Source organism: Bacillus sp. JJ675, from assembly GCF_036963165.1.
Lineage (GTDB): Bacteria > Bacillota > Bacilli > Bacillales > Bacillaceae > Bacillus > Bacillus glycinifermentans.
In genome coordinates this window covers 141,404-198,272 of sequence record NZ_JBALMR010000018.1, presented here as the reverse complement: position 1 = coordinate 198,272, position 56,869 = coordinate 141,404, and the positions used below count along the sequence as shown (strand labels likewise).

General features: G+C 48.1%; 58 protein-coding genes, 1 riboswitch and 1 other annotated feature (1 of these 60 only partly in view). Of the genes, 49 read left to right on the top strand and 9 right to left on the bottom strand.

What is annotated here, in order from left to right; genetic code table 11:
• Together V7126_RS05185 and V7126_RS05180 are read left to right on the top strand one after the other, a co-directional pair.
• A partial coding sequence (locus V7126_RS05185) for an ATP-binding protein (protein WP_335497038.1) occupies positions 1-522 on the top strand: 522 nt, incomplete at its 5' end.
• On the top strand, positions 507-1,229 hold the full coding sequence (locus V7126_RS05180; protein WP_046132156.1) for a LytR/AlgR family response regulator transcription factor: 723 nt from the start codon (positions 507-509) through the stop codon (positions 1,227-1,229). The genes V7126_RS05185 and V7126_RS05180, both read left to right, overlap by 16 nt.
• A gap of 8 nt (positions 1,230-1,237) precedes the next feature.
• On the opposite strand, the gene V7126_RS05175 is transcribed toward V7126_RS05180, so the two are convergent.
• Entirely contained in the window at positions 1,238-2,797 is a 1,560-nt protein-coding gene (locus tag V7126_RS05175) for an alkaline phosphatase D family protein (protein WP_175076785.1), read from the bottom strand.
• 243 nt (positions 2,798-3,040) lie between these two features.
• Between V7126_RS05175 and lrgA the strand changes: the two genes are divergently transcribed.
• From lrgA to V7126_RS05145, 6 genes are all read left to right on the top strand, one after another.
• Positions 3,041-3,460, top strand: a complete 420-nt coding sequence (lrgA, locus tag V7126_RS05170; RefSeq protein ID WP_175076820.1) for an antiholin-like murein hydrolase modulator LrgA — start codon at positions 3,041-3,043, stop codon at positions 3,458-3,460.
• A gap of 15 nt (positions 3,461-3,475) precedes the next feature.
• Positions 3,476-4,159 carry an antiholin-like protein LrgB gene (gene lrgB, locus V7126_RS05165; protein WP_048353891.1) on the top strand — a complete coding sequence of 228 codons (684 nt, stop codon included), beginning with the start codon at positions 3,476-3,478 and terminating at the stop codon, positions 4,157-4,159.
• 136 nt (positions 4,160-4,295) lie between these two features.
• Positions 4,296-4,428: a sequence feature (ribosomal protein L20 leader region), on the top strand.
• Between the two features lie 68 nt (positions 4,429-4,496).
• Positions 4,497-5,015 carry a translation initiation factor IF-3 gene (gene infC, locus V7126_RS05160; protein WP_087962510.1) on the top strand — a complete coding sequence of 173 codons (519 nt, stop codon included), beginning with the start codon at positions 4,497-4,499 and terminating at the stop codon, positions 5,013-5,015.
• A gap of 17 nt (positions 5,016-5,032) precedes the next feature.
• Positions 5,033-5,233 (top strand): 50S ribosomal protein L35, encoded by a 201-nt coding sequence (gene rpmI / locus V7126_RS05155; protein ID WP_003152493.1) that lies wholly within the window; start codon positions 5,033-5,035, stop codon positions 5,231-5,233.
• 32 nt (positions 5,234-5,265) lie between these two features.
• A complete protein-coding gene (rplT, locus tag V7126_RS05150; RefSeq protein WP_006637946.1) occupies positions 5,266-5,625 on the top strand; it encodes a 50S ribosomal protein L20 in 360 nt (119 codons plus the stop codon).
• Between the two features lie 58 nt (positions 5,626-5,683).
• Positions 5,684-5,947, top strand: a complete 264-nt coding sequence (locus tag V7126_RS05145) for a DUF1294 domain-containing protein (RefSeq protein WP_046132159.1) — start codon at positions 5,684-5,686, stop codon at positions 5,945-5,947.
• 16 nt (positions 5,948-5,963) lie between these two features.
• On the opposite strand, the gene V7126_RS05140 is transcribed toward V7126_RS05145, so the two are convergent.
• Entirely contained in the window at positions 5,964-6,365 is a 402-nt protein-coding gene (locus V7126_RS05140; RefSeq protein ID WP_175076784.1) for a sigma-w pathway protein ysdB, read from the bottom strand.
• Between the two features lie 166 nt (positions 6,366-6,531).
• Between V7126_RS05140 and V7126_RS05135 the strand changes: the two genes are divergently transcribed.
• The 11 genes from V7126_RS05135 to V7126_RS05085 all read left to right on the top strand — a co-directional run bounded on the left by V7126_RS05135 (position 6,532) and on the right by V7126_RS05085 (position 19,044).
• Positions 6,532-7,617, top strand: a complete 1,086-nt coding sequence (locus V7126_RS05135; protein WP_046132161.1) for a M42 family metallopeptidase — start codon at positions 6,532-6,534, stop codon at positions 7,615-7,617.
• Between the two features lie 128 nt (positions 7,618-7,745).
• The gene (locus V7126_RS05130) at positions 7,746-8,702 is read left to right on the top strand and encodes a glycoside hydrolase family 43 protein (RefSeq protein WP_175076783.1); all 957 of its coding nucleotides are present in this window, start codon (positions 7,746-7,748) and stop codon (positions 8,700-8,702) included.
• A gap of 221 nt (positions 8,703-8,923) precedes the next feature.
• Positions 8,924-10,405, top strand: coding sequence for an L-arabinose isomerase (gene araA / locus V7126_RS05125; RefSeq protein WP_175076782.1), 1,482 nt, complete (start codon positions 8,924-8,926; stop codon positions 10,403-10,405).
• Positions 10,406-10,421: 16 nt separating this feature from the next.
• Positions 10,422-12,101 (top strand): ribulokinase, encoded by a 1,680-nt coding sequence (gene araB, locus V7126_RS05120; RefSeq protein ID WP_175076781.1) that lies wholly within the window; start codon positions 10,422-10,424, stop codon positions 12,099-12,101.
• 28 nt (positions 12,102-12,129) lie between these two features.
• Positions 12,130-12,816, top strand: coding sequence for an L-ribulose-5-phosphate 4-epimerase (gene araD / locus V7126_RS05115; RefSeq protein ID WP_175076780.1), 687 nt, complete (start codon positions 12,130-12,132; stop codon positions 12,814-12,816).
• An 18-nt stretch (positions 12,817-12,834) separates the two neighbouring features.
• On the top strand, positions 12,835-14,031 hold the full coding sequence (locus V7126_RS05110; protein WP_046132166.1) for a sn-glycerol-1-phosphate dehydrogenase: 1,197 nt from the start codon (positions 12,835-12,837) through the stop codon (positions 14,029-14,031).
• A 3-nt stretch (positions 14,032-14,034) separates the two neighbouring features.
• Complete coding sequence (locus V7126_RS05105) at positions 14,035-15,342, top strand: ABC transporter substrate-binding protein (RefSeq protein ID WP_046132167.1); 1,308 nt, start codon at positions 14,035-14,037, stop codon at positions 15,340-15,342.
• A gap of 30 nt (positions 15,343-15,372) precedes the next feature.
• Positions 15,373-16,317: a carbohydrate ABC transporter permease gene (locus V7126_RS05100; protein ID WP_046132168.1), complete on the top strand. Its 945-nt coding sequence runs from the start codon at positions 15,373-15,375 to the stop codon at positions 16,315-16,317.
• A complete protein-coding gene (locus V7126_RS05095; RefSeq protein ID WP_046132169.1) occupies positions 16,317-17,156 on the top strand; it encodes a carbohydrate ABC transporter permease in 840 nt (279 codons plus the stop codon). The genes V7126_RS05100 and V7126_RS05095 overlap by 1 nt, the downstream gene beginning before the upstream one ends.
• 35 nt (positions 17,157-17,191) lie before the next feature.
• On the top strand, positions 17,192-18,706 hold the full coding sequence (arfA, locus tag V7126_RS05090) for an arabinosylfuranosidase ArfA (protein WP_175076779.1): 1,515 nt from the start codon (positions 17,192-17,194) through the stop codon (positions 18,704-18,706).
• A 65-nt stretch (positions 18,707-18,771) separates the two neighbouring features.
• Positions 18,772-19,044, top strand: a complete 273-nt coding sequence (locus V7126_RS05085; protein WP_046131918.1) for a hypothetical protein — start codon at positions 18,772-18,774, stop codon at positions 19,042-19,044.
• 101 nt (positions 19,045-19,145) lie between these two features.
• On the opposite strand, the gene V7126_RS05080 is transcribed toward V7126_RS05085, so the two are convergent.
• From V7126_RS05080 to V7126_RS05070, 3 genes are read right to left on the bottom strand one after another with little or no spacing between them, the layout of a single operon-like run.
• On the bottom strand, positions 19,146-20,597 hold the full coding sequence (locus tag V7126_RS05080) for a PH domain-containing protein (protein WP_175075738.1): 1,452 nt from the start codon (positions 20,595-20,597) through the stop codon (positions 19,146-19,148).
• The gene (locus V7126_RS05075; protein ID WP_175075737.1) at positions 20,584-21,063 is read right to left on the bottom strand and encodes a PH domain-containing protein; all 480 of its coding nucleotides are present in this window, start codon (positions 21,061-21,063) and stop codon (positions 20,584-20,586) included. Before V7126_RS05075 ends, V7126_RS05080 begins: the two co-directional genes overlap by 14 nt.
• Before the next feature lie 10 nt (positions 21,064-21,073).
• Positions 21,074-21,667 carry a TetR/AcrR family transcriptional regulator gene (locus tag V7126_RS05070; RefSeq protein WP_175075736.1) on the bottom strand — a complete coding sequence of 198 codons (594 nt, stop codon included), beginning with the start codon at positions 21,665-21,667 and terminating at the stop codon, positions 21,074-21,076.
• Positions 21,668-21,848: 181 nt separating this feature from the next.
• Here V7126_RS05070 and cstA point away from each other — a divergent pair, with 181 nt between their 5' ends.
• Positions 21,849-23,645 (top strand): carbon starvation protein CstA, encoded by a 1,797-nt coding sequence (cstA, locus tag V7126_RS05065; protein ID WP_175075735.1) that lies wholly within the window; start codon positions 21,849-21,851, stop codon positions 23,643-23,645.
• A 34-nt stretch (positions 23,646-23,679) separates the two neighbouring features.
• Here the strand turns inward: cstA and sspI are convergent, their stop codons facing one another.
• Positions 23,680-23,895, bottom strand: coding sequence for a small acid-soluble spore protein SspI (gene sspI, locus V7126_RS05060; protein ID WP_046131922.1), 216 nt, complete (start codon positions 23,893-23,895; stop codon positions 23,680-23,682).
• Between the two features lie 114 nt (positions 23,896-24,009).
• Here sspI and V7126_RS05055 point away from each other — a divergent pair, with 114 nt between their 5' ends.
• The 3 genes from V7126_RS05055 (at position 24,010) to pheT (ending at position 28,575) form a co-directional block, all read left to right on the top strand.
• Positions 24,010-24,756, top strand: coding sequence for a TrmH family RNA methyltransferase (locus V7126_RS05055; RefSeq protein WP_046131923.1), 747 nt, complete (start codon positions 24,010-24,012; stop codon positions 24,754-24,756).
• A 354-nt stretch (positions 24,757-25,110) separates the two neighbouring features.
• On the top strand, positions 25,111-26,145 hold the full coding sequence (gene pheS / locus V7126_RS05050) for a phenylalanine--tRNA ligase subunit alpha (protein WP_046131925.1): 1,035 nt from the start codon (positions 25,111-25,113) through the stop codon (positions 26,143-26,145).
• A gap of 15 nt (positions 26,146-26,160) precedes the next feature.
• Positions 26,161-28,575: a phenylalanine--tRNA ligase subunit beta gene (pheT, locus tag V7126_RS05045; protein WP_175075734.1), complete on the top strand. Its 2,415-nt coding sequence runs from the start codon at positions 26,161-26,163 to the stop codon at positions 28,573-28,575.
• 50 nt (positions 28,576-28,625) lie between these two features.
• Here pheT and V7126_RS05040 read toward each other — a convergent pair whose 3' ends face one another.
• Positions 28,626-29,429, bottom strand: coding sequence for a zinc-dependent metalloprotease (locus V7126_RS05040; RefSeq protein WP_175075733.1), 804 nt, complete (start codon positions 29,427-29,429; stop codon positions 28,626-28,628).
• Between the two features lie 511 nt (positions 29,430-29,940).
• Between V7126_RS05040 and V7126_RS05035 the strand changes: the two genes are divergently transcribed.
• Positions 29,941-30,168, top strand: coding sequence for a hypothetical protein (locus V7126_RS05035; protein WP_053071197.1), 228 nt, complete (start codon positions 29,941-29,943; stop codon positions 30,166-30,168).
• A 600-nt stretch (positions 30,169-30,768) separates the two neighbouring features.
• Here the strand turns inward: V7126_RS05035 and rnhC are convergent.
• Entirely contained in the window at positions 30,769-31,710 is a 942-nt protein-coding gene (gene rnhC / locus V7126_RS05030; RefSeq protein WP_175075732.1) for a ribonuclease HIII, read from the bottom strand.
• A 150-nt stretch (positions 31,711-31,860) separates the two neighbouring features.
• Here rnhC and zapA point away from each other — a divergent pair, with 150 nt between their 5' ends.
• From zapA to V7126_RS04960, 14 genes are all read left to right on the top strand, one after another.
• On the top strand, positions 31,861-32,118 hold the full coding sequence (gene zapA, locus V7126_RS05025; RefSeq protein WP_006637920.1) for a cell division protein ZapA: 258 nt from the start codon (positions 31,861-31,863) through the stop codon (positions 32,116-32,118).
• Between the two features lie 8 nt (positions 32,119-32,126).
• Positions 32,127-32,660 carry a CvpA family protein gene (locus tag V7126_RS05020; protein WP_046131929.1) on the top strand — a complete coding sequence of 178 codons (534 nt, stop codon included), beginning with the start codon at positions 32,127-32,129 and terminating at the stop codon, positions 32,658-32,660.
• Positions 32,661-32,780: 120 nt separating this feature from the next.
• Positions 32,781-34,496 carry a DNA polymerase/3'-5' exonuclease PolX gene (gene polX, locus V7126_RS05015; protein WP_175075731.1) on the top strand — a complete coding sequence of 572 codons (1,716 nt, stop codon included), beginning with the start codon at positions 32,781-32,783 and terminating at the stop codon, positions 34,494-34,496.
• Between the two features lie 16 nt (positions 34,497-34,512).
• Complete coding sequence (locus V7126_RS05010) at positions 34,513-36,870, top strand: endonuclease MutS2 (protein WP_175075744.1); 2,358 nt, start codon at positions 34,513-34,515, stop codon at positions 36,868-36,870.
• Between the two features lie 17 nt (positions 36,871-36,887).
• On the top strand, positions 36,888-37,292 hold the full coding sequence (locus V7126_RS05005; protein ID WP_046131931.1) for a DUF350 domain-containing protein: 405 nt from the start codon (positions 36,888-36,890) through the stop codon (positions 37,290-37,292).
• A gap of 222 nt (positions 37,293-37,514) precedes the next feature.
• A complete protein-coding gene (locus V7126_RS05000; RefSeq protein ID WP_175075730.1) occupies positions 37,515-39,194 on the top strand; it encodes an AMP-binding protein in 1,680 nt (559 codons plus the stop codon).
• 137 nt (positions 39,195-39,331) lie between these two features.
• A complete protein-coding gene (locus tag V7126_RS04995) occupies positions 39,332-39,928 on the top strand; it encodes a TetR/AcrR family transcriptional regulator (protein ID WP_175075729.1) in 597 nt (198 codons plus the stop codon).
• 2 nt (positions 39,929-39,930) lie between these two features.
• The gene (locus V7126_RS04990; protein WP_175075728.1) at positions 39,931-40,707 is read left to right on the top strand and encodes an enoyl-CoA hydratase; all 777 of its coding nucleotides are present in this window, start codon (positions 39,931-39,933) and stop codon (positions 40,705-40,707) included.
• A gap of 31 nt (positions 40,708-40,738) precedes the next feature.
• Entirely contained in the window at positions 40,739-41,512 is a 774-nt protein-coding gene (locus V7126_RS04985; RefSeq protein ID WP_175075727.1) for an electron transfer flavoprotein subunit beta/FixA family protein, read from the top strand.
• A 39-nt stretch (positions 41,513-41,551) separates the two neighbouring features.
• Positions 41,552-42,529 carry an electron transfer flavoprotein subunit alpha/FixB family protein gene (locus tag V7126_RS04980; protein ID WP_216899127.1) on the top strand — a complete coding sequence of 326 codons (978 nt, stop codon included), beginning with the start codon at positions 41,552-41,554 and terminating at the stop codon, positions 42,527-42,529.
• A gap of 179 nt (positions 42,530-42,708) precedes the next feature.
• Positions 42,709-43,023: a thioredoxin gene (gene trxA / locus V7126_RS04975; RefSeq protein WP_003184189.1), complete on the top strand. Its 315-nt coding sequence runs from the start codon at positions 42,709-42,711 to the stop codon at positions 43,021-43,023.
• A 145-nt stretch (positions 43,024-43,168) separates the two neighbouring features.
• A complete protein-coding gene (uvrC, locus tag V7126_RS04970) occupies positions 43,169-44,941 on the top strand; it encodes an excinuclease ABC subunit UvrC (protein ID WP_046131937.1) in 1,773 nt (590 codons plus the stop codon).
• Between the two features lie 63 nt (positions 44,942-45,004).
• Positions 45,005-45,186: riboswitch (Lysine riboswitch) on the top strand.
• Positions 45,187-45,329: 143 nt separating this feature from the next.
• Positions 45,330-46,562 carry an aspartate kinase gene (locus V7126_RS04965; protein ID WP_046131938.1) on the top strand — a complete coding sequence of 411 codons (1,233 nt, stop codon included), beginning with the start codon at positions 45,330-45,332 and terminating at the stop codon, positions 46,560-46,562.
• A gap of 112 nt (positions 46,563-46,674) precedes the next feature.
• Complete coding sequence (locus V7126_RS04960; protein WP_175075725.1) at positions 46,675-47,703, top strand: site-2 protease family protein; 1,029 nt, start codon at positions 46,675-46,677, stop codon at positions 47,701-47,703.
• Between the two features lie 74 nt (positions 47,704-47,777).
• Here V7126_RS04960 and V7126_RS04955 read toward each other — a convergent pair whose 3' ends face one another.
• A complete protein-coding gene (locus V7126_RS04955; RefSeq protein ID WP_046131940.1) occupies positions 47,778-48,221 on the bottom strand; it encodes a YslB family protein in 444 nt (147 codons plus the stop codon).
• A gap of 304 nt (positions 48,222-48,525) precedes the next feature.
• Between V7126_RS04955 and V7126_RS04950 the strand changes: the two genes are divergently transcribed.
• The 11 genes from V7126_RS04950 to rph form a co-directional block, all read left to right on the top strand.
• The gene (locus V7126_RS04950) at positions 48,526-49,134 is read left to right on the top strand and encodes a succinate dehydrogenase cytochrome b558 subunit (RefSeq protein ID WP_216899129.1); all 609 of its coding nucleotides are present in this window, start codon (positions 48,526-48,528) and stop codon (positions 49,132-49,134) included.
• 33 nt (positions 49,135-49,167) lie between these two features.
• Positions 49,168-50,931 (top strand): succinate dehydrogenase flavoprotein subunit, encoded by a 1,764-nt coding sequence (sdhA, locus tag V7126_RS04945; RefSeq protein WP_046131942.1) that lies wholly within the window; start codon positions 49,168-49,170, stop codon positions 50,929-50,931.
• Positions 50,928-51,692 (top strand): succinate dehydrogenase iron-sulfur subunit, encoded by a 765-nt coding sequence (gene sdhB, locus V7126_RS04940; protein WP_046131943.1) that lies wholly within the window; start codon positions 50,928-50,930, stop codon positions 51,690-51,692. Before sdhA ends, sdhB begins: the two co-directional genes overlap by 4 nt.
• 59 nt (positions 51,693-51,751) lie before the next feature.
• Entirely contained in the window at positions 51,752-52,210 is a 459-nt protein-coding gene (locus V7126_RS04935; RefSeq protein WP_175075723.1) for an acyl-CoA thioesterase, read from the top strand.
• Positions 52,211-52,228: 18 nt separating this feature from the next.
• On the top strand, positions 52,229-52,396 hold the full coding sequence (locus V7126_RS04930; RefSeq protein ID WP_254416523.1) for an SDR family NAD(P)-dependent oxidoreductase: 168 nt from the start codon (positions 52,229-52,231) through the stop codon (positions 52,394-52,396).
• Complete coding sequence (locus V7126_RS04925; RefSeq protein WP_335497044.1) at positions 52,375-52,908, top strand: SDR family NAD(P)-dependent oxidoreductase; 534 nt, start codon at positions 52,375-52,377, stop codon at positions 52,906-52,908. The genes V7126_RS04930 and V7126_RS04925 overlap by 22 nt, the downstream gene beginning before the upstream one ends.
• A gap of 187 nt (positions 52,909-53,095) precedes the next feature.
• Positions 53,096-53,320 carry a spore germination transcription factor GerE gene (gene gerE / locus V7126_RS04920; RefSeq protein WP_003184172.1) on the top strand — a complete coding sequence of 75 codons (225 nt, stop codon included), beginning with the start codon at positions 53,096-53,098 and terminating at the stop codon, positions 53,318-53,320.
• A 162-nt stretch (positions 53,321-53,482) separates the two neighbouring features.
• Positions 53,483-53,926, top strand: a complete 444-nt coding sequence (locus V7126_RS04915; RefSeq protein ID WP_175075691.1) for a MarR family winged helix-turn-helix transcriptional regulator — start codon at positions 53,483-53,485, stop codon at positions 53,924-53,926.
• A gap of 7 nt (positions 53,927-53,933) precedes the next feature.
• A complete protein-coding gene (gene racE, locus V7126_RS04910) occupies positions 53,934-54,758 on the top strand; it encodes a glutamate racemase (RefSeq protein WP_082094146.1) in 825 nt (274 codons plus the stop codon).
• A 159-nt stretch (positions 54,759-54,917) separates the two neighbouring features.
• The gene (locus V7126_RS04905; protein WP_175075690.1) at positions 54,918-56,027 is read left to right on the top strand and encodes a GerMN domain-containing protein; all 1,110 of its coding nucleotides are present in this window, start codon (positions 54,918-54,920) and stop codon (positions 56,025-56,027) included.
• A gap of 122 nt (positions 56,028-56,149) precedes the next feature.
• Positions 56,150-56,869: the 5' portion of a ribonuclease PH gene (rph, locus tag V7126_RS04900; protein ID WP_335497011.1), read on the top strand. It continues 57 nt past the right edge of the window; the window shows 720 of its 777 coding nt (coding positions 1-720); its start codon is at positions 56,150-56,152; the stop codon falls past the right edge of the window.

Here is a 56,869-nt window from a genome sequence, read left to right as displayed (position 1 = left end):
GTCTATTTCCGCTCAAACCTGCAGGGGGCGAGGCAGCTATTGATTCCGCTCTCAAAAGAGCTGAACCATCTTGAAGCATATTTATCCTTGGAGCAGGCGCGTTTTCCGGGAAAATATACAATCGATTTTCACATTGAGGACGGGCTTGAACATATGGAAATACCGCCATTTATTTTGCAGATGCTTGTGGAAAACGCGCTGCGCCACGCTTTTCCGAAAAAACAGAAGACGTGCAGGGTGACCGTTTGCGTCCGTTCGGAGCAAGGCGGCGTCCTCATGAAGGTGTCAGACAATGGCAGGGGAATCGAGCCCGGGATGATGGAGCAATTGGGAAAAACGCCGTCGTCTTCAAAGGAAGGAAACGGGACGGCGCTTTACAATCTGAACCAGCGGCTGACGGGCCTGTTCGGACAGCAGGCCGCTTTAAAACTGTCCAGTGAACGCGATAAAGGAACTGAAGTGTCTTTCAAAATTCCTTTTAAATCGCAAAGGGAGGATGAAGATCGATGCTTAAGGTATTAATCGTTGACGATGAAATGTTTGCCCGCGACGAATTGAGATATTTGCTGGAGCGGACGAAAGAAGTGGGTACGATAGACGAAGCTGAACATATCGAAGAAGCATTTGACAAAATGGCGGACCAAAAGCCGGATATTCTTTTTTTAGACATCGATTTGTCAGGGGAAAACGGATTCGACATCGCCAAGCGCCTGAAAAAAATGTCGGCGCCGCCGGCTGTCGTGTTTGCCACGGCATATGACGAATATGCGCTGAAAGCATTTGAAGTCGATGCGATCGACTATTTGACAAAGCCCTTTGATGAAGAGCGCATCAGACAAACGATCAAAAAATACAGACGAATGCACCCGGAAAACAACGAGGAAAAGCCGCCGTCCGGCCATCAAAGGCTTGCTCTCAACGTTGACGAGTCGATCGTGATCCTCGACGCTGCTGAAATCGTCTATGCCGGATTGAAAGACGGCCGGGTCATCGTCAAAACCTTTGATACGTCGTATGCAGTCCACGATACGCTGGTCGTGCTTGAGCAAAAGCTTCCGCAATCTTTGTTTATCAGGGTTCACAGAAGCTTTTTGGCCAACATGGGCCATATGAAAGAGGTAAAGCCTTGGTTCAACTCGACGTATAATCTGCTGATGAAAGACGGCTCAACGATTCCTGTCAGCCGTACATATGCAAAAGAACTGAAAAAACTGCTTCATTTGATGTGAAGCAGTTTTTAATGAATCCTTTGCAGTCCCGGACGGCCAGCTTCAATGACAAAGCCCGCATATGTCGAGACAGGAGCTCCCGGGCGGGTAATGTAAGGAAGAACCTGAAAGTCGGCTTTGAGCTGTTTGGGAGTCATCGTACAGCGGACGTAGCCGCGCTGTGCATTGTACAGCTTGACATGGGGATTTCCCAGCCAGATCGGTGCCAGCGAATCGGTTTCTGACCCATCGCCGTCTGAGGAGATGGATGTGGTAATCAGCTCTGTGCCGATCGTTTTTGACTGAGGATCATTGAAATCTGCTTTCAGATCCGCAGCGGCGTGTCGATGGATGTCCCCCGTCAGAACGACGGGATTTTGGATGCCGCATGTTTGATATGCGGAGAAAAGCCTGTCGCGCGTAGCGGGATAGCCGTCCCACTGATCGACGCTGTACGCCGTTCCCGGTCCGGTGTCGCGGTCGATTTGCGCCAAAACGACCTGCTGCGTGAGCATATTCCAAATTGCATTCGACCTGCTCAGCCCGCGGAACAGCCACTGCTCCTGGGCTTTTCCGAGTATGGACCGGGACGGATCGAGCCGTTCCCGCTCGTTTGCCGGATATTTGCTGCGGTACTGCCGGGTGTCAAGGACGTTGAATTCAGCCAGGTTTCCATAGCGGAAACGCCGGTACATGAGCATATCCGGCCCCTTTGGAATCGAGGCGCTTCTGACCGGAATGTTTTCATAAAAAGCTTGATAGGCGGCTGCGCGCTGCTTGAGAAACTCTTCGACAGAAGGGTTATATTGCGAATACACGCCGGCATAATTGTTTTCCACTTCATGGTCATCCATGGTCACGATCCAAGGCGCTAATGCGTGGATCGCCTGGAGGTCAGGATCGGTCTTGAAAAGGGAGTACCGCAGACGATATTGGCTGAGGGTGACAGTCTTTGCATTGTGCACATCGGACAGCTTGACATCCCGGTAAAGATTGTTTTCATTAATGGGATATTCGTAAATATAGTCGCCAAGGAAAAACACGACGTCGGGATGGTCCGCGGCCATGTGGCGATAAGCGGTGAAATAGCCGTGGTACCAGGCCTGGCACGATGCAAGGGAAAATGACATCCCGGCAAGATCGGCATACGGAGGAGGCGCGGTTTTCGTGCGGCCGACCCGGCTGATCTCATCACCCGCTTTGAATCTGTACCAATAATATCTTGCCGGCTTCAGTCCGTTCACTTCGACATGGACCGAGTGGGCAAGCTCCGGGAGGGCTGATGCCGTTCCGCGCCTGACGATTTTGCGAAAATGCTCATCTTCGGCGATCTCCCACCTGACCGGCACACTCCTGTCCGGCATTCCGCCCAAACCGTCTTCAGCAAGCGGGTCCGGTGCAAGTCTCGTCCATAATACAAATCCGTCCGGGAGCGGTTCGCCCGAGGCCACTCCCAGCTTAAACGGGTCGTCCGTAAACACCGGTGATTCTGCGGCGAGGGAATCGTCTTCAGGTTCCAATCCCCGGTTGATCAAGGATGCAAGTTCTAAGCGCCGTCCGGGCATGCCGGTCTGTTTTCCGGTATGCATATTTTTCTTTAGGCCCCCTTTCTTTTTTCACGTTACTAACTATACGATGGATGCTTGCCAATTAGCACAAATTGGAATGGATATATTGTGAAAATCGGCAAGCGCCCATACCGGGGAAGATCTGTATTTCACCGCCCGATTTCTGCAACTGATCTTCGATATCCGGCGAGTTTTAATGAAAGCGCTTTTTCTCCGGGCTTTGTTTTATATAATGATGCCAACAAAGCCAAAGAGGTGATCGACATGAGTGCGAAAAAGGTATACGGCTTTTTAACACAGGCATGTATTTTCGCTGTCATTATGCTTGTTTCAAACGGAATCGCCGGTTTGCTGCCCATTCCGATTCCGGCATCAGTCATTGGGCTGGTTCTTTTATTCACGCTGTTATGCATGAAGGTAGTCAAGCTTGAGCAGGTCGAATCGCTCGGCGCGGCATTAACCTCTCTCATCGGATTTTTATTCGTTCCTTCGGGGATTTCCGTCATGAATTCGCTCGGTGTCATGGAAAAATACGGATTGTTGATCGTGTTCGTTATTCTTCTGGCTACCGTCATTTTGCTTGGCGCAACCGGACTGTTTTCTCAGATAATTCTGTCCGCCGGCGGCAAAAAGCGGGAAGCCGGGACGCTTGAAACAGAAACAGCCAAAAAAACAGCTTCTTAAAGGGGGTTTTCAGGTATGTCACCGTATTTCGGCATCGTCGTATCGCTTGCCGCTTTCGGGATCGGCACTTATCTTTTTAAAAAAACAAACGGATTTTTCTTGTTTACGCCTTTGTTCGTCGCCATGGTGCTCGGCATCGCATTCCTTAAAATCGGTGGTTTTTCGTATGAGGATTACAAAAGCGGGGGAGATATCATTAAGTTCTTTTTAGAGCCCGCAACGATCGCGTTTGCGATTCCTTTATACAAGCAGGCGGCTACATTGAAGAAGTATTGGTGGCAGATTCTCTCGGCCATCGTTGCCGGCTCCGTCTGTTCGGTCGCCGTCGTTTATCTCATTGCAAAAGGAATCCACCTTGACGACGCCGTCATGAAGAGCATGCTGCCGCAGGCTGCCACAACGGCGATCGCTCTGCCGTTATCAAAAGGCATCGGCGGCATCACGGACATTACGGCATTTGCGGTTATTTTTAACGCTGTCATCGTCTATGCGCTTGGGGCGCTCTTCTTAAAACTCTTTCGCGTAAAGAATCCGATCGCAAAAGGCTTGGCGCTTGGTACGTCAGGACATGCCCTCGGCGTGGCTGTCGGGATCGAAATGGGGGAAGTCGAAGCCGCCATGGCAAGCATTGCAGTCGTTGTCGTCGGCGTTGTGACCGTGTTCGTCATTCCGGTGTTCATTCAGATCGTCGGCGGATAAGAGGCTCGAAAAAAGAAAAATAAAATCAGCGTTGCGATTTTAAATACGACCTGTTATAATAACGAATGTTGCAATAAATTTTATATCTTGACTTGAAAGATTTATTTATGTAAGATGGATAATGAATTGAATATATATCAACAAGCAGAAGCACCCGCTTCTCACCTGATTGACACATTCTTGTAGTTGGCAGGTTAAACGTACATTCTTATTTTTTCATGCAGATGTTCGCAGTGTGGGTGTTTTTATGCCCGCACTTTTTGTTTGCCTGTGAAAATGCAATGAAGCGGTCAAAATGAGTTGTGAAATCAATTCAAAGATTCTATGGAGGTGGCTCATTATTAGCAAAGATCAATTGGTTAATGAGGGTATCCGTGCGCGTGAGGTTCGTTTGATCGGACAAAATGGCGACCAGCTTGGGATCAAATCCCGCCAGGAAGCACTTGAAATTGCCGGTCGCGCCAATCTTGACCTTGTGTTAGTTGCAGCAAATGCAAAACCGCCTGTCTGCCGGATTATGGACTACGGAAAGTACAGATTCGAGCAGCAGAAAAAGGAAAAAGAAGCACGCAAAAATCAAAAAATCATTAACTTAAAAGAAGTGCGGCTGAGCCCTGGTATTGAAGAGCACGACTTTAATACAAAGCTTCGCAACGCCATCAAGTTTCTGCAAAAAGGGGACAAAGTGAAAGCATCCATCCGCTTTAAAGGCCGCGCGATCACGCATAAAGAAATCGGACAGCGCGTGCTTGACCGTTTTTCGGAAGCATGCGCGGAAGTTGCGACCGTTGAAACGAAGCCGAAAATGGACGGCCGCAGCATGTTCCTGGTGCTTGCACCTAAAAATGAAAAGTAATTAAGGAGGAAACATCCATGCCAAAAATGAAAACTCACCGCGGATCTGCGAAACGTTTTAAAAAGACAGGTTCCGGGAAACTGAAACGTTCTCATGCATATACAAGCCACTTGTTCGCAAATAAATCTCAAAAACAAAAACGCAAGCTTCGCAAAGGCGCGATCGTCAGCGCAGGCGATTTCAAACGCATCAAGCAGCAGCTTGCTAACATTAAGTAATTCGGAAAAGGGATAATTAGGAGGGAAATCTAATGCCAAGAGTAAAAGGCGGAACTGTTACACGCAAACGTCGTAAAAAGGTTCTTAAATTAGCAAAAGGTTATTTTGGTTCAAAACATACATTATATAAAGTAGCTAACCAGCAAGTGATGAAATCCGGAAACTACGCTTTCCGTGACCGTCGTCAGAAAAAACGCGACTTCCGCAAACTGTGGATCACTCGTATCAATGCCGCAGCTCGTATGAACGGCCTTTCTTACAGCCGTTTAATGCACGGTCTGAAACTTTCCGGCATCGAAGTAAACCGCAAAATGCTTGCCGATCTTGCTGTAAACGATCTTTCTGCATTCAATCAGCTTGCTGACGCTGCTAAAGCTCAATTAAACAAATAATGAAAAGGGCCGCGTTTAAGCGGCCCTTTTCATTTAAGGGCAAGGGGAGAAACACCGAATGCATCTGATGCTGATATTCTTTATGATCATTAACGGATACGGCTTTTTCATGATGAGAGCAGACAAACGAAGAGCCGTCCAACACAAATGGAGGGTGCCTGAACGCCGCATCTGGCTTACTGCGGCTGCATTCGGTTCCGCGGGTGTCTGGCTCGGCATGATCCTTTTCAGACATAAAACGAAGCACTTGTCCTTTCGGCTCGGAATCCCCTTCCTCTTCGTGATTCAAGCCGCATTGGCGGGCTTTTATTTCATGAACTGAAAAAGCAGAAGAGGCGCTAATGCTCTTCTGCTTTTTTATGTTTCCATTTTTTAATCGATGAATCCCAATCGATTTTGCAATCGGGGTAGCGGGTTTTGATTTTGTTTTCCAATTCGCTGAAATCCTCATTTGTGAAAGTCCTGAGCTTTTCTTCTGAAGCATCCATCCACACGAAGATCGTATGGATAAACAGAGGGTGGTCTTTGGAAGGAATGTGTTTTTCCCCTTCGAACAGTACGCCTTTGAACGTTAGCTTGAAATTTTTGCGCGTGTTTTTTTGTTCGTCCAAAAAATAAAAACCTTTTTTTGCCTGCGCCGATTTCAGTCTGCGTTTCGGATCACCGAAAAACTGAACAACTTTGAATACGACATAGAGCAACAGCGCAAGCAAAACGATTCTCAGAATGATAACAGCCATTTTTAAATGAACCTCCCGTAAAAGAAATTCAGGTATATCTGAATATATACGAACGGCACAGCGGAAGGTTTCATTTTTTTATCCAAAAAAGCGGCTTGATCGTATTGAATAGGATTGTTTTTGTATAATAGTAATTGAGGGTTAATTAAAGGAGGCTGTAAGAGAAATGGCAAAGCTAGATGAAACGCTTACGATGCTGAAAGAACTAACAGATGCAAAAGGAATTCCAGCGAATGAAAAAGAACCCAGACAAGTCATGAAATCATACATAGAGCCGTATGCCGACGAGGTTACGACAGACAGACTCGGCAGTTTGATCGCCAAAAAGACCGGACAGACAGACGGGCCGAAGATCATGATTGCCGGCCACCTTGATGAAGTCGGTTTTATGGTGACGCGCATTGATGACAGGGGCTATCTTCGCTTTCAAACGGTCGGGGGCTGGTGGTCACAGGTCATGCTGGCGCAGCGTGTAACGGTCGTAACCAAAAAAGGGGACATCACAGGCGTGATCGGTTCCAAACCCCCTCATGTCCTGTCGCCTGAAGCGCGCAAAAAACCGGTTGAGATCAAAGACATGTTCATTGACATCGGGGCTTCAAACAGGGAGGAAGCGATGGAATGGGGCGTTCTTCCCGGAGATCAGGTTGTCCCGTACTTTGAATTCACAGTCATGAACAATGAAAAAATGCTGCTTGCAAAAGCGTGGGACAACCGTATCGGCTGCGCCATTGCGATAGACGTTTTGAAAAACTTAAAAGGCTCTGACCATCCGAATGTTGTGTACGGCGTCGGGACGGTTCAGGAAGAAGTCGGATTGCGCGGCGCCAAAACCGCCGCACATACGATCAAGCCTGACATCGCATTCGGGGTCGACGTCGGAATTGCCGGAGATACGCCGGGAATTTCTGAAAAAGAATCGACGAGCAAGATGGGGAAAGGCCCGCAAATCATTCTGTATGATGCTTCAATGGTTTCCCATAAAGGGCTCCGCGATTTCGTCACAAAAGTTGCAGATGAAGCCGGGATTCCATACCAATATGATGCCCTTTCAGGAGGAGGAACCGATTCAGGCTCGATCCACCTGACCGCAAACGGGGTGCCGGCTCTTTCGATTACGATCGCAACCCGCTACATCCATACGCATGCGGCGATGCTTCATCGCGATGATTATGAAAATGCCGTCAAATTAATTACCGAAGTTATCAAGCGATTGGATAACGAAACGGTCGAGCAGATTACATTTGATTGATGAAATAAGCTGACAGCTGCTAACATGCTGTCAGCTTATTTTTTTTGGAATATCATAGAAAGCGCTTACATATATTCCGGAATGACTTCTGAAAGAGGTTACAATACATCGGATGGGAGAGTGGTTTTGTGAAGCGCAAATTGCGGAGAATTTGTACCGCGGGGGCATTGATCATCGGTCTGGTGCTGGCGTCTGAATCGGCTTCAGCTGCATTTTGGGATACGAAGGGAGACAACGTCATTCATGATCCTTCCATGATCAAAGAAGGAAATACGTGGTATACCTTTGGAACGGGGATTGGAAATGGACTGCGCGTCATCAAATCGAATGACGGAATTACGTGGAGTGCGGCGCCGAGTATTTTTCCAGCGCCGTTGGCATGGTGGAAAACGTACGTACCAAATCATGAAAAGAATCAGTGGGCGCCGGATATCAGTTATTATAACGGGCGGTACTGGCTTTATTATTCAATCTCTTCGTTCGGATCAAATACTTCGGCGATCGGGCTCGCTTCGACAGACAGTCTCGCTTCACGGAAATGGCGCGATGACGGGCTTGTGGTCAGGACGACTTCAGCTGACAATTATAATGCGATCGACGGAGATTTAGTGATTGACAAAGACGGAAACCCGTGGCTTTCTTTCGGCTCTTTTTGGAGCGGCATCAAGCTGACAAAGCTCGATAAAAAAACGATGAAGCCGACGGGAACGCTTTATTCCATCGCCGCAAGGCCGAATAACGGCGGGGCTGTTGAAGCGCCGAATATTACGTATAAAGACGGCTACTATTATTTGTTCGTTTCATTTGACAGATGCTGCCTCGGGGTGAACAGCACGTACAAAATCGCTTACGGCCGTTCAAAAAATATCACAGGTCCTTACTATGATAAAAACAGCAAGAATATGCTCGAGGGAGGAGGAACGATATTAGACGCCGGAAATGACCGCTGGAAAGGGCCGGGGCATCAGGATGTAGTCGACAATTCCATCATTGTCAGACACAGCTATGATGCGCTTGACAACGGAGTCTCCAAATTACTGATCAATGATTTGTACTGGGATTCCGCGGGCTGGCCGTCGTATTAGCGATTGCAGCAAGCTAAGCAGATGTTTTGCTTGGCTTTTTTCTTTTTTTGTTCAAAAAAATGCCTGAAATGTAATTGACAGTATGTGGTGTAAAGAATATAATGAACTCGTTCGTACAAATATATAGCATGATTTTAGATGTCCGTACGTATTAAGAGGTTTTTGTAAGCGCTTCATTTTGGTAGTTTCATAATGTATGCCGGAGCAAAGGAGGAAAAATCTTGTTTCAATCAAAAGCGTACGAATTTTGGTTTGTTGCGGGGAGCCAGCATTTATACGGAGAAGAAGCTGTCAGAGAAGTAGAAGAGCATGCAAACATCATGTGCAGGGGATTAAACGACGGTTCAATGAGGTACAGCGTCAAATATAAAGCGGTTGCCACCTCGCCTGACGGGGTCAGAAAACTGATCAGAGAAGCGAATTGCGATGATGCATGCGCCGGCGTCATCACTTGGATGCACACGTTTTCACCGGCGAAAATGTGGATTCCGGGACTGGCGGAACTGAAAAAGCCGCTGCTTCACTTTCATACTCAATTTAACAGAGACATTCCGTGGGAAACGATCGATATGGATTTTATGAATATCAACCAGTCTGCACACGGAGACCGCGAATACGGATTTGTCGGAACGAGATTGGGGCTGAATCGAAAAGTCATCGTCGGCCATTGGGAAGACGCCGGAGTAAAAAAGGAGATCGACCGGTGGATGAGCGCTGCTGTGGCCTCAATTGAAAACCGCCATATCAAAGTGGCCCGCTTTGGTGACAACATGCGCAATGTGGCGGTCACGGAAGGGGACAAAATCGAAGCTCAAATTCAGCTCGGCTGGTCTGTCGACGGATATGGGATCGGTGACCTCGTCCGGGAGATCAAAGCGGTATCGAAAGAAAGCGTAAATGAACTGATTGCCGAATATGAAGAGCTTTACGAGTGCCCCGAAGACGGTGCGGCCCGTGAATCCGTAAAAGAGCAGGCCCGCATTGAGCTTGGCTTAAAGCGCTTTCTTTCGGACGGAGGCTATACCGCCTTTACGACGACCTTTGAAGACTTGCACGGTATGAAGCAGCTTCCGGGGTTGGCCGTTCAGCGCCTGATGGCTGAAGGCTACGGCTTCGGCGGAGAGGGAGACTGGAAAACGGCTGCGCTTGTCAGGATGATGAAAGTGATGGCAGACGGAAAAGAAACGTCGTTCATGGAAGATTACACATACCATTTTGAACCGGGCAACGAAATGATTCTCGGGTCGCACATGCTTGAAGTGTGCCCGTCGATTGCCGAAACGAAGCCGCGAATCGAAGTGCATCCTTTGTCGATCGGCGGAAAGGACGATCCGGCCCGTTTGGTCTTTGACGGAATGGCGGGTCCTGCTGTCAACGTTTCTTTAGTCGATATGGGCGGGCGTTTCCGGCTTGTCATCAATGAGGTCGATGCTGAAAGGGTCCAGCATGAGATGCCGAACCTTCCGGTGGCGCGCGTCCTTTGGAAGCCGCAGCCGTCCCTCAAAACGTCTGCAGAGGCGTGGATATTGGCGGGGGGAGCCCATCACACGTGCCTTTCCTATCGGCTTACCGCAGAACAAATGCTGGATTGGGCTGACATGACGGGCATTGAAGCGGTGCTGATCAACCGTGACACAAAGATAGCAAACCTTCGCAACGAACTCAAATGGAGTGAAGCAGCATACCGGCTTTACAAGTTTTAAGGAGGCGCGCAAGCTTATGGCATTTGCAATCGGAGTTGATTTCGGAACATTGTCGGGAAGAGCCGTCCTGGTCAACGTCCAGACGGGAGAGGAAATTGCGACAGCAGTAAAAGAATATACGCACGGCGTGATTGACCGCGAATTGCCGGGGACAAAGAAAAAGCTCCCGAGGGACTGGGCGCTTCAGCATCCTGCTGATTACATCGAAGTGCTGGAAGGGACGATTCCGAGCCTTTTGCGGCAGTCGAAAGTCGATCCAAAAGAGATCATCGGTATCGGCATCGATTTTACGGCATGTACGATTCTGCCTGTAGATAAGGACAGAACCCCGCTTTGCATGAGGGAGGAATACGCGGAAGAGCCCCACAGCTATGTGAAGCTTTGGAAGCATCACGCCGCACAGGAGCAGGCAAACAGGCTGAATCAACTGGCAGAGAAACGAAACGAAGCGTTTCTGAAAACGTACGGCGGAAAAATTTCCTCCGAATGGCTCGTGCCGAAAGTGATGCAAATCGCAGAAGAAGCACCGCATATATACGATGCCGCCGCCGAGATCATGGAGGCTGCGGACTGGATCGTATACAGGCTGTGCGGAAAGATGAAACGAAACAATTGTACGGCGGGCTATAAGGCGATCTGGAATCGTATGGACGGCTATCCTTCGGAAGATTTTTTCGCAGCTTTGCATCCGAAGCTGAAACATGTCGTTCAGGAAAAATTGACAGAAGACATTTATCCGATAGGGGAGAAAGCCGGCGGTTTAACTGATGAAATGGCAGCTAAAACGGGGCTTTTGCCGGGTACAGCGGTCGCGGTTGCCAATGTCGATGCCCATGTGTCAGTTCCGGCGGTCGGCATTACAGAGCCGGGGAAAATGCTGATGATCATGGGGACATCCACTTGCCACATGCTGCTCGGCGAGGACGTCCGAATGGTGCCGGGAATGTGCGGAGTCGTGGAAAACGGCATTCTGCCGGGTTATGTCGGCTATGAAGCGGGCCAATCGTGCGTCGGCGATCATTTTCATTGGCTGATCGAGCACTTCGTGCCGGAAAGCTATGCGAAAGAAGCTGAAGCAGTGGGGATATCGATTTACGAGCTGCTGTCCCGAAAGGCGGACAGATTGGGAGTCGGCGAAAGCGGTCTGCTTGCATTGGATTGGTGGAACGGAAACCGTTCGACGCTCGTCGATGCGGATTTGACCGGGATGATGCTCGGGATGACCTTATCAACGAAGCCTGAGGAGATATTCCGTGCGTTGGTTGAAGCAACCGCATTCGGGACGAGAAAGATCATCGAAACGTTCCGGCAGAGCGGCGTGCCGATCGAAGAGCTGTATGCCGCCGGGGGAATTGCCGAAAAAAACCCGTTTATCATGCAGATATATGCTGATGTGACAAATATGGAAATTAAAATTTCCGGTTCTCCGCAAGCCCCGGCATTAGGTTCGGCGATATTCGGAGCGGTTGCGGCCGGAAGCGAAAACGGCGGATATGATCAGATCGAAGAGGCTGTCATGCATATGGGAAAAGTAAAAGATCACACGTATAAGCCGATTCCGGAAAACGTGACATTGTACGATCAGCTTTACGCAGACTACAAGGAGCTTTACGAATTCTTCGGAAAACAAAACAATGTCATGAAACGCCTTAAAAAGCTGAAAAACATCCAGTCCGTCAGCGCCGCCGTCCGGTAAATCGCAAAATCAAAAGGAGGAGAACCTTGTGCTGGAGGCTTTAAAGGAACAAGTGTTAAAAGCGAATTTACAGCTTGTGGAGCACCGGCTCGTCACGTTTACATGGGGAAATGTCAGCGGGATCGACCGTGATAAAAACTTGATCGTCATCAAGCCGAGCGGCGTGAAATACAGCGAATTAAAAGCGGAAGATTTAGCCGTGCTGAACCTGGACGGAGAGATTGTCGAGGGAAAGCTGAAGCCGTCTTCGGATACGCCGACGCACATTTACCTTTACAAAGAGTTTCAAACGATAGGCGGAATCGTCCACACCCATTCCCCGTGGGCGACGAGCTGGGCGCAGTCAGGCAGGGACATCCCTTCATTGGGAACGACTCACGCGGATTACTATCACGGCGATATTCCCTGTACGAGGGAAATGCGTGCTGATGAAATCGCGGAACAATACGAATTAAATACCGGAAAAGTCATCAGGGAGACGTTTCAGCACCTTGATCCGCGCGACATTCCAGGCGTTCTCGTCAACAATCACGGTCCGTTTTGCTGGGGGGAAGATGCCTTGACGGCCGTGCACAACGCCGTTGTCCTGGAAGAGGTCGCAAAAATGGCCTATCATTCGCTCATGCTGAATCCGTCGCTACATCCGATCAGCGGTGTCTTGCTCGATAAGCACTTTTTCCGGAAGCACGGGGCTGACGCGTATTACGGCCAATAGGAGGAGTGAGGGATAATCATGAATGACTTGATCTCTTATATGAAAAAGACGTTGGGCGACTGCGGGTGCGGAGCCGTCCATTTCCCGCTTACGGTTGAAAAAATCGCGATTGGCGAACATGCTGTCGAAAACGAAATGCCTGCCTTTATAAAAGCCGCTTCATTTCAAAACATTGCTATCGTTTGTGATGAAACGACCGGCCGAATCGCGGGAGAACGGCTGGCGTCTCTCCTTCAGGAAACGGCGGAGGTATCCCTTGTCAAGCTTGAGGCGAATGCGGCAGGGGATGTCATAGCAGATGAGAAAACGATGGTCAAGGCATTGATCGATGCGCCGATCGATGCGGATGCGCTCATTGCCGCAGGTGCGGGGACGATCCATGATATCGTCAGGTTTTGCGCCTATCAGCGAGGCATTCCGTTTATTTCGGTGCCTACTGCACCGTCGGTTGACGGTTTTACATCGGCCGGAGCTCCGCTCATTATAAACGGTACAAAGCAGACGATTCAAACGACGGCGCCTGTTGCGCTATTTGCAGATATCGAGCTTTTGCGGAATGCGCCGCAAAACATGATCGCCGCGGGATTCGGCGATATGCTCGGCAAAATAACGTCGCTCGCCGACTGGGAGATCTCCCGTTCGCTTGCTGATGAACCATACTGTCCGACCGCTTGCGCCATCACGAGAAAAGCGCTTGATCAGTGTCTGTCCAGGATCGATGACATCGCGGCAAAATCGCGGGAGGGCATCGAAAAATTGATGGAATCGCTGATCGTTTCAGGCCTTGTCATGCTGATGCTCGACCATTCAAGACCTGCTTCCGGAGGTGAGCACCACCTCTCCCATTACCTTGAGATGAAAGCGCTCGAAAACAGCAAGCGGCAGATTCTCCACGGGGCAAAAGTAGGCTGCGCTTCCATCATGCTTGCGGATGTTTACCGTTCTCTTAAAGACCGGGATTTCGGCGATGAACACGTCGCAAAAACGGTTCGTTCCGCCTATGAAAAGCTTCCCGGCGGAGAGGAGATGGCGGAATGGATGAGAAAAGTCGGCGGGCCGGTATCATTTACAGACCTCGATATTGACGAGCCTTTGCTTATGGAGGCGATGGCCCGGGCCCACAACCTCAGGGACCGGTACACGGGTCTTGCCATCATGAATCAATACGGACTTTTGCCTGACATCAGGCAGCATGTCAAACATGAAAGGGGTTAAAACGTGAAAAGGTTCCTTTCATTTTTCCTTATGATCATCATGGCTTTTAGCTTGCTTTTGACAGGGTGCAGGGCGAGTCCCGCCGCCGGCAAAGATGACGATGCCACAGAGCTGACGTTTTGGACGTTCAACGGCCTTCATGAACAGTTTTATGCGGAAATGGTGAAAGAATGGAATAAAGCATATCCGGACCGTAAAATCAAATTAAATACCGTCGTTTATCCGTACGGACAGATGCACGACAATCTTTCGATATCGCTTTTGGCGGGAAAAGGGGTTCCGGATATTGCCGATGTTGAGCTCGCCCGCTTCTCCAATTTTTTGAAAGGCTCTGACATTCCTTTAACAGACCTGACCTCCCTTGTCGAAGATGAGCGCGACAAGTTTGTGGAAGCGCGGCTTACCCTGTACAGCAAAAACGGCAGACTGTACGGGCTTGACACCCACGTCGGAACGACGGTGATGTACTATAATATGGATATTTTACACAAAGCGGGAGTCGATCCGGATGATATTAAAACATGGGAAGATTACAGAAAAGCGGGCAAAAAGGTCGCAGAGGCTACAGGCAAGCCGATGACGACAATCGAAACGGCAGACCCGAATTCGTTTTTGCCGCTGATTTCCCAGCAGGGCTCAGGCTACTTTGATGAAAAGGGCCGTCTGACTTTAAATAATGAAACAAATGTCAAAACGCTCGGATTTTTGAAAACCTTGATCGAAAAGGACAAAATTGCGGTCACAGCGCCTGGAGGCTTTCACCACAGCGAAGAATATTACGGCTTCATGAATCAAGGCGGGGCAGCATCCGTTTTGATGCCGATCTGGTATATGGGAAGATTTTTGGATTATATGCCTGATTTAAAAGGGAAGATTGCGATCAGGCCGCTTCCGGCATGGAAAGAAGGCGGAGACCGATCGGCAGGGATGGGCGGCACAGCGACCGTTATTCCAAAACAAGCGAAGGAAGCCGGACTGGCCAAGGACTTTTTATCGTTTGCCAAAGTGTCAAAAGAAGGAAACATCAAGCTATGGACCGTCCTCGGGTTTGACCCGCTCAGATGGGATGTGTGGGATTCGGAAGAACTGAAGAAACCGAATCAATATACAGAATATTTTCAAAACGGCAGCGGGATTTTTTCGATGCTTCTCGAGGTGAAAGATGAGATCAATCCGCTTTATTTAACAGAGGATTATGCAAAAACATCCGATCTGGTCAACAAAAACGTTTTATACGAAGCTCTTAAAACGAAAAGCAAAACACCGAAGGAAGCCCTGGACAAAGCAGCCGCCGAGGTAAAGGGACAATAGTCTTTCATTACTGTAAAGCGAGGCGATAACTTGAAGACTGTCAAAACGGATACAGTGCATTCGTTTCCGCCGGTGAGCAGAAAAAGAAAGATAACCCGCCTATTATATTCAGCAAAAGCCGCACCTTACTTTTTTACAGCACCTTTCGTACTCTCATTTTGCATCTTTTTCCTTTATCCGCTTATCAGCGTCATCATCATGAGCTTTCAAAGCATTCTCCCGGGGGAGATCCGCTTCGTCGGGGCGGAAAACTATAAAGCTTTAAATAATCCCACTTTTTATACCGCATTATTCAATACAATCAAATACACTTTTTGGACATTGCTTATTTTAATACCGGTTCCTCTTATTCTTGCAGTCTTTTTGGATTCAAAGCTTGTAAAGTTTAAAAATGTGTTTAAATCGGCCCTTTTTATCCCTGCCTTGACATCCACGATCGTGGCGGGCATCATTTTCAGGCTGATTTTCGGCGAAATGGAAACATCGCTTGCAAACTCGATTTTGCTGAAGCTCGGAGCCGCGCCGCAAAACTGGCTGAACAATGAGCATACGGGAATGTTTTTAATGGTCATGCTCGCATCATGGCGGTGGATGGGCATTAATGTGCTGTATTTCTTGGCCGGCCTGCAAAATGTTCCGAAAGAATTGTACGAAGCGGCCGAAATTGACGGCGCCGGCACACTGAAGAAATTTTTCTATATTACGCTTCCGTTTTTAAAGCCCGTCACCGTCTACGTGCTGACGATCAGCATCATCGGCGGCTTTCGGATGTTTGAAGAAAGCTATGTGCTGTGGCAAAACAATTCCCCGGGCAATATCGGCCTGACAATGGTCGGATACATTTATCAGCAGGGGCTTGCCTACAACAATATGGGATACGGTTCCGCGCTCGGCATTGTGCTGCTCGTGATTATTTTCATCGCAAGCCTCATATCGCTAAAGCTGTCAGGCTCATTTAAAAAGGAGGGCTATTAATGCATGCCAGAGGCTCAAACATTGCGAAAACAGCGACGTTTTTCCTGTTTGCGATCTTAAGTTTTTTGTTTGTGTTTCCGCTGTTTTGTCTTGTGCTCGGCTCGCTGAAGCCGTCTTCAGAATTGCTGAGGTTCGGGCTTAATTTAAGGTTGAGCCCCGAATTGTTGAGCCTTGACAACTATGCCTATTTGTTTAACGGAGGAAGCATTTATTTTAAATGGTTCTCGAACAGCCTGATTCTTGTCGTCATATCGACCGTTTTAACGCTTTTGTTTTCATCGATGGTCGGTTACGGGCTTGCCGTTTATCAGTTTAAGGGGAAAAATCTCCTGTTTGTATTTGTGCTCTTGATCATGATGGTGCCGATTGAAGTTTTGATGCTGCCTTTATTTAAAATGACGGTCGCGCTGCATATCGTCGACACGTATGCCGGGGTGATCCTTCCGTTTATCGTATCGCCCGTCGCCGTCTTTTTCTTCCGGCAGTATGCGCTCGGCCTGCCGAAAGATTTGCTCGACTCGGCGAGAATGGACGGATGCACCGAATTCGGCATTTACTTCCGGATTATGGCCCCGCTCATGAAGCCGGCTTTCGGAGCGATGATCATCCTCCAGTCATTAAACAGCTGGAATAATTTTTTATGGCCGCTGATTGTGCTGCGGTCGAAGGAAATGTTTACGCTTCCGATCGGATTGTCGGCGTTGCTCAGTCCTTACGGCAACAACTACGACATGCTGATCTCAGGTTCAGTGCTGGCGATTCTGCCTGTCATTCTGATTTTCTTGTTCTTCCAAAAGTACTTTGTGTCAGGTTTGACAGCAGGCGGGATTAAAGGCTGATCATAAAATATTCTCTGGGAAGGAATGATTGTAAAATGACTGCAAAACAAGCGGAAATGACGATCGACAAGGGATATAAGGTTGCAGAGGTTGACAAGCGGATCTTCGGCTCGTTCGTCGAGCATCTCGGAAGAGCCGTCTATGAAGGCATTTATGAACCGGATCATCCGGAGGCGGATGAATCGGGCTTTCGAAAAGACGTCATCAAACTCGTCAAAGAGCTGAAGGTGCCGTTTATCAGATATCCCGGCGGCAACTTTGTATCGGGATATAACTGGGAGGACGGAGTCGGCCCTGTCGGAGAGCGGCCGACAAGGCTTGATCTGGCATGGGCGACGACTGAACCGAATTTGATCGGCACCAATGAATTCATGGACTGGGCGAAGCTTGTCGGCGCGGAAGTGAATATGGCCGTCAACCTTGGCACGAGAGGCATTGACGCAGCCCGCAATCTCGTCGAATACTGCAACCATCCGTCAGATTCATACTACAGCGATCTCAGAAAATCGCACGGCTATAAAGAGCCGCATAAGATCAAAACGTGGTGCCTCGGCAATGAGATGGACGGTCCATGGCAGATCGGCCATAAAACGGCCGCCGAGTACGGAAGGATCGCCGCTGAAGCTGCAAAGCTCATGAAATGGACCGACCCTTCCATCGAGCTTGTCGCCTGCGGAAGCTCAGGAAGCGGAATGCAGACGTTTATCGACTGGGAAACGACCGTGCTCGACCATACGTATGAACACGTCGAGTATATCTCGCTTCATTCGTATTACGGAAACCGCGACAACGACCTTCCGAACTATTTGGCGAGATCGCTTGATATGGACCACTTTATCAATACGGTGATCGCCGTCTGCGACTATATGAAAGCGAAAAAGCGCAGCAAAAAAACGATCCACCTTTCCTACGATGAATGGAACGTCTGGTATCATTCGAATGAAAAAGACAAACTGGTCGAGCGCTGGGAAAGAGCGCCTCACCTTCTTGAAGACATTTACAACTTCGAGGATGCCCTTCTTGTCGGCTGTATGCTGATCACGCTCTTGAAACATGCCGACCGCGTCAAAATCGCCTGTCTCGCACAGCTTGTCAACGTGATCGCGCCGATCATGACGGAAAAAGGCGGAGAAGCCTGGCGGCAGACGACATTCTATCCGTTCATGCACGCTTCTGTCTACGGACGGGGAACGGTATTGCAAACGGCCGTTTCATCGCCAAAGTATGACAGCAAAGACTTTACAGATGTTCCGTATTTAGAGTCTGTCGCCGTTTTCAATGAAGAAGCCGAAGAATTAACGGTATTCGCCGTCAACCGCGATACGAACGGCGGCCTGCAACTCGAAGCCGATATCAGAAGCTTTGACGGCTATGCCGTCTGCGAACACATCGTGCTTGAACACGAAGACAACAAAGCGACGAACGAAAAAGACCGAAACAACGTCGTTCCGCACAGCGGCGGAGACGCCAAAGTGTGCGACGGCAGGCTGACGGCGCGTCTCCCTAAGCTTTCCTGGAATGTGATCAGGCTAAAAAAACAATCAATGTAAAAAAACCGGCCATTGTGCCGGTTTTTTATGTGTGGGTAGAATAATTTAAAACAGGGGGGAGACATATGAAATTTTTTTCTGCTGCGTATTGGTGTTTGATGTACGGGTTTTTGGCATACCTTTGGCTTTTGTTTATATCGGAAATCATTGAGAGAACACAGTCTTTTAACAGCTCATTTTTAACGGGAGCCGTCATATTGACCGGCACCGTGTTGTTTTGGACGCTGGCTCATCATATCACCGCTTCGGCTGAAAACAAGCATGCCAATAGAATCGCAGGATCAGCATCATTTTGCCTTGTGATCCTCATTCATTTTTATGTCATTCCGCTTTGCTGAAACAAAAAAGGCGGGCATCCTGTGATTCCCGCCAATTATGCCTTGAAAAGGCAGCAGATGAAGCATGTGATCATTTTAATCTTATTATTCTGATTAGTCAACTAGGTTTTTGGTATTTTGATGGCATGTTGATAAATTTCTGTCGCACTCTCTATCGGAATATGGTTTAACGAAAACTTTACGTTTTCTTTTCCGGAAGCAACGGCTACCTTAATGGATGCCAAGTTCTTCCTCTCTTGCATAACTGTTTGGCCCAACACTGCCCACTGAATGCGGCCGTGTTTAATGATGGCCGTTCGCCGGGCAAAAGTTCCGTACTGCAAAGTTAAAAATCGGCTGCTTTGATTCCAGCGAGTCCTTCGATACCCCATCCATCCTGCCCATAATAATGCAAGCGGCAGAATGGCAGTCAGATAATGAAAGGGATGGGGAAGAAGCATCCATATCGGTATTGATAGAAGACAGCCTGCTGTAAATGGCAGAACCATATAATGAAGTCTGGCTTCTTTTGTCAGCATGCGCAAATTGCGGTTCCTCCGGTAACCGGTAAACGGTTCAAGCATGGAATGGGCTTTTTCTTTTTTAACAAAGGGAAGAATCGTAATCGTTTTTTGGCTTTGTTCATTTGGACTGTTACGTATAACGACAGCTTTAATTGAGACGAATCCCAAGAGGCGGTGAATCGGCGGCTCTATGATGAGAATCGCCTGTATCCGGTTTGGGTCAATCGTTCGCTTTTTCTTCTCAAACAGGCCTTGTTCGATTTCAAGTTCTCCTTTGGCATTCTTGCTTAATGTGAAATGATAGTCGGTTGCAAATGTCAGCAATAATGAAAGTGCAAATGATAAAACCACCAGCATGACCACCGTGATCATGATCCAGTTGGAACCGAACCAGCCGGATAGGCAGGTGAACAAAGTGTCCCGGTCAGTGTCTTTCGTTATATCCCGATATTTTAGCCATCCCAGTGATAAAAGCGTAAGCACAATCCCAAATTTAGGCGAGAGAAGGCTGTGCAATATGAGATCATTTTTATATAGTTGAAACATTGACTCTACAGAATGATTGATCAGCCTGCTGTTTGATTCTGCTTTTAAAACCGTTCGAATGCGCTGTTCTTCTTCTTTTGAAATGCAGCTGAGAATGATGCTGGATTCATCACCTCCGGCAAGTTCAATCGTTAACGTTCGTGTAGAGAATAAATGGTCATATACACGGACAGTAGAATCGACGGATTGAATGCGGTCCGGCTGCACCCATCTTTTCTTTGTCACAAACAAACCAGATTCAATATATATGGCTTTCTCGTGTATCTGGTAGGAAAATGCCCGCCATCTCAATACACCAATTATGAAAAACGCGATAATAAGCAAAGAACTTAAAGCAATAATGATGATGAAAGCGGGGATGTGGCTGCCCAGTTTATGAATAAATAGTACGAGCAGCGGAACCAGCCATATGAAGGACAACGATTCCTTGATCGCTATCATGACAAAATAAAGGATCGAAACAGGATGGAGACGATGTTTTATCAATGTTTCAGACTTGTTCATCGCTTAACCTCGCATAAGCTTCAATATCTTGCCGGAGAGATTCGGCGGTTCCTTCGGATAATCCCAGAATTTCATGGCTCCCGGCTGCTGTCGATAAAGTAATCGTATATAAATTGTACTTTTTTAAAATAGGGCCTTGTTTTGCTTCGACATGCTGGACTTTCCCCATGGGAATTAATACTTTCCGCTTAAAAAAGATCCCTTTATGGATTTGGATGCTTAATTCACTGATCCGATATCGCCATAAACGATACTTCCACCTTGGCAAAAGATAAAGTTCAAATGGTACAGAGGCAATAGCCAAACACGATGCTCCGGCCAATATCCATTTTGGCCAGCCGAATGTTAAAGTGCAGTATAGCAAGACAAGGATAACGCAGGTATACACGCATAACGTGATCACACCTTCAAGCTTCCTTGCGGCAACAATTTTTTTGTCTAATTTCTGCAATTCGCCAGTTCTCACGATAGTCCCCCTATTTAGTTGTTTTTCTCGTTGCATAATCGAACGTATCAACAATTTCAGAGATCGTGCTCTCCATGTCTGATATATCATGATTTGCGATTTTTGGTCCCAATGAATCGATTACGCTTCGCACGGTTCTGGCCATAATGAGCGGGGAAAACTCCCTGAAACTCCCTTCCATTTCCTGTCCCCACTTAAAAATATCAATCAGCGGTTCATATATTGATTCATCTTCACCCTTATAATACAGCTCACCGCTTTCTGTTCGTAGGTTGGAAACTACTTCAATGATTGCGGTAACGTATTTGGGGTGTTCAAACATAAATCTGAGATTTGATTCAATATAGGCACGGAGTGTAGCCGGTGCACTGTCTAAACCGTCCATGAACTTTTCCATATAAGGCGCTGCAAGTCCGTAGGAATGCTCCACAACAGCCTTCATTAGCTGCATTTTATTCGGAAAATGATACGTGACAACTCCTTTGCTAATTCCCCCCTTTTTTGCGATATTGCCGATAGAGGCATTTGCATAGCCTTCTTCCGCAAGCACTTGAATGGCGTCTTCAATAATTTGCAGTCTTCGCTTTTGTGTTTTTGTATTCATGGCTTCATTTTAGTACGATCGTGCTAAAGTGTCAATCTAAAAATGATTCTATATGAAACGGAATCTAAAAGCCGCTGAAATACAGAAACAAAAAGTAAGGAAAGGTTTTTTTGAAAATGATGATTGCGCTTACATAAAAGATAGGCTATGTTAAAAGGGAAACAAAGGGGGAGGGATTGGGATGAATGCAATTACGATTGTGATCGCTTCTATCTGCATATTGGCGATCGCCTACCGTTTGTACGGAACATTTATGATGGCGAAAGTGCTGAAGGTGAATGACGACAAACCGACTCCTGCCCATCTTCAAAAAGACGGCAAAGATTACGTGCCGACAAATAAATGGGTGTCGTTCGGCCATCATTTTGCGGCCATCGCGGCTGCGGGGCCGCTTGTCGGACCGATTTTGGCTGCGCAGTTCGGCTATTTGCCGGGCTTATTATGGCTGTTGATCGGAGCGGTTATCGGGGGAGCCGTTCATGACATCGTCGTTTTATTTGCGTCGATGCGGAGGAATGGAAAATCGCTTTCTGAAGTCGCCAAAGAAGAGCTCGGACCGGTTGCCGGATTTTGCACCGGGCTTGCAATGCTGTTTATTATTACGATCACAATGGCAGGGCTTTCGATGGTGGTGCTCCATGCGCTTGAACGCAATCCGTGGGGGACGTTTGCCGTGGCCATTACGATTCCGATTGCGATGGGAGTCGGTTTATTTTATAAAAAAACGGGCAACTTAAAGCTCGCATCAACCGGCGGGTTCATTTTGCTCATGGCCGGTGTGTTCATCGGTCCGTCTGTCGCGAATACGCCGCTCGGCGAAGCGCTGACGCTTGATGTGAAAACGCTCGCGATCGCGCTTCCGGTCTATGCGTTTTTTGCGGCGGCGCTCCCTGTCTGGCTGCTGCTTGCGCCGCGCGATTATTTGAGCAGTTTTATGAAGATCGGCGTGTTTATCGCGTTGATTGCGGGCGTTTTTGTCGTGAATCCGGCGATTCCGTTTCCGGCGTTTACCGAATTTACGAAAGGCGGCGGCCCGGTCTCGCCAGGCCCGGTTTGGCCGTTTATTTCGATCACGATCGCCTGCGGGGCGATTTCCGGATTCCACGCGTTTGTCGGTTCCGGAACGACGCCGAAAATGCTCGACAAATGGAGCGATATGAAATTCGTCGGCTTCGGCGCCATGCTGGTCGAGTGCCTTGTCGGGATTATGGCATTGATTGCGGCGACGGCCTTGCAGCCGGGCGATTATTTTGCGATCAACAGCGCCCCTGAAGTATTTCGGACGCTTGGCATGGACACCGTCCACTTGCCTGAGCTCAGCCGCGAAATCGGCCTTGATCTGGAGGGAAGGACGGGCGGAGCCGTGACGCTTGCCGTAGGCATGGCTTATATTTTTACGGATATTCCGTTTTTCAGCCACTTGGCCTCATATTTCTTCCAATTTGTCATCATGTTTGAAGCGGTCTTTATCTTAACGGCGATCGACGCCGGAACGAGGGTGGCCCGCTACTTGATTCAAGACTTTTTCGGCGAAGTGTACAAACCGCTCAAAAAAACGGATTGGCTTCCGGGGTCGGTCTTCGCAAGCGCGCTCGCCTGTTTAATGTGGGGCTACCTCTTGTATTCGGGCGATATCAGTTCCATTTGGGCGCTTTTTGGCGTCTCGAATCAGCTGATGGCATCCGTCGGCTTGATCATCGGGGCGACCGTTGTCTTAAAAATCGCCGACAAAAGGCGGTATATGCTGACATGCCTCATTCCGCTCGCTTATTTATATGCAACGGTCAATTATGCGGGATATTGGATGATCAGACACGTGTATTTTAATGCCGAAGCCGCCGGCTACAGCGTATTAAACGGCATTTTGTCGATCATCATGCTCATTCTGGGGCTGGTGATTATGGTGACGGCCATTAAGAAGTGGATGGTGCTTTGGCGTGATCCTGCGCTGAGAATGGAGCCGTCGATTCCAGGCTGAAAAAATAAACCGGGGGCTTTTGCAGCCTCCGGTTTTATTGCTTCGGTTTCAATCCTTGCTCCAGCGTCTCAAGCATTTCATTTTTGTCTGATTCTGAAGCGTTCTGCCAAATCACTTCAAACAAAACGCCCAGTCCAGGCAGCATTTTTTCTTCTCCGCTTTGGATTGCATCGACGATCGTGTGTTCAAGCTCCTCCTGAGTGTTTCCTGTTACATTGGCGATAACCGCGTGTCGCAGATTCAAATCCACTTTTTTCACTCCATTTCCTTATCTGATTTTCTATATTCTGTCTCGTTTCCGGGTTTATTATGTATCATTCATGAGATATAATGTGACTATTGCCAGACAAAGGAGTCAAACGATTTGAAACGAATTGAATCAGCCAAAAATCAAAAAGTGAAGGATTGGAAAAAACTTCATACGAAAAAAGAACGGATGAAAACCAATACATTTTTAATAGAAGGCGAACATCTTGTGGAGGAGGCGCTAAAAAGCCCCGGTATTGTAAAAGAAATCATGGTCAAGGATGAAGCGGACATCCCGTCTGGACTGGATGCGTCTGTTCCGTGCTATATCCTGAGCGATGACGCTTTTTCTCAAGTAACGGAAACGGAAACGCCGCAGGCAGTCGCGGCTGTATGCCGCATCCCTGAACAAGGGCCCATTCAATACGAAAAGCTGCTTCTGGCAGATGCCGTCCAGGACCCCGGCAATTTGGGAACGATCATTCGGACCGCTGATGCCGCAGGAATCGATGCCGTTGTCGTCGGACACGGGACGGTTGATCCGTACAACGCCAAAACGCTCAGGTCAGCCCAAGGCTCGCATTTCCATATCCCGATCGTAAAAGCGGAGCTTTCCGGGCTGATCGAAGAGCTTAAAGAAAAACGGATTCCGGTTTACGGCACCGCGCTGCAAAATGCCGTGCCATTCAAGGAAGCACCGCCGTCGAAGTCGTTTGCCCTTCTGATCGGAAATGAAGGAGCAGGCGTTGATCCCGATCTGCTCGGCCGGACGGACAGGAACCTGTACGTTCCCATTTACGGCAAAGCCGAGTCTTTGAATGTGGCCGCCGCTGCGGCGGTCCTGCTTTACCATCTGCGCGGATAACCGCTTGCACACGATGATGGAATTCACTATAATGAATGTAATATGTTGAAAAACAGTGACAGAGGACGGTTTTTTTAAGCGCCGCCATTCAGGGAGAAAATGCCCCGGACTGAAAGCATTTTTATGGCAGGCTAAAAAAACGTTTCACCTCTTGAGTTGTCGCCGGGACCGCATGATATGCGTAAAGGCGAACCGGAGCCAATCCGTTATGTCAATGAAGCGAGAAACAAAGCTTGTTTTGCTTTGTTTAAAAAGGGTGGTACCGCGGGCCACGATTCGTCCCTTTCAATAAGAAAGGGGCTTTTTTATTTGTCATTCATCGGTTTGTCCAGATAAAAGGAGGAATTGCTAAACATGCAGGAACAGCTGAAACAGCTTGAAAAAGAAGCGGTAGCCAAAGTTGAAGCCGCACAGTCATTAAAAGAAGTCAACGATGTCCGTGTCGCGTATCTAGGCAAAAAAGGACCAATTACAGAAGTGCTCAGGGGAATGGGGAAGCTTTCCGCAGAAGAAAGGCCGAAAATGGGCGCATTGGCAAACGAAGTCAGAGAGACGATTGCCGCCGCGATTGCTGAAAAAAACGCACGTCTTGAAGAAGAAGAGGTCAAAAGAAAGCTCAAAAGTCAAACGATCGATGTTACGCTTCCGGGAAATCCCGTCAAAACGGGCGCAAAGCATCCGCTGACCATCGTGATCGAGGACATTGAAGACCTGTTTATCAGCATGGGATATTCTGTAGAAGAAGGCCCAGAAGTGGAAACGGATTACTACAATTTCGAAGCATTGAACCTTCCGAAGGATCATCCGGCGCGCGATATGCAGGACAGCTTCTACATCACCGAAGACACGCTGATGAGAACACAAACATCAGGGGTTCAAACGCGTACGATGGAAAAGTATAAAGGAAAAGGCCCGGTGAAAATCATCTGCCCGGGAAAAGTGTACCGCCGTGACAACGACGATGCAACGCACTCTCACCAGTTTATGCAGATCGAAGGGCTTTGCGTCGATCATAACATCAGCATGAGCGATTTGAAAGGCACGCTTGAAACCGTCGCGAAAAAGATGTTCGGCGAAGATCGCGAAATCAGACTGCGTCCAAGCTTCTTCCCGTTCACAGAACCATCTGTTGAAGTTGACGTTTCCTGTTTCAAATGCGGAGGAAAAGGCTGCTCCGTTTGTAAACAAACAGGCTGGATCGAAATTCTCGGTGCAGGAATGGTCCATCCGAACGTGCTTGAAATGGCGGGATTTGATTCCAAACAGTATCAGGGCTTTGCGTTTGGAATGGGTGTCGAACGCATCGCGATGCTGAAATACGGCATTGACGATATCCGTCATTTCTATACGAACGATGTCAGATTTTTATCTCAATTTAAACAGGCTTAAAGAGGAGGACGCGTGATGTTTGTTTCATATAAATGGTTGGAAGAGTACGTGAATTTAGACGGAATGACGCCTGAGATGCTTGCGGAAAAGATTACAAGAAGCGGGATCGAAGTAGAAGGCGTTGAATACAAAGGCGAGGGCATCAAAGGGGTTGTCATCGGACATGTTCTTGAGCGGGAGCAGCATCCGAACGCAGACAAATTAAACAAGTGTCTCGTCGATATCGGCGCTGATGAGCCAGTTCAAATCATTTGCGGCGCCCCGAACGTCGATAAAGGGCAAAAAGTAGCCGTTGCAACGGTCGGCGCCGTACTGCCGGGCAATTTTAAAATCAAGAGAGCGAAGCTCCGCGGCGAAGAGTCAAACGGTATGATCTGCTCGCTTCAGGAGCTCGGCATTCAAGGCAAGCTCGTGCCTAAGGAATACGCGGAAGGCATTTTCGTATTCCCGGGCGATGCCGAAACCGGAACGGACGCGCTGAAGAGCCTTGCGCTCGATGATGCGGTGCTGGAGCTCGGACTCACGCCGAACCGCGCCGATGCGATGAATATGCTCGGCGTCGCCTACGAGGTGGCGGCGATTCTCGGACGCGATGTGAAGTTTCCTGAACCGTCATATCAGCCGGGTGCTGAAAAAGCGGAAGATTACATTTCGGTTCAAATCGAAGACCGGGAAGCAAATCCTATGTATGCGGCAAAAATCATTAAGGATGTCAATATCGGTCCGTCTCCGCTCTGGATGCAGACGAAGCTGATGAATGCAGGAATCAGACCGCACAACAATGTCGTCGATATTACAAACTTTGTCCTGCTCGAATACGGCCAGCCTCTGCATGCTTTTGACTATGACCGCTTCGGCTCAAAAGAGGTCGTCATCCGCAAAGCGAAAGAAAACGAAACGATTGTGACGCTCGATGAGCAGGAAAGAACGTTGTCAGCCGATCACCTTGTCATCACAAACGGCTCTATTCCGCAGGCAGTAGCAGGCGTGATGGGCGGAGCAGATTCTGAAGTCCGCGAAGATACGAAGACGATTTTGCTTGAAGCGGCATATTTCAGCGGAAAAGTCGTACGCAAAGCTTCAAAAGACCTCGGGCTTCGAAGCGAATCAAGCATCCGCTTCGAAAAAGGAATCGATCCTGCGCGGGTGAGCCTCGCCGCAGAACGGGCCGCAGACCTGATCAGCCGCTATGCAGGCGGAACCGTGCTGGAGGGCACTGTGGAAGAAAATCACCTCGATATCGAGCCAAAAGTCATCAGCCTGTCCGCTGATAAAGTGACGAAAGTGCTCGGCATGTCCATCAGCAAAGAGGAAATGGCCGATATTTTCAAGAAGCTCGGCTTTTCCGTAGAAGAAGCTGACGGCAAGCTCACCGTAACCGTTCCGACGAGAAGGGGCGACATTACGATCGAAGAGGACCTGATCGAAGAGGTCGCACGATTGTACGGCTATGACAATATCCCGTCTACGCTTCCTGAGGTGGCAGGCTTTACCGGCGGTCTCACCCCGTATCAGGAAAAGCGGAGAAAGGTCAGACGCTTTTTGGAAGGCGCGGGGCTTTCACAGGCGATCACGTACTCGCTGACAAACGATAAAAAAGCGACCGCATTCGCCCTTGAAAAGTCGTTCAAAACGATCCTTTCACTGCCGATGAGTGAAGAAAGAAGCGTATTAAGGCACAGCCTGCTTCCGAACCTGCTCGACTCTGTCGCCTATAACCTGGCGCGGCAGACCGATTCAGCAGCCTTTTACGAAATCGGCTCGGTTTTCTTAAAAGTCGAAGAACAGACAAAACCGGTCGAAAAAGAGCATGTCGCCGGAGCCGTGACAGGACTGTGGCACAAAAACCTTTGGCAGGGCGAGAAAAAGCCGGTTGACTTCTTCGTCGCCAAAGGCATCGTCGAAGGCCTTTTAGAAAAGCTCGGAGTGCAGGAAGGCATCGAATTCGTTCAATCTGAAAGAAAAGAGCTTCATCCGGGACGGACGGCCAATATTTTGCACAACGGCAGCCTAATCGGTTTCATCGGCCAGCTCCACCCATCAGTCGAAAAAGAGCTTGATCTGAAAGAAACGTACGTATTCGAGCTTGACTTGCACGCACTTTTCGCTCTGGACGTTCCGGCCATCACGTATACGGCCATTCCGAAATACCCATCCGTCACACGCGACATCGCGCTTGTCGTAAACAAAGACATCGCAAGCGGCCAGCTTGAAGACGTCATCAAAAAAGCCGGAGGGAAATTATTGAAGGAAGTGCACGTTTTTGACGTCTACGAAGGCGAGCACATGGAAGAAGGCAAAAAATCGGTCGCTTTCAGCCTCCAATATTTAAATCCGGAACAAACGCTGACAGAAGAAGAAGTGACAAAAGTTCACGACAAAGTGCTGAAAGCCCTGGAGGAAACGTATCACGCTGTGTTAAGAGGATAAAACTTAAAAACATAACCGGTTCCCATGTATCAGGAACCGGTTATGTTTTGTTATTGATACCAAACTTTATTTTTCTCGATGAGCTCGTTGTGAGCCTCATCCCAGACATCGACTGTGTATGCGTAGTCATAGTTCATAATGCAGCGGATTCCGCTTCCTTGCGGATCATGTTCCACGCCGAAGTTATGGGAAAATTCGTGTCTTGCCGCTTTTGCCGAATTTTCCGTTCCCATGTCGAGCGTGACGCTGAAGGCGGGACCGTCCGGCTTAACAGGATATTGAAAAGCGATGCCGCCCGCTTCAAAGTTGTCGTTGGCTGTAAAGCCGGCTACAAATTTATAAGGCTGGCCCTCGAATTTGGCCGCAAGGTTGTCAAGAATGTCAGAGGCGTTCTTACCGGAAGAATTCCAAGGGGCAAAGGCTTCCACGACAAAGTCAATATCATGGTCGCGGTTAAACATTTCGTCCGCCTCCTCAACAATTTGGACGATTCTTGTTTTCCAATCCTTATATTTCGTCCGAAATTGCTTATCAGCCACTGCCAATACGTTTACCTTTTGTTTGCCCGTGCTGGCTTGAGTCGAAAATGTGCCGGTGTTTACATTCTTGTTAAATGTCATCGTACCGGTTGTGTTTCCTTTTTCATCCAACACCTTTGTTTTCGTTGTTTTTTCAATGTGAACTTTGCCGGTTAAATCTTTAAAACCTTCCTTAGGTTTAGGCAATGCTTCCTTATGAATCCCTTTCGCTTCATGAACATGCTCATGATGACCGCCCGTTTCCGCGACTCCCGCCGCCCCGGGTATTAAACTTGCAGAAAGCAATAAAGTAAAGAATAAAGACCGTTTTTTCATTTAAAAAATTCCCTCCTTAGTTTTTAACAGACTAAAGATTCGTCTAGTTAACTAGAAATCCCTTTTTTGTCCAAAAAGAGGAAAATATACATGGATTCTTATGACAAACCTTTCAATGTAACTACAAAGTTCGTTGAAATTCGACAAAAAATCTGCCGTTTGACAGGGCTTTTCAAACAGATCTATAGGCCTTTTATTTGCTAATCTTCTGATAAATTGTAATAATCTCAAGCAAAAAGATCGAAATTCAGCAAAGGTTGCGCCGCTTTGTGTTTCCTGCGGGAATAGAAGCACGAGAAAGGCGCTGCCTGGCCATATCATTGTTGTTTCGCATAAACGATGGACAAGCCTTCCTCCTCTATGAACCTTATTTTGTACCTCATTCTTTCTCTCAATAAATTTTAACCAAATCGCTTTCCTCTGGATCGCTGGAAAAAACTATTTCATATTTCTTTTTTTTAGTATAAAATCATTAATAGTGCAAAATAACCATTCAGAAAGGATCGGGACTATGACGAAAAACCCAAGCAATAATACTCAAACATTTATCATTTTAGGCTGGATATGTACCGGTATATCACTGCTGCTTATTCCGATTTTATTTGGTGCAGGAGGAGTTATTTTTGGATATCTAGTAAGAAGTAATGGGAAAGTACAACACGGCACAATTATGATGATCGCAGCTATCGCTTGTGGTTTATTTGGTGTTGTATTAGGAATGGCTACGGCCGGATATTAAATTCATTCCAAGCGATAACGGGAATCGGGGACAGTCAGTATACATAAAAAAAGCAGGCGGGGTGGTCTGCTTTTTTACTTGATTATGATGCCGGGATGCCAATGGACCGTGATCTCAGGACGTACCTTTTGCTGCCCCTGTTTTTCAATGCTCTTTAAGAAGGGTTATGATAATGGGCTTGATTTATGTGGAATATCTCAGTGATTCCAATATAACTAAGTACATACCATAATAAAGCAAAGCTTAATCAGGAGAACCTGTTATAGAAGGTGACTGCCGTGACACCGAAGAATAGAAATATTTGTAGAATGGTTACTCTTATTGGGAGCTAGCATAAAAAATTAATGAAAATGACAGAGAAATAATCCTTATGATCATGAAGATCATTATGTCTTGCCAAGACGATACACCCATTCCGTTTCGAATATTTACTGTAAATGGATCGATGATAAGAATATTGTCAGTTTCATCGTGAAAAGCCGGGATTAATGCAGGATATAGCCGCGAGCAGAAATACTCCCCGGAACCCCGGGAATTTGTGCTTCCTGCCAAAACCGCCGGGAACCCCTGCAAGTCAGAAGTTCCCGCTGTTTGGCACATTCAGATTTTCGACGCCAGCCGCTTTGCTTTCTCCGTATTCGCAAAGTGGCGTTTCGTGAAATGGCCGAGCGCTGCTTCGCCGTGTTTCTTGATCAGCTTTGCGGCCGCTTCATCGACGAGCGGTCCCGCTCCTTTCGGAAGCGTCATGCCGGCTTCTTTTGAAAGCTTGTTCATTTCCATTAAAAATGAATAGCGCGCGATGATCGAAGCGGCGGCGACGGACAGGTGAATGCCTTCCGCTTTTGTGCTGAAATATGTACGTTCTTTGATCGCGTTTCTGCCGGCCAAGTGTTTAAAATAAACGGCCGGTTCTGCGAACTGGTCGATTAAAATTGCTTCAGGCCGGGTTCCGTCAAGTTTATTCAGAAGGTTTGTGATCGCCTGGTTGTGCAGGAGGGCTTTCATTTTCCCTTGGCTCATGCCTTTTTCCTGCAATTCATTGTATTTTTCGTTTTTTAACACGAGCAGGCTGTATGGGACCGTCTTGATGAGGTCGCGGGCGATTTCGACGATTTGCGGATCTTTTAAATGTTTGGAATCCTTGACGCCGAGCTCTTGCAGAAGCGGAAGCTTTGTTTTATCCGCGTACACGCATGCGACTGTCATCGGACCGAAGTAATCTCCGGTGCCGACTTCGTCCGAGCCGATGACAGACATTGAGCCGATGCCTTCAGGCGGCTGATAAAGAGAAGCGGTACGCGGTTTGGCAGCGGATTTTGCTGCTGCTGGTGCTTCGGCAGAAGCCGCCCACCGTCCGGCTTCTGTTTCGGCGTTTTTTCCCTGAAACAGCACCTTTCCGGATTTATATGCCGTAATGGTGCAGCCTTGGGGCTTCGCCTGAAAAACCGCTCCCTGCACAGAAAGGGAGGTGATGTCGGAACGGTAATGGCTTTTCATGCGTTCAATAACAGACTGGGGAAGTTTTAAAACTGAATGTGACACGGTTTAATCTCCTTTTTTAGCCGGTAAAACAGGCTTTTTCACACGTTTTTATAAGTGTATCATAACAGCGGAGGGCTCGTCTTTCCATTCAATCTCTAAACATGTTATGATAGAGTCTAGGATTCTCGTTGCAGGAATGGAGGAGAAACGTTGTCTGATGGTCGAAAAACGAAAACAACAGTTGACATCTACGGTCAGCAATTCACAATTGTCGGCGATGAAACGAAAAGCCATATGAGGCACGTTGCCTCAATTGTCGATGATAAAATGAGAGAAATCAATGAAAAAAATCCGTATCTTGACATAAATAAACTCGCCGTTTTGACGGCGGTAAATGTTGTGCATGATTATTTGAAGCTGAAGGAAGAATTTGAGAGATTGAAAGGACAAATTAAAGAAAAGGATTGAACATCAAGATGCTAGATATCATCATTATTGTTTTGCTTTTGTCCGGTTTGTTTATCGGTCTGAAAAGAGGATTTATCCGCCAGTTTATCCGTTTGGTGACGTTTATCGCAGCGATTGCCGTGGCGGGGATCTATTACCGCGACCTTGCGCCGAAGCTGAGCTGGATTCCGTCGCCGGATTTCACGGGCGGGCAGTCCGCGCTTACATTTATCAACGGAAGCATTGAAAATGCCTACTATAATATGATTGCGTTTCTGATTCTCTTTTTCCTGACGATTATCCTATTGAGAATTGCGGCATCATTTTTGGATGCTGTCGCGCAAATCCCGGTTCTTAAACAAATCAACCAAATTCTCGGAGCTGTGCTCGGTTTTGCGGAGATTTACCTGTTCATTTTCATCGTCCTGTTCGTCGGATCGCTGCTGCCGATCGACGTTCTGCAAAACATGATGGCCCACTCCGTATTGGCTGATATGATTGTAAATAAAACCCCGTATTTATCAAACTTGTTAAAGAATCTGCCGGTTCAGTACGGATCTTAAAAACTTCTCTTTTCGGAGAAGTTTTTTTTTCCGGCTGCAATTTGTCGAATGATTGTAGGATCAGCCAAAAATTTGTATGATGGAATCAGGTGAACACGGGGAAATAAGAGGTGAAACATATTGCATAAAAAAGATGTCATCAGATTGCTTGAAACGATTGCGATTTACATGGAGCTAAAAGGGGACAACCCGTTTAAAATATCCGCTTTCAGAAAAGCCGCCGCGGCGCTTGAACAAGATGACCGCAGCCTTTCCGAAATCGATGATATGATGTCGCTTTCCGGGATCGGCAAAGGGACGTATGCCGTCATTAAGGAATATATGGATCACGGGGCATCGAGCACGCTTGAACGTTTAAAAGAGGAGGTTCCGGAAGGGCTTGTTCCGCTTTTGAAGCTGCCCGGTCTCGGCGGCAAAAAAATCGCCAAGCTCTACCAGGAATTGGGCGTCTGTGACGCGGAATCATTAAAAGAGGCCTGTGAGCAGCAAAAGGTTCAGGGGCTGGCCGGATTCGGCAAAAAAACGGAGGAAAAAATCCTTCAGGCTCTCGGAGAAGCCGGAAAACGTCCTGAACGGTATCCGATCGCGGCGGCGCTCGCCGTTGCCGAGGTGATTGAAGGGCAGCTTGAAGGGATCCCGGGACTGATCAAGTTTTCGCGCGCCGGAAGCCTCAGACGGGCCAAAGAAACCGTGAAAGATCTGGACTATATCATGGCCGTCACAGATCCGGCCCTGGTCCGCGAGGGGCTCCTGAAGCTGTCAAACATTAAAGAGGTCATTGCCAGCGGTGATACGAAAGTATCGCTGACATTTGCGTTTGAATACGAAATCAGCGCCGATTTCAGGCTTGTGACCGAAGAGCAGTTTCCGACGACGCTCCACCATTTTACAGGATCAAAAGATCATAATATTAAAATGCGCCAGCTCGCCAAAGAAAGAGGCGAAAGAATCAGCGAGTACGGAGTCGAGACGGTTGAAACGGGAGATATTCAAACGTTCTCAAGCGAAAAAGAGTTTTTCGCCCACTTCGGATTGCCCTTTATTCCGCCTGAGCTGAGGGAGACCGGCAAAGAAGTCGATGAGTACAGAGACGATATCGGACTGATTACCTCAGATGATATCAAAGGGGATCTCCATATGCACTCGGCATGGAGCGACGGCGCGTTTTCGATCAGGGAAATGGCCGAAGCCTGCATGGCAAAAGGATACAAATATATGGCGGTCACCGATCATTCGCAATATTTAAAAGTCGCAGGCGGCTTAACGCCGGAAAGGCTGCGCATGCAAGCGAAGGAAATTGACGAACTGAACAAAGAATTTACCGATTTTCACATATTCAAAGGCGTTGAGATGGATATACTGCCTGACGGATCACTCGATTATGACGATGAGCTGCTGGCGGAAATGGATCTTGTGATCGCTTCCATCCATTCAAGCTTTTCACAGCCGGAGCACGTCATCATGAAACGGCTCGAAAACGCGCTGAAAAATCAGCACGTCGATATTATCGCCCACCCAACCGGCAGGCTCATCGGAAGACGGGCCGGCTATGAAGTCGATATCGACCGGCTGATCGAACTCGCCAAAGAAACGAATACGGCGTTGGAGCTGAACGCCAACCCCGCGAGGCTCGATCTCAGAATGGAGCATTTGCTCAAAGCGAATGCCGCAGGGGTGACGCTTGTCATTAATACGGACGCCCACAACACGTCGATGCTAGACGATATGGAAACGGGCGTTACGGCAGCGAGAAAAGGATGGACCCCGAAAGCGAACGTACTGAATGCCCGTTCGCTTGACGAAGTCCGCGCGTTTTTGTCTCGCCGCCGATCTTAAGGAGGTTTAATTGATTTTGCAGCAAAAAGCGCTATCAGCACTCGAATTTCATAAAGTAAAAGAGCAGCTTGCAGAGCATGCGGCATCTTCTTTAGGGAAGGAGATGCTCTTTGACCTGAAGCCTTCCCGCTCATTTGAGGAGGTCAAAAAGCTCCTGGAAGAAGTCGATGAGGCGGGGACTGTCCTGCGCCTGAAAGGCAGCGCCCCTTTCGGCGGGCTGTCGGACATCAGAAAAGCGGTCAGAAGAGCCGAAATCGGCAGCATCTTAAGCCCGGCCGAGTTTACGGAAATATCAGGTCTGTTATACGCCGCCAAACAGATGAAGCATTTTCTCGAAAGTTTGTTTGAAGACGGCGTTGAGATTCCTCACCTTCATCAGTATGCGGAACAGCTGATTCCGCTGTCAGACTTGGAGAAAGACATTAACTCGTGCATCGATGACCACGGAGAGGTCCTTGACCATGCATCAGAGACCCTAAGGGGAATCAGAACGCAGCTGAGGACGCTCGAATCAAGAATCAGAGACCGTCTGGAAGCGATGCTCCGGTCCTCTTCAGCGCAAAAAATGCTTTCAGACACGATCATTACGATTCGAAACGACCGTTTCGTCATCCCCGTTAAACAGGAATACAGGTCAAGCTACGGGGGGATTGTGCATGACCAGTCATCTTCCGGGGCTACGCTGTTTATCGAGCCCCAGGTCATCGTCGATATGAACAATTCGCTCCGCCAGGCGAAAGTAAACGAAAAGCAGGAGGTCGAACGGATTTTGCGCGTGCTGACGGAAAAAACGGCGGAGCACACGGATGAACTGTTACACAATGTAAAGATCCTGCAAACCCTCGATTTTATTTTTGCAAAAGCGAAATATGCGAAGGCGACGAAGGCAGTCAAGCCGGCCGTCAATAGAGACGGCTATGTCCGCTTCATCCGGGCGCGCCATCCGCTTTTGCCCGCCGATCAGGTCGTTCCGAACGATATCGAGCTCGGCGGTGATTATACAACGATCGTGATCACGGGCCCGAATACGGGCGGAAAAACGGTTACGCTGAAAACGCTCGGCCTTTTGACCTTAATGGCCCAGTCCGGACTTCACGTTCCGGCTGAGGAAGGCTCGGAAACCGCGGTGTTTGATCAAGTATTTGCGGACATCGGGGACGAACAGTCGATCGAGCAAAGCTTGAGTACGTTCTCATCACACATGGTGAACATCGTCGACATTTTAAAGGACATGACGCCAAACAGCCTGGTACTGTTTGACGAACTCGGTGCCGGAACGGATCCGCAGGAAGGAGCGGCGCTTGCGATCAGCATCCTTGACGAAGTGTGCCAGACCGGCGCCCGCGTCATTGCGACGACCCACTACCCGGAGCTGAAAGCGTACGGCTATAACCGTGAAAATGTCATTAATGCAAGCGTCGAATTTGACATCGAAACATTGTCTCCAACGTATAAGCTGCTGATCGGGGTGCCGGGGCGAAGCAATGCGTTTGAAATATCGAAGCGACTCGGCTTGCCTGAGCGCTTGATCGGCCGCGCGAAAGCCGAAATGACGGCTGAGCACAATGAGGTCGATACGATGATTGCCTCGCTTGAAGACAGCAAAAAGCGCGCGGAAACGGAGCTGGCTGAAACCGAAGCGATCCGTGCGGAAGCGGAAGCCCTTCACCGCGATCTGAAAAAACAGATCAGCGAGTGGCAGGAGAAAAAAGACAGGCTCTATGAGGAAGCGGAGCAGAAAGCTGCCGAAAAGGTCAAGGAAGCGATGAAGGAAGCCGAAGACATTATCCAGTCGCTCAGAATGATAAAAGACGAGCAGAAAACGTTTAAAGACCACGAATTGATCGAGGCGAAAAAGCGCCTTGAAGAAGCGGTGCCTTCTTTTGAAAAAACAAAAAAGCCCGTTCAGAAAAAAACGGACAAGCGTACGTTGAATCCGGGCGACGAGGTCAAGGTTCTCACCTTTGGCCAAAAAGGAACGCTGCTTGAAAAAACAGGTGCTGACGAATGGAACGTGCAAATCGGCATCCTGAAGATGAAAGTGAAAGAAAAGGATCTTGAATTTTTGAAATCGGCGCCAGAACCCGAAAAGCAGCAATCGATCGCCAAAGTCAAAGGCAAGGATTATCACGTATCGCTTGAGCTCGACCTCAGGGGAGAACGCTATGAAAACGCGCTCCACCGGGTTGAAAAATATCTGGACGATGCGGTTCTCGCCGGATATCCGCGGGTATCGATCATTCACGGAAAAGGAACGGGCGCTCTCAGGAAAGGCGTTCAGGACCTCTTGAAAAACCACCGCAGCGTGAAAAACTCCCGGTTCGGCGAAGCGGGAGAGGGAGGATCAGGAGTTACGATTGTCGAACTAAAATAAAAAGGGAGTCTGGAAACATGAAAGAGTTTTGGGAAAATGATCTCGTGGAAATCGCCGCCTACTACAGCGTTTCCGTTCTTTGCCTGGTCATCTTCTTGACCGTATTCGAACTCGTCACCACGTATAAAAACTGGGAGGAGATTCAAAAAGGAAACATGGCGGTGGCGATGGCCACGGGCGGGAAAATTTTAGGCATCGCCAACGTTCTGCAAAAGTCGATCAGCCAGCACAATTCCCTTCTGCAAATGATGGGGTGGGGATTGTTCGGCTTCATGCTGCTTTTGATCGGCTATTTCATTTTCGAATTCCTGACGCCTCGATTCAGAATTGACAAGGAAATCGAAAACGACAACCGAGCCGTCGGTTTCATTTCATTTGTGATCTCCGTCGGCCTGTCATTCGTCGTGGCCGCCGGAATCTAAAGGGGACAGACATGGAGAAATTAGCGAAAATCCTGTTTTGCGCTGCCGGGGTATTTGTAATCATCGGTCTCATTTATATGTTGTTTTACGCTTAAGAAAAAAGACGCTTTCAGAGGCTGGTACCTTTGGCGTCTTTTTCTTTATTTAAAAAAATCATTACGTTCTGAAAATTGTTTTGATATACTGAAATCGAGACTATATTTTGTTTAAAGGGGGGATCTTATGCCGACTGAAAAGCCGTGGCTGCTTCACTATCCAGAACAAATTCCTCATGACCTCCAGTTTGAAGATCAGACACTGCACTCCATCCTGCAACAATCCGCCCGACAGTTTTCTGAAAAAACAGCGATTCATTTTCTCGGAAAGAAACGAACGTATCAGCAAGTATATGAAGAAGCGTTAAAAATGGCAGATTATTTATTGATGCTCGGCATGAAAAAAGGAGACAGGGTATCAATCATGCTGCCGAACTGTCCTCAGGCCGTCATCGCGTACTACGGCGTACTCTTCTCCGGCGGGATCGTCGTCCAGACGAATCCTCTCTACACGGAAAGAGAGCTTGAACATTTGCTGAAAGACAGCGGAGCTGAAATGATCATTACCCTTGATGTGCTGTACCCGGCGGCTTTCAAAATGAAAGCGTTAACAAACGTGAAGCATATTATTGCAACGGGAATTAAAGATTACCTGCCTTTTCCGAAAAATTTGCTGTATCCGTTTGTCCAAAAAAAGCAGCAGCGGTTTTCGATCGAAATCGCGGAAAACGAAACGACGCATCTGTTTCGGACGATCATGAAGCGCCCCGTCCCTCCGCATCCGCCGGAAATCGGCATTGATCCCGCTCACGACATCGCGGTTTTGCAATATACTGGAGGCACGACAGGAACTCCGAAAGGCGTCATGCTCTCCCACCGAAATATTTTAGCCAATTTGGAAATGTGTGCGGCATGGTTTTACCGATTAAAAAAAGGAAACGAGAAAGTGCTCGGCATCGTTCCGTTTTTTCACGTATACGGGATGACGGCAGTCCTCAACTTTACGATCAGGCAAGGGTATGAAATGGTCCTTTTGCCGAGATTCGATGCAGAAACCGCCTTGAAGACGATCGATAAAGAAAAGCCGACCATATTTCCCGGCGCGCCCACCATTTATATCGCCCTGTTGAACCATCCTGATCTCAAGCGGTATGATCTGTCGTCCATCAAAAGCTGTTTAAGCGGATCGGCAGCATTGCCCGTCGAGGTCAAGCAGCAGTTCGAAAACATTACCGGAGGCAAGCTTGTTGAAGGTTACGGACTGTCTGAAGCGGCGCCCATCACCCATGCCAATTTTATTTGGGACAAAAATAAAGCGGGAAGCATAGGCTGTCCGTGGCCCGGCACAGACGCCGCCATCTTTTCGGAAGACACGTGCGGTTTTCTGGAGCCTTATGAGCACGGAGAAATCGTTGTGAAAGGCCCGCAGGTCATGAAAGGGTACTGGAACAACTGTGAGGAAACGGCAGCCGTTCTCCGTGACGGCTGGCTTTTTACCGGGGATATCGGATACATGGATAAGGACGGCTTCTTTTACATCGTCGACAGAAAGAAAGACATGATCATTGCCGGCGGCTACAACATTTACCCACGCGAAATCGAAGAGGTGCTTTACGAGCACGAAGCGGTGCAGGAGGCGGTCGTAGCGGGAATTCCCGACGAATACAGGGGAGAGACCGTGAAAGCCTTTGTCGTTTTAAAAGAACATGTTACAATTACGGAAAAGGAATTGGACGAATATGCCAGATCGCGCCTTGCTCCTTACAAAGTTCCGAAGGTCTATGAGTTCAGGGACGAACTTCCGAAAACGGCGGTCGGCAAGATTTTAAGAAGGGCGCTCGTTCAAGACGAAAAGGCGAACGTATAATATCCTGATCAGCCGTCTGCCGCCGGCGGCGGATCGGGAAGAAGTTCTTTTCTAGCGCTTGACAAAGCGCGTCATTTTATTTACGATTAAGTCATGAATGAATACTCATTCATTTAAGCGGAAAGGAACGAAACCAATTGAAACAAAAGCGACCAAAGTATATGCAGATCATCGACGCAGCTGTTATTGTGATTGCAGAAAACGGATACCATCAGGCACAGGTTTCAAAGATCGCGAAGCAGGCCGGCGTGGCGGACGGGACCATTTATCTTTATTTTAAAAATAAAGAAGATATTCTCATTTCGTTATTCAAAGAGAAAATGGGCCAGTTTATCGAGCAGATGAATGAAGAGATGAAAGCGAAGCACTCGGCGACCGAGAAGCTTGCGCTGTTCATCAAGAAGCACTTTGAGCTGCTCAGCGGCGACAGGCACCTGGCGATTGTGACCCAGCTTGAGCTGAGGCAGTCGCACCGGGAGCTGCGCCTGAAAATCAATGAAATTCTAAAAGGTTATTTAATGATTCTGGAGGACATCATCACCGAGGGAAAAGAAGCTGGCGAATTTCAAGATAAGCTTGATGTGCGGCTGGCGAAACAGATGATTTTCGGGACCGTCGATGAGACTGTCACGACCTGGGTGATGAATGATCAAAAATACGATCTGCCGCAGCTGGCAGACAGCATTCACGAATTGCTGATACACGGTTTCAGCAGGAAGAAGGAGGAGAAATAATCATGAGGACAATAACTGTTGCGACAGACGGCCATGTTGCCGTCATCACGATTCAGCATCCGCCTGCAAATGCGCTTTCCACAAAGGTCCTTGACGATCTGTCAGCATGTCTTGATCAGCTTGCCTCAGACAACAATGTCAGAAGCATTATCATTCACGGTGAAGGAAGATTTTTCTCAGCGGGTGCGGATATTAAGGAATTTACCGAATTGATGGACGGATCGGATTACTCGGCCCTTGCCGACAAAGGACAGCAGATGTTTGAAAAGGTCGAATCGTTTCCAAAGCCGATCATCGCCGCCATTCACGGCGCAGCGCTTGGCGGCGGGCTTGAGCTGGCGATGGCCTGCCATATCCGGATCGCTGAGGAACAGGCAAAGCTCGGCCTTCCAGAGCTGAATCTCGGCATCATTCCGGGGTTTGCCGGAACACAGCGCCTTCCGAAATACGTAGGCACTGCCAAAGCGCTCGAAATGATCGGAACGTCTGAACCGATTTCCGGAAAGGAAGCGTTTGAATACGGCCTTGTCACCATCCTGGCGAAAGATGAAACCGAAGTGCTTGAGAAGGCAAAAGAGCTGGCCCGTAAATTTGCTGAGAAAAGCCCGAAAACATTGGCTTATGTCATCGAGCTGCTCCATTCAAACAAGGTGTATTCGTATGAAGGAAGCCTGAAGCTTGAAGGAAAGCACTTTGGCGACGTATTCCGTTCAGAAGATGCAAAAGAAGGGATCCAGGCCTTTTTAGAGAAGCGCAAGCCGCATTTCAAAGGGGAGTAACAAGCGCGAAAACAAGGGGGATAAAGCGAATATGAACATTTATGTCTTAATGAAGCGCACGTTTGATACGGAAGAAAAAATTCACATTGAACAAGGGGAAATCAGCCGGGACGGAGCGGAATTTATCATCAATCCGTACGATGAATACGCGATTGAAGAGGCGCTCCAATTAAAGGAGAAGCACGGCGGCGAGATCACGGCCGTCACCGTCGGTGAAGAGGAAGCTGAAAAGGAACTCAGGACGGCTCTGGCGATGGGGTGCGACAAAGCCGTTTTGATCAACATTGAAGACGATTTGGAGGAAGCTGATCAATATACGGCGTCAGCCATCCTTTATCATTATTTAAAAGACCGCGATTATGACATCATTCTCGGCGGAAATGTGGCGATTGACGGCGGATCCGGACAGGTCGCGCCGCGGCTGGCCGAGCTGCTCGGCATTCCGTGCGTCACGACCATTACAAAGCTTGAGGTAAACGGCAGCGATGTTGAAGCAGAACGCGACGCAGAGGGAGACCTTGAAGTCGTGCAAACGTCTCTTCCGCTTGTTGCGACCGCTCAGCAAGGGCTAAATGAACCGCGCTATCCTTCGCTTCCCGGTATCATGAAGGCGAAGAAAAAGCCTCTTGAAGAGCTTGAGCTCGATGACCTCGATCTTAATGAAGAAGACGTAGCCGCGAAAACAAAGGCGATTGAGCGCTTTCTGCCTCCGAAAAAAGAAGCCGGCAAAATCATTGAAGGTGAGCCGGAAGAGCAGGCAAGAGAGCTCGTGTCACTGCTCAGAAGCGAAGCCAAAGTGATTTAAGGGAGAAACACGGTCATCAAAATACAGGGGGAAACGGATATGAGCAAAAAAGTTATCGTATTGGGAGAATGCCGGGACGGCGCATTAAGAAATGTCACCTTTGAAGCCATAGCCGCGGGAAAAACGATCGCCGAAGGGGGAGAGGTGGTCGCGGTTCTGATCGGAGAAGACGTTTCAGATTATGCAGGCGAACTGATCCATTACGGCGCTGACAAAGTGCTGACGGCCGAGGACCCGCTCCTGAAAAACTATACATCTGACGGTTTCGTGCAAGCGTTTATGCCGATATTGGAAAAAGAAGAGCCGGATGCAATCATTGCCGGGCACACATCAGTGGGAAAGGATTTTACGCCGAAAGTTGCTGCCCGCCTTGGTACAGGGCTGATCTCAGATGCGATCGACGTCAGTGTGGCAGGCGGAAATGTCGTCTTTACGCGGCCGATTTATTCGGGGAAAGCGTTTGAGCGGATCGTTTCTGACGATGATACGATTTTTGCGACGATCAGACCGAACAACATCTCGCCGCTCGCCAAAGATGAAAGCCGGACGGGACAAGTCGAAAGCGTTCCGGTCAAGGTTGCCGATATCAGAACGATCATCAGGGATGTCGTCAAGAAAACGTCTGAAGGCGTTGATTTGTCAGAGGCGAAAATTATCGTCGCCGGCGGACGCGGCGTGAAAAGCGAAGACGGCTTTAAGCCGCTTAAGGAGCTTGCCGATGTGCTTGGAGGCGCGGTCGGAGCCTCGCGCGGGGCGTGTGATGCAGATTACTGCGACTATTCCCTGCAGATCGGGCAAACCGGAAAAGTCGTCACGCCCGATCTTTACATCGCCTGCGGCATCTCGGGAGCAATTCAGCATCTCGCCGGCATGTCAAACAGCAAAATCATCGTCGCGATCAACAAAGATCCCGAAGCCGATATTTTCAAGGTTGCGGACTACGGCATTGTCGGAGATTTGTTTGAAATCGTCCCGCTTTTGACGGAGGAATTTAAAAAGCTCATCGTCAGCGCATAACGGGCCGGCCTATACGGGCCGGCTTTTTATATAGGCACATTCCGCCCCGGGTGAAAATAACATAGGATAGGTGTAAAACTTTGCAGATAGGGAAACGTAAACTCAAGCAATATGTTAGCGTGAACCAAAGGGAGATGCTATACTAAAAAGCATAATTTCACAATTGGAGGAATGAAAGAATGGCTATCGTAAAAGCAACTGACCAAACATTTTCATCTGAAACAAGCGAAGGCGTCGTACTTGCCGACTTCTGGGCACCTTGGTGCGGACCTTGTAAAATGATTGCGCCTGTACTTGAAGAGCTTGACCAAGAAATGGGAGACAAACTGAAAATCGTAAAAATCGATGTTGACGAAAACCAGGAAACAGCCGGCAAATACGGCGTCATGAGCATCCCGACTCTGCTTGTGCTGAAAGACGGCGAAGTTGTCGAAACATCTGTCGGCTTCAAGCCGAAAGAAGCGCTTGAAGAGCTTGTCAACAAACATTTGTAATATAAAACGAGAAAAAGGCGATTCCCAAGGGGATCGCTTTTTTCATACGATCCCGCTTTCTTAAGGACCTCTAATTGTGGAGAACGTGTGGTCGCCCGTGGTAAACTAAAAGCAAGTAAAACGCCGAAACAAGGAAGGATTTTTGATGAATAAAACGATCAAAGAAAAGCTTGCCCTTCTTCCTGATCAGCCGGGCTGCTACCTGATGAAGGACAGACAGCAGACCGTGATCTACGTCGGGAAAGCGAAAATATTAAAAAACAGGGTCCGCTCTTATTTCAGCGGGTCCCACGATGCCAAAACGCAAAGGCTTGTCAGCGAAATCGAAGACTTTGAATACATTGTCACTTCGTCAAACATCGAAGCGCTGATCCTTGAGATGAACTTAATCAAAAAATACGACCCAAAATATAATGTGATGCTGAAAGACGATAAAAGCTACCCATTTATCAAAATTACGAATGAACGGCATCCGAAACTGATCGTAACAAGGAAGGTCAAAAAAGACAAAGGCCGCTATTTCGGACCCTACCCGAACGTGCAGGCCGCCAGGGAAACGAAAAAACTGCTCGACCGCCTGTACCCGCTCAGAAAATGCGCGAAGCTGCCTGACCGCGTCTGCTTGTACTACCACCTCGGCCAGTGTCTGGCGCCGTGCGTCTATGACGTAACAGAGGAGACGAACAGAGAGCTGACGGAAGAAATCACCCGCTTCTTAAAGGGCGGCTACAGCGACGTGAAAAAAGAACTGGAAGCGAAAATGCTTGAAGCATCGGAGAACCTCCAGTTTGAAAGAGCCAAGGAATACCGCGATCAGATCGCCCATATCGAGTCGACGATGGAAAAACAAAAAATGGCGATGAACGATATGGTTGACCGCGATGTCTTTGCGTACTCGTACGACAAAGGGTGGATGTGCGTCCAGGTCTTTTTCATCAGGCAGGGAAAACTGATCGAAAGAGATGTCAGCATGTTTCCTTTATACAGGGAAGCCGATGAAGAATTTCTTACGTTCATCGGCCAGTTCTACTCCAAAAACAATCATTTTCTTCCGAAGGAAATTTTGGTGCCGGACAGCGTCGACAAAGACATGATCGAGGAGCTTTTGGATGTCAAAGTCCGCCAGCCCAAAAGGGGAGCGAAGAAAGACCTGCTTCTCCTTGCCCATAAAAACGCGAAGCTTGCCTTAAAGGAGAAGTTTTCGCTGATCGAACGCGATGAAGAGCGGACGATCGGCGCGATCGAACGGCTCGGCAAAGCCCTCGGAATCTACACGCCGTACAGAATTGAAGCGTTCGACAACTCGAATATTCAAGGGACGGACCCGGTTTCGGCGATGGTCGTGTTTCTTGACGGAAAGCCGAATAAAAAAGAGTACCGGAAGTATAAAATCAAGACAGTCGAAGGGCCTGACGATTACGCCTCCATGCGCGAAGTCGTCAGAAGGCGGTACACGAGGGTGTTGAAAGAAAATCTGCCCCTGCCCGACTTGATTTTGATCGACGGAGGGAAAGGACAGGTTTCAGCCGCGCTCGATGTACTTGAAAACGAACTGAGCCTCGATATTCCTGTAGCCGGCCTGGTAAAAGACGACAAGCACAGAACATCGAACCTCCTGATCGGTGATCCGCTTGAGATCGTCCGGCTTGAACGGAACAGCCAGGAATTTTATTTGCTTCAGCGCATTCAGGACGAGGTGCACAGGTTTGCGATCAGCTTTCACAGGCAGCTCAGGGGAAAAAGCGCTTTCCAATCCGTTCTCGACGGGATTCCCGGCGTCGGGGAGCAGCGGAAAAAGCGGCTGTTAAAGCACTTCGGCTCGGTCAAAAAAATGAAGGAAGCGAGCGTTGAAGACATCCAGCAGGCGGGCATTCCGCTGAAGACGGCCCAATTGATTTTCGAGGCGCTGAAAAAATAACATTGACTTTTTGCAGGAATCTGATAGAATTTGTACTAATTTCATAATAAGATCGTGTGATATGGTGAAGATAGAGGTGCGAACTTCAAGAGTAGGCTTTCTGAGAAAGGTGGATTTCGATGATGAAAGCTGAAAGGGGAGCGTCGCCGAAGCGGGTAAAAATCCATGCGTTTTATCTGCTGGCTTTACATTGAATAAATGTGAGGCTGTCAAGAAAGTCACTTTCTTGGAGAGCTATCTCGTTGTTTAAGATCATCGGCGCAGTTTGTCGGTTAAAGCAATGAGGGAATTCTCTCATTGCTTTTTTGTTTTTCGCGAACAAACCGCAGATCCGGCTTTCCTCTTCATACATAGCCAAACACGACTGAAAACAAAAAGGGTGGTATATATGGGTCTCATCGTCCAAAAATTTGGCGGAACTTCAGTAGGATCAGTGGAAAAAATCTTAAACGTTTCAAGCCGCGTCATCGAGGAAAAAAAGCGTGGCCATGACGTTGTCGTCGTCGTGTCTGCCATGGGGAAATCGACCGATTCCCTCGTCAGTCTTGCCAAGGAAATCACCGAACAGCCGAGCCGCCGGGAAATGGACATGCTGCTTACGACCGGTGAGCAGGTGACGATTTCTCTCTTGACCATGGCCTTGCAGGAGAAAGGATATAAAGCCGTTTCATATACCGGCTGGCAGGCGGGCATCCAAACCGAAAACATTCACGGCAATGCAAGGATCATCGATATCGCGGCGGCAAGGCTGAAGGAGCGCTTGAAAGAAGGAAAAATCGTCGTTGTCGCCGGATTTCAGGGTGTCACAGAAGGCGGGGAAATCACCACGCTCGGAAGGGGAGGCTCCGATACGACGGCGGTCGCGCTCGCTGCCGCTTTAAAAGCCGATAAGTGCGATATTTACACAGACGTGCCGGGCGTTTTCACGACAGATCCCCGCTATGTCAAAACGGCGAGGAAGCTTGACGGCATTTCCTACGACGAAATGCTGGAGCTTGCCAATCTTGGCGCAGGCGTCCTGCATCCGAGAGCTGTCGAATTTGCGAAAAACTATCAGGTCCCGTTAGAGGTCCGTTCTAGCACTGAAAAAGAAGCCGGAACATTAATCGAGGAGGAATCATCCATGGAAGAGAATTTAGTCGTCAGAGGGATTGCATTTGAAGATCAAATTACGCGCGTCACGGTTTGCGGCCTGTCAAGCGGGCTGACGACATTGTCGACGATTTTTACAACGCTCGCAAAACAAAACATCAATGTCGACATCATCATTCAATCGGTCACAAGCACGAGCCAAACGTCGATATCCTTCTCCGTGAAAACGGAAGACCTGTCAAGAACCGTTCAGGTGTTGGAGGAATACAAAGACGCGCTGCAATATGAGCGGATTGAGACTGAAAACAGACTAGCCAAAGTGTCCATCGTCGGTTCCGGCATGATTTCCAATCCGGGCGTGGCAGCTGAAATGTTCGCCGTGCTTGCCGAAAAAAACATCCAGGTCAAAATGGTCAGCACGTCCGAGATCAAAGTCTCAACCGTGATCAATGAAAACGATATGGTAAAGGCCGTTGAATCATTGCATGATGCATTTGAATTGTCAAAAATCAGCGTTCCGGCCAATTAAATCAGCATCCTGGAGGGTCAACTCCAGGATTTTTTATGTGAGGAATGTGAAATTTGTGTTAATATTGGCACATTGAGGATTTTAGCTGATAAGGAGAGTATGGAATCATATTATGACTGCATTGGTACATAGCATAGGCCCATTGGCCGTCGCAGCAATCGCCAGCATTGCCGTACACGAGCTGGGGCATATCCTTTTCGGGCGGATCGTCAGGCGCAAGGCCGATTGGCTGGCAATCGGGCCGCTCATCATATATAGAGACGGGAAAATCTTATTTCGCTGGAAGCACAAATATTTTGGCGGAGCCGTGTTTTTATACGGTGAAGCCATTACAAACAAGGAAGCGTACCGTAAAGAAAAAATTAAAGCGGCAGTGAGTCTTCTAGGAGGCCCGGTCACAAGTTTTCTGTCGGGATTTGGTTTTCTGTACGCTGGTCAAAACAATGAATACGCTTTTTATTTTGGCATTTTCTCAATTTTAATAGGAACAGGCACACTGCTATTTACGGATGGACTTCCTGCCATTCTCATTTTCACGAACAGCCTGTATGCCTATTATTATTTTTTGAGTGTAGAATTGATGACTTCCAAAGAGGAAAAGCAATTTGATTTTTTGCTGAAGGAATTGAGGGGCGAGCTGCAAAAGGTGAAAGCGGACTCCATTGAGAAGATCAGCCTGACTTGTTTGGGTGCATTGTATTTTTATTTATATTGTTCTCAAATCAATTTTAATATGACAAGCCGAGAAGGAGTAAAAATTCACCAATATATATTGAACGAAATTAAACATAAAGGGCTTGGCATATTCAAAAATAAGCAAAAAAGGTCTGTATTAACCGCCATTGTATATCTGGAAGAAATGAATTTATTAATGGAAGGTAATGCGGAGGCTGCTGAAACGCTGTATGCAAAGCTGGCTGATGCTGATGACCGCCGTTTATATGAGTTAAAGCGCGACGCCGTCATCAAGCAGGACGACAAGGCAAAAAGCCTGTATATCAGCGAATTGCAATCCGATGTATTTAACAGAAATACAATACTCCTTAAAATCGAAGAGGAATTTGTTCAAAAAGCAGGCGAATACATGACGGATGTACGGGGAGAAAGGTCGTGTGTGACGGATGGGAACGCGGAAATGTAACAACATCATACCGGGACAAAAGTCTTGTTATGATAAAAAGGGCTGCATCATATCCGGCAGCCCTTTTTCATGTATTATGCCGGATCTTTCAAATCCCACTTCACCGTCAACACGACTTTTTCGGCTCTTTTTTTCACCTGTTCGTATGACTCGGCGATGTGCTCGTTCATCTGCTGGATTTGTTCGGCGATAAATCCGGCTTCAAGCTGAAAGCAAGGCTCTTTTTGAAATTTGAGACGATTGGAGACCAGCGGGCCTTCCAGTTCAAATTCGAGTTCCTGTTTTTTTGAATGGACCATTGTGAGCGTTCCCCATCCCGCATCATGAAAAAACGCAGGGATATCCTCCCATGATTCGAGCGGGAACTTTCGGGCGAGGTTTTTCCCGGCCCAGTACATCATGTCGGCATAGTCTTGTCCCAGCATATCCGGAAGAACCACTTCCCTGATTAATTCATAGGCATATGCGGAGACTTCCAGCTCTTTTAATTGCGCTAAGTTTGCTTCATATTTATTCATATCCAATGTCTCCCCTCTTTCCTCCGTATATTATAGCTTAAATGGGGCCGAAGATTACAGCGCGGACATGCGTTTTAACAGAAAAAAATTTGATATATTTATATTTTAATAAAATAAAATTTTCTGAAATATAATTAAATATTAGAAAATTTCAATTTATGTACGCGTTTTCTTGACGCCTATTTCTCATAGGAGTAAAATGAAATTGTCATAAAATCTTAACAAAGTGCGATATTTGAAACAGGACGGGGATAGGAGACCTTTCAATTTTTCTGCACTTTTCAACTACTAGGGGGTAAAGCAATTGGCCGGGAACAGAGAATTTGTGTATCGAAGATTGCATTCTTTGCTTGGCGTCATACCGGTTGGCATTTTTTTAATCCAGCATTTGGTTGTCAACCACTTTGCGGCAAGAGGAGAAGAGGCATTTAACAATGCCGCTAGTTTTATGGAAAACCTGCCGTTCAGGTACGCTTTGGAAATCTTCGTGATTTTCCTACCGCTGATTTATCATGCTGTTTATGGTGTATACATAGCGTTTACAGCGAAAAATAATGCGAGCCAATTTGGGTACTTTAGAAACTGGATGTTCGTGTTGCAGCGGATTACTGGAATCATTACCTTAATTTTTGTCAGCTGGCACGTCTGGGAAACGCGGATTGCCGCCCAAATGGGGGCGGAAGTAAACTTTGACATGATGGCTGATATTTTAAGCTCCCCGATCATGCTCGGCTTTTACATTGTAGGTGTCCTTTCAACGATCTTCCACTTTTCAAACGGTTTATGGTCGTTTGCTGTCACTTGGGGAATTACTGTCTCCCCGCGTTCGCAGCGAATCTCCACGTTTGTGACAATGGGAGTCTTTGTTGTGCTGTCCTATGTAGGGCTGAGAGCGATTTTGGCATTTGTGTAAAAGAACTAGATTACTAGAGGGAGTGGGGCTGGCATGAGTAACTCAAGCATTATCGTCGTCGGCGGAGGACTCGCGGGTCTGATGGCGACCATTAAAGCTGCGGAAGCAGGAACAAACGTAAAACTCTTTTCGATCGTCCCTGTGAAACGGTCGCATTCTGTATGCGCGCAGGGCGGAATCAACGGTGCGGTCAATACGAAAGGCGAAGGAGACTCTCCTTGGGAGCATTTTGATGATACGGTTTACGGCGGTGACTTTTTGGCCAACCAGCCGCCGGTTAAAGCGATGTGCGAAGCTGCGCCGTCAATCATTCACCTGCTCGACAGGATGGGGGTCATGTTCAACAGAACACCGGAAGGGCTCCTTGACTTCCGGCGCTTCGGGGGAACGCAGCATCACAGAACGGCATATGCCGGAGCAACGACGGGCCAGCAGCTTCTGTATGCGCTCGATGAGCAGGTTCGCCGTTTTGAGGTCGAAGGACTTGTTTCAAAATACGAAGGCTGGGAATTCCTCGGCGCCGTACTTGATGACGAGAGAACGTGCCGGGGGATCGTCGCGCAAAACTTAACGACGATGGAAATCGAATCGTTCCGCTCTGACGCCGTCATCATGGCGACCGGCGGACCCGGGATCATCTTCGGAAAATCGACAAACTCCATGATCAATACGGGATCAGCGGCTTCGATCGTCTACCAGCAGGGTGCATATTACGCAAACGGAGAATTCATCCAGATTCACCCGACGGCCATCCCGGGAGATGACAAGCTGCGGCTGATGAGCGAATCGGCCCGCGGGGAAGGCGGACGGGTCTGGACCTATAAGGACGGAAAACCTTGGTACTTCCTTGAGGAAAAATATCCGGCATACGGAAACCTCGTGCCGCGCGATATCGCGACACGCGAAATTTTCGATGTCTGCGTCAGACAAAAGCTCGGAATCAACGGCGAAAACATGGTGTACCTCGATCTTTCCCATAAAGATCCGAAAGAGCTTGACATCAAGCTTGGCGGAATTATCGAGATCTATGAAAAATTCATGGGGGACGACCCTCGCAAGCTGCCGATGAAAATCTTCCCTGCGGTTCATTACTCAATGGGCGGACTTTGGGTCAACTACGACCAAATGACAAACATCCCGGGACTGTTTGCCGCAGGAGAGTGCGATTATTCGATGCACGGCGCAAACCGCCTCGGCGCGAATTCGCTCTTGTCCGCGATTTACGGCGGCATGGTGGCCGGGCCGAAAGCCGTTGAATACGTCCAGGGGCTTGAAACATCCGCCGAAGACCTGTCTTCTTCTCTATACGAGTCTTATGTCGGAAAAGAAGAAGAAAAATGGGAGGGCATCATGAAGATGGACGGCAATGAAAATGCTTACGTCCTTCACAAAGAGCTCGGCGAATGGATGACGGACAACGTGACGGTCGTGAGGCACAACGACATGCTTCTGAAAACGGACGAAAAAATCCAGGAGCTTATGGAACGCTACCGCAACATCAATATTAACGATACGGCGAAATGGAGCAACCAAGGGGCCGCATTCACGCGTCAGCTGAGAAACATGCTGCAGCTGGCAAGGGTGATTACGATCGGCGCATACAACCGGAACGAAAGCCGCGGCGCCCATTATAAACCGGATTTCCCTGACCGAAATGACGAGGAATGGCTGAAAACGACAATGGCGAAACATGCTGGCGATTTTGAAGCCCCGAAATTCCATTATGAGGATGTCGACGTTTCATTAATCGCACCGCGTAAACGGGATTACACGAAGAAAAAGGTGGCGAAATCATGAGTGAAAATAAGACAATCAGGTTTATCATCACTCGTCAGGATACATCGGAATCCAGTCCTTACCAGGAAGAGTTCGAAATTGCTTACCGTCCGAACATGAATGTCATTTCCGCTTTAATGGAAATCAGAAGAAATCCGGTTAACGCAAAGGGAGAAAAAACGACGCCCATCGCCTGGGATATGAACTGCCTCGAAGAAGTGTGCGGCGCCTGCTCCATGGTGATCAACGGAAGGCCGCGACAATCGTGCACAGCGCTGATCGATCAGCTTGAACAGCCGATCCGCCTTGAGCCGATGAAAACATTCCCGGTTGTCAGAGACCTTCAGGTCGACCGGAGCCGGATGTTTGATTCATTGAAGAAAGTCAAAGCATGGGTGCCGATCGACGGCACATACGATCTCGGGCCTGGACCGAGAATGCCGGAAAAAAGACGGCAGTGGGCGTACGAGCTGTCAAAATGCATGACATGCGGCGTCTGCCTTCAAGCTTGCCCGAACGTCAATGATAAATCAAGCTTCATGGGTCCTGCCCCGCTTTCGCAAGTCCGGCTGTTCAACGCCCATCCAACAGGAGCGATGAACAAATCGGAGCGGCTTGAAGCGATTATGGGAGACGGCGGCCTTGCCAACTGCGGAAACTCTCAAAACTGCGTGCAGGCATGTCCGAAAGGAATCCCTCTCACAACATCGATCGCTGCATTAAACAGGGATACAACCGTTCAGGCGTTTAAAAACTTCTTTGGAAGCGACAACACGGAATAATGAGAACGCACCTCTTCAGTTTTGAAGAGGTGTTTTCATGATATAAGGGGATGAATAAATTGAAATTTCCTTCATATATTGAGGGGTCATTCGACAAATGGCGCCAGTCGTTTTCCTTTTTTGAAAAGGTGTCTGTCCGTTTTTCGGAAACGGATATGTTCGGCCATATGAACAATGTGACACCGTTCATCTATTTTGAAGAAGCGAGAATTTCTTATTTCAAACATCTTCAGGCGATGGATGACTTAACAGTCAGCCGGACGATTCCTGTCGTTGCAAGCCAGCAGTGCGACTACCTCAGGCAAGTCATGCTCCATGAGAACGTAAACATCGGCGTCAAAACGGCAGCTCTCGGACAAACGTCGCTCACGCTCCATTACCTGGCGGAAAACGAAGCGGGGGTTCCTTGTTTTACAGGAAAAGCCGTCATGGTTCAAATTGCAAGGGATACGGGGAAACCCGAAAGCTGGACAGACGAACAAAAAAACAAATTGTCAGGTTCATTTCCTGAGAAATAATATGCAAGGAGAAAAGAGATGAAGAAAGCAGCGGTGATCGGCGCAAGTTCCGGCATCGGGAGAGAGCTTGCAAAACAGCTGTCAGAGAGCGGTGTTACCGTCGGGCTTGCTGCAAGGCGGGAAGAACTTCTCAAAAAACTTCAGAATGAACTGCCCAACCCCTCATATATCAAAAAGTTGATGTAGCCGACGCTAAAACGACGAATATACTGTTAAAGGATCTGATTGATGAGATGGGACAGGCGGACGCCGTCTTCATTTGTTCAGGTGTCGGCTATACAGAAAGCGAACTCGGCCGGCAAAAGCAAAAAGAAAAGATTGATGTGAATGTATTGGGGTTTGCCGTATGTGCAAATCTGTTTCTCGATCATTTCGTCCAAAACGGACGCGGCCATCTTGTCGGCATCTCATCGATTGCCGCATTAAGGGGAAGCGGATCAGGCGCCTTATGCAGCGCTTCAAAAGCCTTCGTCTCAAATTATATAAAAGGCCTGAGAAGAAAAATGAAAAGCACGGGGGCCGACATCGTCGTCACCGAAATTCAGCCTGGCTTCGTCAACACTACGCTTGCCAAAGGGGAGAGGCTGTTTTGGGCGGCTTCTCCTGAAAAAGCAGCTGAACAAATTCTTAAGGCTGTCCGAAAAAAGAAAAAACACGCTTATATATCAAAAAGGTGGCGGATCATGCCTGGATTTTGAAGTGCATTCCTTAATGGAGGCGGTTTGTCCCGCTGTTTTTCGAAAAAACGAAAAAAAGGTGTTAGCGGTTACCCTTTTCTCCTTCGGAAACGTCACCGACTTCAGGGATGTTTCATATGATATCACGACTATATCGAAACCCATTCGTTTCAGATCAGCTCTCACCTAGCAAGGAGGGTTACAATACTTGAAGGAGAAAGAGTTTCAATCAAAGCCGCTGCTAACAAAGAGAGAAAGAGAAGTGTTCGAATTGCTCGTTCAAGACAAGACAACAAAGGAAATTGCAAGCGAGCTCTTTATAAGTGAAAAAACTGTTCGTAATCACATTTCCAATGCCATGCAAAAATTGGGAGTGAAAGGCCGTTCGCAAGCTGTTGTTGAACTTCTTCGAATGGGTGAGCTAGAGCTCTAAATTGCGCCGGTATTCCTTCTTTTGAAAAAGAAGGGAACCGGTTATTTGTTTTTTCCGGAAGCAGCATATTCATGTGCTTAGTCTTGCAATTTTTGCAGAAAAGAAGGAAAATAGACTCGGGTGTTGTGAAATAAAACGACGAGTTGAGCGAGGTTTTAGCACATGAATACGAAAGCTTCTTTGAACCATATTGTGGATATTGAAAAATCGCTCCGCCATATCGCGGGCATCATTAAGCAAAAAGGAAGAGAAATTCTTACTCAATATTCGATTACACCCCCGCAGTTCGTCGGCTTGCAATGGCTGTATGAATACGGGGATATGACGATCGGCGAGCTATCTCACAAAATGTATCTGGCGTGCAGCACCACGACAGATTTAATTGACCGGATGGAAAGAAATAACCTCGTTGAACGTGTGAAAGATCCGTCAGACCGGAGGGTTGTCCGGATCCACCTTTTACCGGAAGGGGAGCGGATCATTCAAGAGGTTATTCAAAAAAGGCAGGATTACTTGGATAACATGCTAGAAGCGTTTTCTGAAGAGGAAACAGCCGTTTTTGAAAAATTATTAATCAAACTTCAGCAGGAAATGAATAGAAAATGAGGCGATTTTGTTGGATCAACCGATAGGAGTCATCGATTCGGGTGTCGGCGGTTTAACCGTGGCAAAAGAAATCATGAGGCAGCTGCCGAAAGAAAACATCATATATCTCGGAGATACGAAAAGATGTCCGTACGGTCCGCGGGACAGAAAAGAAGTTCTTTCATATACATGGGAAATGACAAATTACCTGTTATCCCGTCATCATATTAAAATGCTCGTGATCGCCTGCAATACGGCAACCGCCATCGCGCTTGAGGACATCAGCCAAACGGTTGGCATTCCCGTGATCGGAGTGGTGCAGCCCGGAGCAAGGGCGGCTATTAAAGTGACGGAAAATCAGCGGATCGGCGTCATCGGAACGGAGAATACAATTAGAAGCGGAGCATACGAAAAAGCGCTGCTTTCATTAAACGGCGATCTCACGGTCGAAAACGTAGCCTGTCCGATGTTTGTCCCATTCGTGGAAAGCGGCAAATTTTTGGATGAAACGGCTGATGAAATCGTCAGGGCTTCGCTGTATCCGCTCAGGGATTCATCCATTGATACGCTGATCCTCGGGTGCACGCATTACCCCATCTTAAAAGAGCCGATTCAGCGCTACATGGGCGAACGCGTCAACATCATTTCTTCAGGTGATGAGACGGCGAGAGAAGTCAGTACGATTTTATCCTACAACGGTTTATTGAACAAAAGCTCGCTTTCGCCTGAACACCAATTTTTCACAACCGGAGATCGAGAACGGTTTAAAAAAATCGCAAACGATTGGTTTGGCTACGACGTAAAGAATGTGAACAGCATCACGATTGAAAAAACAGCTGTAAAAGAGTACTAAACATACATGAAACAAATGAGCATCTTCTCATGCGGAAGATGCTCATTTTGTTTTCTTAAAATGTTCCCCCTCGGGCCCTGAGACCAATTCAAACAATTGGTCTATTTTGCATAAAGGCTCGTATACATAGTAGTACAAACAGTCTTAGGAGGGAAAGGTATGCCGAAAAAAGGGACGATGGGAATCGCGGTGTCTGTGACGGCCTCCGTGCTGCTTCTTTCCGGATGCGGTCTGTTTCAGTCAGATCAGGCATCAGAGGAAATTGATCCGCCGCAGGATATCACATATGTAAAAGAGGAGAAGGATCAAGACCAAACGGATCGGACGAAAGAAAAAACAGATGACCAGGACGGCAAAACGACAAGCGAAAATAAAGCGGAACAAAATGGCGATACGGTCATGAGGGAGCTTTATCTGATCGATAAAAACGGATATGTAACGGCACAGACGCTTCCGCTTCCAAAACAGGAAGGAACGGCAAAACAGGCCCTTGAATACCTCGTTGAAGGAGGTCCGGTCTCAAACATCCTTCCCAACGGTTTCAGAGCTGTGCTGCCGGCGGACACAACAGTAAATGTCGACATTAAAGAAGATGGCACAGCCATCGCCGATTTTTCAAACGAATTTAAAAATTATAAAGCAGAAGATGAACAAAAAATCGTCCAGGCGATCACATGGACTTTAACGCAATTTAACTCCATCGACAAAGTGAAAATTCGGATGAACGGGCACGATTTAAAAGAAATGCCTGTAAACGGCACGCCGCTGCCGGAGAATTTGAGCCGCGAGGACGGCATTAATATTGATACCGCCGGTGTGACGGATATGACAGCCACACAGCCTGTTACCGTATATTATTTAGCCGAGACGGATGAAGGCACATACTATGTCCCTGTTACAAAGCGCGCATCTGACAAAGAAAGCGATCAAGTCACGGCAGCGATTGAAGAACTGACGGAAGGCCCGAGCAAAAAAAGCGGATTGCTGTCGGATTTCCAGGGGGACGTGAAGCTCGAGAGCAAGCCGAAAATTGAGGACGGCCACGTGACGCTCGACTTCAATGAAGCCATTTACGGAAGCGCAGACGGGCAAAAGAAAGTGATTTCCGATGAAGTGTTAAACAGCATCGTGCTGACGGTGACCGAACTGCCGGATGTTAAAAGTGTATCCGTCACCGTAAACGGAAAGGCCGAGCTTGTCAATGAAAAAGGCGAAAAGCTGTCAAAACCGGTTTCAAGGCCGAGCAGGGTGAACACAGGTAGTTTTTAGCCGGAGATTTTTGATATACTATAAAAAAAGAGGTGGGCGTATAGAGCTGCCTCTTTCTTTATTCAGTTTTCGTTGACAGGAAATCTGCGAAATGTTTATGTACATACAATCGGAGGTAAAACATGAGATACGATGGAAGACAAAATGACGAATTGCGCCCTGTTGAGATGGAACTTGACTTCATTACCCATCCTGAAGGATCGGTGCTGATTACCGTCGGCAATACAAAGGTGATTTGCAATGCATCCGTAGAAGACCGCGTTCCGCCGTTTTTGCGCGGAGAAGGGAAAGGCTGGATTACGGCAGAATACAGCATGCTGCCACGCGCCACGAATCAGAGGACGATCAGGGAATCGTCAAAAGGAAAAATTTCCGGACGTACGATGGAAATCCAAAGGCTGATCGGACGAGCTTTGCGCGCGGTCGTTGATTTGGAGAAGCTCGGCGAACGGACGATCTGGATCGACTGTGACGTGATTCAGGCGGACGGCGGAACGAGAACGGCTTCGATCACCGGGGCATTCACCGCGATGGCGCTGGCCGTCAGCCGGCTTATGGAAAACGGGACGCTGAAAACGATGCCGATCACTGACTTTTTGGCTGCCACTTCAGTTGGAATCGACAAGGAGCACGGACTCATTCTTGATTTGAATTATCAGGAAGACTCGGCAGCAGAGGTTGATATGAACGTGGTTATGACGGGGGAAGGCCGCTTTGTCGAGCTTCAGGGAACAGGTGAAGAAGCGACATTTTCAAAAAGCGAACTGAACGGTCTTTTGGAACTTGCCGAAAAAGGGATTGCCGAACTCATCGAAAAACAGAAGGAAGCGCTCGGTGACGCT

Coding starts and splice junctions, on each gene's coding strand:
- V7126_RS05180 (WP_046132156.1), top strand. CDS start 507: ATGCTTAAGGTATTAATCGTTGACGATGAAATGTTTGCCCGCGACGAA.
- V7126_RS05175 (WP_175076785.1), bottom strand. CDS start 2,797: ATGCATACCGGAAAACAGACCGGCATGCCCGGACGGCGCTTAGAACTT.
- lrgA (WP_175076820.1), top strand. CDS start 3,041: ATGAGTGCGAAAAAGGTATACGGCTTTTTAACACAGGCATGTATTTTC.
- lrgB (WP_048353891.1), top strand. CDS start 3,476: ATGTCACCGTATTTCGGCATCGTCGTATCGCTTGCCGCTTTCGGGATC.
- rpmI (WP_003152493.1), top strand. CDS start 5,033: ATGCCAAAAATGAAAACTCACCGCGGATCTGCGAAACGTTTTAAAAAG.
- rplT (WP_006637946.1), top strand. CDS start 5,266: ATGCCAAGAGTAAAAGGCGGAACTGTTACACGCAAACGTCGTAAAAAG.
- V7126_RS05145 (WP_046132159.1), top strand. CDS start 5,684: ATGCATCTGATGCTGATATTCTTTATGATCATTAACGGATACGGCTTT.
- V7126_RS05140 (WP_175076784.1), bottom strand. CDS start 6,365: ATGGCTGTTATCATTCTGAGAATCGTTTTGCTTGCGCTGTTGCTCTAT.
- V7126_RS05135 (WP_046132161.1), top strand. CDS start 6,532: ATGGCAAAGCTAGATGAAACGCTTACGATGCTGAAAGAACTAACAGAT.
- araB (WP_175076781.1), top strand. CDS start 10,422: ATGGCATTTGCAATCGGAGTTGATTTCGGAACATTGTCGGGAAGAGCC.
- V7126_RS05110 (WP_046132166.1), top strand. CDS start 12,835: ATGAATGACTTGATCTCTTATATGAAAAAGACGTTGGGCGACTGCGGG.
- V7126_RS05095 (WP_046132169.1), top strand. CDS start 16,317: ATGCATGCCAGAGGCTCAAACATTGCGAAAACAGCGACGTTTTTCCTG.
- arfA (WP_175076779.1), top strand. CDS start 17,192: ATGACTGCAAAACAAGCGGAAATGACGATCGACAAGGGATATAAGGTT.
- V7126_RS05085 (WP_046131918.1), top strand. CDS start 18,772: ATGAAATTTTTTTCTGCTGCGTATTGGTGTTTGATGTACGGGTTTTTG.
- V7126_RS05080 (WP_175075738.1), bottom strand. CDS start 20,597: ATGAACAAGTCTGAAACATTGATAAAACATCGTCTCCATCCTGTTTCG.
- V7126_RS05070 (WP_175075736.1), bottom strand. CDS start 21,667: ATGAATACAAAAACACAAAAGCGAAGACTGCAAATTATTGAAGACGCC.
- cstA (WP_175075735.1), top strand. CDS start 21,849: ATGAATGCAATTACGATTGTGATCGCTTCTATCTGCATATTGGCGATC.
- pheS (WP_046131925.1), top strand. CDS start 25,111: ATGCAGGAACAGCTGAAACAGCTTGAAAAAGAAGCGGTAGCCAAAGTT.
- pheT (WP_175075734.1), top strand. CDS start 26,161: ATGTTTGTTTCATATAAATGGTTGGAAGAGTACGTGAATTTAGACGGA.
- V7126_RS05040 (WP_175075733.1), bottom strand. CDS start 29,429: ATGAAAAAACGGTCTTTATTCTTTACTTTATTGCTTTCTGCAAGTTTA.
- V7126_RS05035 (WP_053071197.1), top strand. CDS start 29,941: ATGACGAAAAACCCAAGCAATAATACTCAAACATTTATCATTTTAGGC.
- V7126_RS05020 (WP_046131929.1), top strand. CDS start 32,127: ATGCTAGATATCATCATTATTGTTTTGCTTTTGTCCGGTTTGTTTATC.
- V7126_RS05005 (WP_046131931.1), top strand. CDS start 36,888: ATGAAAGAGTTTTGGGAAAATGATCTCGTGGAAATCGCCGCCTACTAC.
- V7126_RS05000 (WP_175075730.1), top strand. CDS start 37,515: ATGCCGACTGAAAAGCCGTGGCTGCTTCACTATCCAGAACAAATTCCT.
- V7126_RS04990 (WP_175075728.1), top strand. CDS start 39,931: ATGAGGACAATAACTGTTGCGACAGACGGCCATGTTGCCGTCATCACG.
- V7126_RS04985 (WP_175075727.1), top strand. CDS start 40,739: ATGAACATTTATGTCTTAATGAAGCGCACGTTTGATACGGAAGAAAAA.
- V7126_RS04980 (WP_216899127.1), top strand. CDS start 41,552: ATGAGCAAAAAAGTTATCGTATTGGGAGAATGCCGGGACGGCGCATTA.
- trxA (WP_003184189.1), top strand. CDS start 42,709: ATGGCTATCGTAAAAGCAACTGACCAAACATTTTCATCTGAAACAAGC.
- uvrC (WP_046131937.1), top strand. CDS start 43,169: ATGAATAAAACGATCAAAGAAAAGCTTGCCCTTCTTCCTGATCAGCCG.
- V7126_RS04965 (WP_046131938.1), top strand. CDS start 45,330: ATGGGTCTCATCGTCCAAAAATTTGGCGGAACTTCAGTAGGATCAGTG.
- V7126_RS04960 (WP_175075725.1), top strand. CDS start 46,675: ATGACTGCATTGGTACATAGCATAGGCCCATTGGCCGTCGCAGCAATC.
- V7126_RS04955 (WP_046131940.1), bottom strand. CDS start 48,221: ATGAATAAATATGAAGCAAACTTAGCGCAATTAAAAGAGCTGGAAGTC.
- sdhA (WP_046131942.1), top strand. CDS start 49,168: ATGAGTAACTCAAGCATTATCGTCGTCGGCGGAGGACTCGCGGGTCTG.
- sdhB (WP_046131943.1), top strand. CDS start 50,928: ATGAGTGAAAATAAGACAATCAGGTTTATCATCACTCGTCAGGATACA.
- V7126_RS04930 (WP_254416523.1), top strand. CDS start 52,229: ATGAAGAAAGCAGCGGTGATCGGCGCAAGTTCCGGCATCGGGAGAGAG.
- V7126_RS04915 (WP_175075691.1), top strand. CDS start 53,483: ATGAATACGAAAGCTTCTTTGAACCATATTGTGGATATTGAAAAATCG.
- V7126_RS04905 (WP_175075690.1), top strand. CDS start 54,918: ATGCCGAAAAAAGGGACGATGGGAATCGCGGTGTCTGTGACGGCCTCC.